The sequence below is a fragment of the Agrobacterium sp. LY4 genome, assembly GCF_001526585.1.
GTDB classification, from domain to species: Bacteria; Pseudomonadota; Alphaproteobacteria; order Rhizobiales; family Rhizobiaceae; genus Agrobacterium; species Agrobacterium leguminum.
This window is the reverse complement of record NZ_ASYA01000013.1, coordinates 57,672-114,170: the sequence shown is the minus strand read 5'-3', so window position 1 is coordinate 114,170 and position 56,499 is coordinate 57,672. Positions and strand designations below refer to the sequence as shown.

Genomic DNA, 56,499 nt, shown 5'->3' with positions numbered 1-56,499 from the left:
TCTATCCGACGATCTTCGTTATATGGTTGAGCTTCCAGAAAACGAAATACTATGAGCTCGTCGGCTTTACCGGTCTCGCAAATTACGTCGAAGTGCTGCGCTCATCCGAGTTCTGGGACACGACGATAATTTCTCTGACCTACGTTGGAGGGTCGCTGGCCGGCGCAATGATTCTTGGCATGGCCTCGGCCCTGGTTTTGAACCGCGCGGGCGTCACCGGCTCTACGCTGCGGGTGTTCATTCTTTTCCCTTGGACGCTGTCCATGTCTGTCGTTGGCAGCATCTGGCTCTGGCTCCTCAACCCCTCGTTTGGGCCGGTTCCCTACGTGATCCAGAAGCTGGGTATCGATCCGGGCCTGATGCTAGGGGATCCAGGCATGGCATTGCCCCTCATAATCATCGTCACGGCTTGGTGGTCATTTCCCTATGTCATGGTGATGGCGACAGCAGCCATGCAGTCCATTCCGAAGGAGCTCTACGAAGCCGTAGAGATTGATGGAGGCGGCGCGTTCGTGAAGTTCCGTTACGTCACGCTCACGGAAATCCTTCCCACCTTGGGAAGCACCGCGCTTACGCTTTCGATCATGTACCTGACCTTGATGACGCTGATCATTGTCATGACTGGCGGTGGACCACTGGGGTCGACTACCACACTCAGTTTCGAAGCTTTCCGTGGAACCGTTCAGGCGGTCAATATTGGGCCAACTGCCGTTGTTTCGATTGTCGTCCTTATCATCAATGTCGCCCTTGGTGCTCTTTACAGCCGGCTCACCGGCCGCGCTACCGGATAGGATCAGATATGAGTAACGCTCTCTCGAACCGATCGAACGGTCAAATACCCGCGATCCTGGGGTCGCTGCTTGTTGCGATTATCGTTCTCGGGCCAGTGCTTTGGGCCTTTGCGACATCGTTCAAGACGGAAGTGGAAGCGGTTGTTATTCCGCCTACTATTTGGCCGACGGCGCCGACGTTGGAAAATTACACAAAGGTCTTCCGAGACCCGTCTTTCCTCAACGACCTTTGGAACTCGGTTGCCTATTCCGTCGGCGCTGTGATCATAGCTCTCCTCGTTGGAATTCCTGGAGGATACGCCGCCGCCCGCTTTTCTTTCAAAGGCAAACGGACGTTGATGCTCGTTATTCTCGGGACCTCTATGGTGCCGGGCGTCGCATTGCTGGTTCCTACCTACTATCTGCTGGAAAAGGTTGGGTTGCTGAACAGCGGAATCGTGGTGACGATCATCCTTTCAGCGCGAATTATTCCGCAAACGGTCTGGTTCATCGCCAACTTTGTTGAAGCCGTTCCAGTTGAGATCGAAGACTCCGCCATGATCGATGGCGCGTCCCGGTTTCAGATCATCTGGAGCCTGATCTTGCCGCTCATCCGCCCCGGCCTGGCGGCCGTCGCGACGATAGGTATCGTGACCACCTGGAACGACTATATCACGGTGGCGGTCTTTGCGCCCGAGGTCGCAAAACGGACCTTGCAGGTCGCCCTCGTCAACCAGGTTTTCGACGCTGTCGGCATTTCCTGGTCATACATGTTGGCCTTCGTGATGGTCGCATCATCACCGGTGATCTTCATGTTTGGCTTCGTCCAAAAGTGGTTCATCTCCGGCCTGACGGCCGGCGCCGTGAAAGGCTAATGACCTACAGAAACATCCACACACACCATGTTCAACCTGGGAGGAAGACGTATGCATACCCTATCAAAACGTAAATTTATCAGATCATCCGCCGCGCTCGCGATTGGTACCGCCATCTTTGCTTTCATTACACCGCAGGCCTTCGCCGAAAGCACGAAGATCGTCTATCAGACGTACCTGGATCCGAACAATACCAAAGACCCACGTTCGGCTGCCCAGACCAAAATGATTGACGCGTTCCAGGCGAAGAACCCTGACATCAAGATCGACGTGCTTGTCGATTCGACGGGGGCCACAGCATCCCGTGCGATCAAGTCGGGTAGTCAAACTCCTGACGTGATCCGCGTAACCGGACAGGGTGTCCCAGAATTTGCCGCCACTGGAAATCTTCTCCAGCTTGATGATTTGGTGAAGAAGGATGGCATTCCGGAGGACGACTTTCTCCTACCCCTTTCGAACGCACGACTTGGCGGAAAGTTGTTCGTAATCCCTCAGGATTTTCGTATTCCGATCCTCTTCTATCGCAAGAGCATGTTTGACAAAGCCGGCGTCAAGCCGCCGACGACGTGGGATGAAGTGTGTGCGATGGGCGCCAAGTTCGGGCAATCGGACGTCATCCCATTTGCCGTTCCACTGGGAGCCACCGGCGGCCTTGGTGGTGCTCAGGCTCTTGGAGAATTCCTCCTGAGTACGATGCTGCCTGAACAGGGTGGTCAATACTTCACCTCTGAAGGGAAGATAGCGTTCTCAAAGGAGTCGTTCATCAAGGCGGCAGAGACGATCAAAGGCTTCTACACGAAGTGCAACGTAACCCCGCTACGCAGCGCACAGATGGGCTTCAATGAATTGCATGACGCGCTGCGGTCCGGTGGTGCAGCGTCAGCCGTGTTCGGACTCTATCGCTACAAGACGGTTCAGAGCCAACTCGGTGGTGATGATCTTGCCTGGGCTCCGGCGCCTGCTTATTCGGCAAACGATAAACAGACGGTCTACAGCTACAATATTGGGATCAACAAGAAATCCGCCAATCAAGAAGCTGCCTGGACCTTCGTAAAATACATGGTGTCCCCGGAGGCGCAGGCTCTGGCAGCCGAGGGTGGGGAAGTCGTATCGCGTAAGTCAGCATATAGCGCGCCATACTTTCAAAGCGACGCTGGTAAAGACCAGAAGAAGTGGTCTGAACTGGTCATCCAGCGGGGTCAGACTATGACCTACACCCCCATCATCACAAACTATCACACCATCCTGGGTGAAGCTTTCCAAAGAATGATCCTGAAAGATGGATCGCCGGCAGATGCTTACGACGAACTGATCAAACGATATGACGCAGCACTCGCAAAGGCGCAGTAGCTAGCCTCCTTGAAACGAGAATGGATGGCGGGTCACCGCCATCCAGCTCCGAACCGACAAGGCCTCCACGGTCGCCGTCGGAACCTCGATGCTAATTTTTTGTGGTTTGGGCGGCCTCAGTCTCGCTCAACGGCGGCTGAAATGCCGATTGGTACTGCTGTGCCATACGCTCATTTGTCGTGCGCACGCCCTGGACCAGTGAACCACGTTCCGACTGATGAAAGGCATCCGCCATGAGATATCGATATCTTGGAAGAACCGGAGTTCAGGTCAGCGAGTACATGCTGGGCACGATGAGCTACGGATCGGATGGGAATACTGACGAGAAAGAGTGCATAGACATCCTGCACAGTGCGCTCGATCGCGGCATCAACTTCATCGACACTGCCGACACTTACTCCCATGGTGAATCCGAGGAGATCGTCGGCAAAGCGATTGCGGGCCGTCGAGACAAAGTGGTGCTTGCGACCAAGTTTCGTTTGACGGCTGGTGAAGGACGCAACGAACAAGGCGCGTCACGCTACTGGATCATGAAACAGGTCGAGAACAGCCTGCGGAGGTTGAACACCGATCACATCGATCTTTACCAGATGCACCGGCCCGACCTTCAGACCGATCTTGAAGAAACAATCGGTGCTCTCAACGATCTCGTGGCCCAGGGCAAGGTTCGCTATATCGGCTGTTCGACGATGCCGAGCTGGTATCTTGCAGAGACGCAGTCCGTAAGTCGTTTGAACAAGACCGCGCGGTTTATCAACGAAAGCTCGCCCTACTCGATATTTCAACGAGCCGTGGAGAGGGAAACCCTCCCCGCCGTTCAACACTACCGCATGGGGTTCACAGCCTGGAGCCCGCTGAACGGCGGCTGGTTGACAGGAAAGTACAAGGCCGATGGTTCGGTGCCAGCGGGATCCAGGGCCGAGCGCGTAAAAGGACAGTGGGGACAACACTACCCAATCCTGCAAACCCGCTTCGATATGCAGCGCGAGGGGAACCGGCGCAAACTAGAATTGCTTCAAGAACTTGAGCGGGTTGCGACAGAGGCAGGTTTGTCCCTTATGCACATGGCTCAGGCGTTCCCGCTGGCGCACGCCGCAGTAACGTCTGTGATCCTTGGTCCGCGAACGCTCGAGCAGTTCAAGAGCATGGAAGCGGGTTTTGAGACCGTCCTCCAGCCCGCGACGCTTGACCGGATTGACGCGCTTGTTCCACCGGGATCGCTCATCGAGGAAGCGGACCGAGGCTATGTTTCTCCGTGGCTTGCGCCAGAGGTTCGTCGTTATTCAGGCAAGGCTGCATGAACGCGAAGCGGGCTGCGACAGGGCCGTTGTCTCAGAACCAGTGATTTTCAAACTTAGAGGGGCCCATGACGAACATTGTCTTCAACCACGCCACGGTGCGCGAGAGAGCAGATATGTTGACCTTTCTTCGGCTCTGCTCGGAGCGGGGGCTTCGGACAGTTTCCATTTGGGGAGACGAGATTGCCAAAGTTGGCGAAAAAGACGCTCTGTCTGTTTTGCAAGATTTTGGAATGACGGTCTCGGGATACAATCGTGTCGGGCCGTTGAATGCTTATACATATGACTCGGTTGAGGCCGAACTCGAGCGGGCGGCGAGATTTAGGGCTGACCATGTCTTCCTGTTTACGGGAGGCTTACGAGACAATGAAAAGGATTTGGCGTCAGCAAGACGAAGGATTGAGGATACAATTGGCAAGGTCCTCGAGAGCGCTCGAAAGATTGGAGTGAAGCTCGCCATTGAGCCACTCCATCCCATGGTCACGGGCGACCGCAGCGTCATCTCAAGTCTCTCCCACGCAAATTCTATCTGCGAGGCGCTGGGGCCAGGCATCGGAGTGGCCGTCGATGTCTATCATTGCTGGTGGGACGAGCGACTGCCAGCCGAACTCGCGCGTGCAGGCGAAGCCGGCCGGCTCTTTGGGTTTCACGTCAACGACTGGCTCATCCCAACCCGCCATGTCCTGACAGATCGAGGCATGATGGGCGACGGGATCATCGACCTGCGTGGCATCCACTCGATGATGAAACGAGCCGGATACGATGGAGCGGTCGAGGTGGAAATATTCTCAACCGACTGGTGGTCTCGCGACCCGGCGGAGGTGATGGATATCGCCATTGATCGCTGTCGTAACCTCTTCAGTGTGGATTAAATCATGCGAGCCAGTATCCCTAACCTCGACGGCAACTCGCGTGTCTACGCTGTCTTTGGCGATCCGATCCATCAGGTCCAAACGCCGCGTCTGATCAACCCGATCTTTGCCGCCGCCGGGGTTAACATTTACGCAGTTCCCTTCCAGATATCCGCTGAGCGTCTCGCGGCAGCCTGGGACGTATTTTCCGCAATTCCCAATCTCTGCGGTATCAGCACCACAATCCCTCACAAAGTCGTGGCGGCGAAGATGTGCTCAACGCTGACGCCAACGGCGAAGGCCGTGGGTGCCGTCAACTGCGTCCAGCGCACAGAGGACGGGCAGATGAACGGTGCGCTGTTCGATGGCATAGGATTTGTTGACGGTCTTGGCGAGGCAAAGTCGCGACTGCGCGGCGCTCGTGTGCTGATTGTCGGAGCGGGTGGAGCTGGCCGCGCGATCGCGTTTGCCCTCGCTGAGGAAGGTGTTGCCAAGATCGATCTTATGGATCTGTCAGCTGAATCCGTGGTCTTCACTGCAGGAATGGTCAACACTTTGCGCGGTGAAGAATGCGCGGTTGCGGTAGATGGGTCGGCAGGGCGGGACTACGATATCGTCGTCAATGCATCGCCGATCGGCGTCAAGGGAGATAGCATCTTCCCGATGCCGGCTTCCGCGATCCGGTCCGACATGCTCATCGCTGATATCGCCAGCTTAAGCGAGGAAACCGCACTATTACGCGCCGCCAAGGCGGCCGGCGCAACGGTGTCTGACGGCAATGACATGCTGCTTGCGCAGATCCGCCTGATGGCAGGGTTTGCCGCAGGTTTGCCGGCAGGAACGGCACTTTGACAACCAGGGAAACAGAGAAAGAGTATATCATGAAAATCCAAGCCCAGGGTATCGTCCCGGTTATGCTTACCCCGTTCACGCCGGATAATCGGATCGATTGGCAGGGTCTGGAGCGACTTGTGGAATGGTATATCGCCAATGGCGCTAACACCCTCTTTGCCGTCTGCCAGTCGAGCGAGATGCAGAAGCTGTCGCTGGAAGAGCGTGTCGAACTTTCGAAAAAAGTGGTCTCTCTGGCTGCCGGACGTGTACCGGTGATCTCATCGGGACACATCAGCGACAGCCGTGATGACCAGCGCGCAGAGCTGGTGGCCATGGCGGGTACAGGGATCGATGCGCTTGTCTTGGTCAGCAACAGGCTCGACACAAAAAATGAAGGAACAGACGCATTTCGCTCAAGCCTCGACGCGATATTGAGCTGGCTCCCGAGCGACCTGGCCCTTGGTCTATACGAATGCCCGGCTCCCTATCGCCGTCTCTTGAGCGATGACGAATTCAAGCTTTGCCGCGACACCGGCCGCTTCGTAACGCTGAAGGATGTCTCCTGCGATCTCGAAACCGTCAAGCGACGCGTCGCGCTCTCCGGCGATTCCGGCTTTGCGATTGTAAACGCCAATGCGGCCATTGCCGCCGCCGCTATTCGCGCGGGCTCGAAGGGGTTCTCTGGTGTTTTCACCAACATCCATCCCGACCTCTACGCCTGGCTTTACAAACACGCGTCGGAAGACAGCGATCTGCGCCGCGAACTCGAAATCTTTCTTGCGCTCGCAGCGATGGCTGAACCGATGGGATATCCGGGTCTTGCAAAAGTCTGGCACAAGCGGCTCGGCACATTTGACAGCATCCATTCTCGCGTCACGGATTATGACATTGCCGAGCGGCACTGGGCAGTCATGGATCTGCTGGATCATATTCAGCAGGGGACGGAAAGGTTTCGCGAGCGGATCAAGCAGGCGTCCTGAGGTAGTCGCCGGCGCATTTTGCTCTGAGCAGCATATGTCGCCAAACACACCTTCGTTCAAGCCGCTGGTCGTCGGACGATAGGATGCCTTCATCGTCCAGGTACGCCGCCGAAATGACTGAGAAACAGACATGACTTCTACGCTAGCTACTCCTAACGAAAATGCATTAGCTCAACAGCTGTACAGCCTCCGTCATGACGGAAGCCAAGTGCCAACCGGCGAGCTCGTATCAGTGCCCTCAACGCTTGAAGATGCGATCAACGTACAGAGCCAGTTGTCGAAGCTCGAGGGAGCAGACCTCCACGCCTGGAAAGTAGCAAAATCGCCTGGCGGTGACCCCGTCGCCGCTCCGCTTTATCCCTATCTGGACAATCCTCCCCGTGCGGTGCTTGCTTGGCGTAAGGGAATGAAAATCGAGGTGGAGATCGCCGTCGAGCTCTGCCAGGATTTGCCTGTTCGCAAGGACACGTCCTATGAACGAGCCGACATCGAGGCCGCGATTTCCAACACTTACCTGGGCGCTGAACTGGTTTGGAGCGGCATCTCGGAAGGCGGAAGTATTTCCTTTCTGGCCTTTCTGGCAGATCGCCTGGGAAACAAGGGGTACGTCCGAGGCCCAGCCCTACCCCTAGCAGTCCTCCAGCCCGGCTCGAGTACCTCTCTGAAGCTTAAGCTCAACGGCCAAGTCGCCTTCGACGCGGCCGGACAACATCCGACCAAAGATCCACTTACCTGGCTCTGGGATTATGCCAACAATCAATCTAGGCCTGCAACAGCGCTGAGAGCAGGCTCGATCATCACGACGGGTAGCCTCTGCGGTGCAATCGAAGTTGCCGGGCCGGGCGATGTATCCATTCAACTAGGCAACAACGACGAGATGCACTTCGCCTTGTCGTAGGCTGACCCAACATGCCCTGAGGAATCCGACATGACGCAGCCGAACGCTCCTTATACGGTCAACACCTATTCCTACACGAGCCGTTACACCGCTCTGGATTGCTTAAATCATCTTTCTGATTTGGGGTTTTCCAGCTTCGAGATGATGCTTATCCCGAGCCATTTCTGGCCCAGCACCTCTACAGCAGGGGAACGCAAGGCGATCGGAAGGCTTCTGGAAGAACGAAAAATTCGCATCGAAACCCTTAACCAGCCAAATCTCGATCTCAATCTTGCAGCCGTTACGCCCGAATGCCGCGACTATTCTTGCGCCGTTGTTGCGTCTGCGCTGGAACTGGCGGCTGACTGGGGCGCATTCGGGGTCGTCGTCAACCCAGGAAAGTCAAATCCGGTTTTCCCGACGAGTATCGAAAAACTTACCGAAGGTTTCAAATACTCTCTCGATACCTTGGTGCCACGCGCAACAGAACTGCAAGTCAAGCTGATCGTTAAGAACCACCCACTGTCATGGCTATACAAGGGAGCCGACCTGTTGGCCTTTTTCGACCGTTATGGATGGGCGAATATCGGGCTGGGTTATGACGTTGCAAACGCGGCCTTTGGACGCGACCCGGCAGTAGAGGCGATTTCTCTCATCAAAGAGCACCTCTTAGCGATCTACCTCGCGGATACGCCGCTGAGCGATTTTCGTCACGATCCAGTCGGAGGCGGTGAAGTGTCGTTCGAGCCCGTCGCCGACGCCTTGAGGCGCATAGGTTATTCCGGACCCTCAATTTTTGAGGTCGTTTCAGCCGAACCTGACAGAGCACTTCTGGAAAGCGCAGACTATCTCAACAAGCTTCGCTGGCCCGGGTGACCGCAACCGTATCTGCCGGAACCCGAATCTTTGACAGTCGTGGTGACCGCGCGAAGAAATTCTACGAATGTTTGTGAAAAATTGGACGTCGCGTTCAACGCGGCCTGGAGGCACCGATGATCATCAATACTTTTTCATATCTTTGGAAGTGCACTGCAATCGAGGCAATATCAGAACTTGCCCCGCATGGCTTCAAGGTCTTCGAAGTTCCCGTGAGCTCCCCGCACTGCTGGCCGGACGAAATGTCGGCAAGTTCGCGCTCGGATGCGAGAAAGCGACTTCAGGATCACGGGGCGAGTGTCCGGTCGCTAAATGCTGGTGGATACGATATCAACCTCGCCAGCCCCGCGGCCAATATGAGGCGCAAAAGCACAGACCATATAAAGGATGTCCTTCAACTTGCAGTCGATTGGGGTGTTGCCGACGTTGTGATCTCTCCAGGGACGCGGCGTCCAATGATCTCCCCAACGATCCCTCAGGCCCTTGGCTGGTTTTCCGAAAGTCTCGACGTGCTTCTGCCGGTCGCAAAGCAAGCGGGCGTGCGGTTGCTCATGGAAAACACCCCATATTGCTTTAGACCGACGATCGGAGAGTTGGTCGATCTCGTAGACGATATCGGCGATAAAAATCTGAGCATTGTCTATGACGTCGCGAACGCCGCTTACATAGGCGAGGATCCAGTCGCCAGTCTTCTGTCGCATCACTCACACATTGGTCTCGTGCATATTTCTGACACGGGTACGGATGTGTGGGGACATGATCCTATAGGCACGGGGATAGTCGATTTCGAAGGTTTAGGGCGCGCCGTGGCCTCTGTGTTCAGTATCGATGATGTTGTTCTCGAGATCATTCGCGAAGAACGACCCCTTCAGGAAGTCAACGATGGAGTTAAGGAACTGAAGAAAAGGGGCTGGAACATCCAGGCATAAACCTTGCGGCCTCATTCGCGGGCCCGGTTATCATCGTCACGGCCGGAGCTAGGCTGCCGCTTGCTCAAATCCTAATGGATAGTATCCATCGAGACCATGAGCCGAGGCGGCGCGGATCTTGGCTACCGTCGAATTCGAACTAGCAGGAGTTACCTATATGAGAGTCTTGGTCAGCGGAGGAAGTCGCGGAATTGGCGCGGCGGTGTGTATCCGGATTGCAGAAGCAGCGGCTTCAAGAGGAGAGCGTGCTCAGCTTGCGATATGCGGTCATGGGTTGTCCCAGCAACAAGAGGATGTTGCTCAAGCCGTGCGCGCCATAGGCGGACAAGCAATCCCTTTGTCGGGAGACCTGGGTGACCCTGAGGTGCCAGCGGCGCTTGTGGCGGCTGCGGTGGCAGAATTCGGCGGTCTCGACGGACTGGTAGCCAATTCTGGAATAGCAAGCCCCGGGGCCCTATCCGAATTGTCGGTTGCTGATTGGGATCATATGCTTGCCGTTAACCTTCGGGGTCCCTGGTTGCTTGCGAGAAGCTGCTATCCTTATCTTAAGCAGAACCGTGGTGCCGTATGTTTCGTCTCCTCGATGTCGGGCCAACTGCCTCACGCTGGATCCGGCGCCTATAGTCCCGCAAAAGCAGGGCTAACCATGTTGGCGCAAACGCTGGCGCTGGAGTGGGCGCCGGACGGCATACGGGTGAATGTTGTATCGCCCGGTATGACGCGCACCCCCATGACTGAAAAAATGTATGCCGATCCGACATTAAAAAAGGCAAGAGAAGACCTCATCCCGCTCTCCAGGATCGGAGAGCCCGAGGATATTGCCAACGCCATCGAATTTTTAATGGGAACGAATGCGGCGTTTGTGACTGGCCAGGATCTCTGTGTGGATGGAGGCTTCTCCAAGTCAATCCTCAGCCATATTCCAGGAAGGCCCAGATCTCAGAGCTAGCTTCACTTTCTGACCTGGCTGTCGGCGAACCTAAGTTTCAAGACGGAGACGTTGCAGAGCCATAATTTCCCAAGAGGACATGCGGGCACACAAGCGGCCACTGCCCGCGCCGGGCAGGAGCACGCCTGCAGTTAGAATGTCTGCTCCTCGGCTGCGGCTGCACCAATGACAGACGGGCTCAGCCGGTTGCGACATTTTCACGATGATTGCCGTTGACGAGATTAACGATCTCCCGCGCCGGCCAAAGGTCGGCAATCTCAAGGGCGATCGCGTCAAGAACGGGGGCGAATTCTGCCATCCGCTCTCGCGTTAGCCGAGCTGCCGGCCCCGCGATGCTTACAACTCCCACGGCGACGCGATCCCGCCCTACGATGATTGCCTGGGCCATCGCACTCGTGCCGAGTTCGCCCTCCTCTATCGACACACCGTAGCCGCGCTTGCGGGTGACCTCGAGCTCGGCTCGAAGGCTAGCCTCGTCGTGTGCTATCGGCCTGCCGCTACCTACCGTGGATTTAAAGCCTCTGGACTTGACGAGCGCTACGGCCACCTCTTCATCCAAAGTGACCAGCCAGGCCTTACCTACCGAAGTCGAGTGAAGATCTACCGGATTTCCAAGGTAGGGGTCATATCGAAGCGGAGACGAAGACCCTTGGGCCTTTGCGATCCACAGCAATCCGTCACCATGCACGACCGCAAGACGGACCAGTTCTCCAGTATGTCGAGCGAGCCGATCAAGGGATGGCTGACAAATGTCTGACGTACCGGACGCACTTAAAAACCGAAGGCCGACTGCGGCGAGTTTGACGGTCATGCAGTATCGCTGGCTCATCTCATCCTGGACAACAAACCCTCGTTGGCTCAAAGTGTTGAGCATCCGATGGGCAGCGCTTTTCGGAATATCGAGTTGCTGGGCGATCTCGCTTACCTTCATCCCTGCAGGCTTGTCAGCGATCAGCTCTATTATTTCCATGACGCGATCGACAAAATCACCAAGTGGCATGAGATCCTCGAGTCGGGGTGAGACATGCTAATCATGTCCCTTGATCTTTAATGTCAACGGTGATCTATGGCTGGCTTCGGCTCCAAGACCACCAAACGGCGTCTATGACCTGACGTTGAAGCAGTCAAGGCAAATGGTGGAATACCCGCATTCTCATAATGTCCTTCGAAGCCCTCGTGAGCACATCCGCCTTTTGTGTAATTACCCTCAGGTCTCGATGACTTTCCTTCCCCGCATGAACGCAGTCCGAAAGGGACATGCCACCAGGACCTATCTGGACTTGACCTTCACGTAGGCACGATGCGCCGCTTTGAGCTAGGTCGTAGGGCTTTGGGAAGCTGGAAGCGCGCTCGCCCAGTTAATCCGACTAGCTGTCTTCGGGTGCCAGCTCAACTTCTGTTTCATCGAGCAGCGACAGGTCGAACACCTGACAGGATAACCGTGATCTATCCGGGTCGAAAGCTTCGCTTCCCTCAAGAAGTTCTCTCTCGTCCTCGCTTTTTTCACCGAGTTTCGCGATGATCTCCGGGTCGAGGTGGACATGACAGGTTGCGCATGCGGCCACGCCTCCGCATGAGGCCAGGACGGGTAGGCCATGATCCCTCAGCGCTTCCATCAAAGACTGGCCCTGTTGCCATTTGACATCGTGGTAGGCACCTTCTCGATCCTTGACCTTGATGTTGCCGGACTGTCTCCCGCTGTGTGTGGCCTGCGATTGATTGGCGTTCAATTGATTGATCTCCTTTAACGAGGTGCGTGGGTTTCATCGAAAGCAGTGACCGTTTCGGTCAGCTTGACGGCGGGCTCTCCAGCCTTTTCGATGTCCAGGATGGCACGAGACGCGATTAGCTTCTTGCCGATCATGAAGTCTTTGAGCGTCCCGACGTTGTCGATCGCAATAAGGCGCTTTTCTTTCAGATAGAGGACAGCGAAGCGGCCGGACTCTATGTTGCCGCGGACGACCGCTTGGTCATGACCGTGCAAGAGCCCCGCGGTTTGCAAGCGCACCCCATACTGGGTTGTCCAGAACCACGGCACCTCGTGCTTGACCGATTGGATCCCCAGAATATCATCGGCGACAGCGAGTGCCTGAGCGCTCGCGTTCTGAACGCTTTCCAGCCTGACGGACCCCCTCCCATCCTCATTTGGCGAACGTGCAACGTCGCCGATCGCGTACACGTCCGGATCTTCAGTCCGAAACTGGGCATCCACCAGAATGCCGTCCTGACATGCCAACCCACTCGCCCTCGCGATTTCATCGTTAGGCTGCACACCTATCCCAACAACCACCATGTCAGCCGGATGTACCGAGTCATCCTGTGCGACCACCCGCTCGACGCGGTCTACGCCCTGCAGCTCACTGACACCTGTCTGCACGAGAATTTTGACGTTATGCATCCGGTGCAGCTGTTCGAAATAGCGGGAAACGTGTTCACCCGTCACACGCTTCATTAGGCGATCCTGCGCTTCAATGATCGTCACGTCCCGCCCGGCCTCAGCTGCAGCCGCCGCGACTTCGAGGCCGATGTAACCTCCCCCGATCACGACGATGCTCCTGGACCGACCGATAGCACGATGTATATCTTGTGCGTCGGCCAGTGTCCGCAGCATGTGAACACCGTTCAGGGATCCGCCAGGCACGGGTATCTTGCGTGCTCGTGCGCCGGTCGCAACAATCACCCGGCTGTATGGTATTTGTGATCCATCTGCGAGTTCAACAGTCCGCAAACCACGATTGATAGTCGTCGCCATGCGTCCAAGCATGAGATCAATTCCGTGCTCGGCGTAAAACTCGTCCTTATAGAGTTTGACAATGGCATCCGGACCGTCTTTGAGCATTTCCTTCGATAGAGGCGGACGCTCGTAGGGAAAGGCGTGATCCTGATCAAGGAGAACAACGCTGGGTGCGGGGGATGCAGATTTCAGAGCTACAGCAAGCCGGACACCTGCATGTCCGGCACCAATGATGACTACTGGTGAAATGGGCATGAGGCAGCTCCATCTAGTGGTTGGATGTCGATGCGGAGCGTCTCCGGCCCGTTGATCATGCTGTTCCCTTTGAGAAACACGAGGTCGCGATGCGGGTCGAAGGTCACTCGCTTGAGCTTCTGTCCAAATAGCTCTGCCAGAATACGCATCTCAAGACGTGCAAGCGGTGCCCCAAGACATCCATGGATACCGTAGCCGAAGCCGAAATGATCCGTCGGATCACGGTCGATGTTGAACTTGTCCCCGTCGGGCCAGACAGCGTAATCGCGATTTGCGGATGCGATCATAAGCCGGACCAAGGTATGGCTGGGGGCAAGATACCCCCCTATTTCGACTTCCGACGCGGTTCGTCTTACGGAGCGATGCGTTGGCCCCCGCATTCGAACGAGTTCTTCCACGAAGCGGCGCGGCGCATCCGGGTCTACTCGAAGCCTCTCAAGGAGAGTGGGGTTATAGTGGAGCTCCAGAAAACTGCCTGCTATCAAGCGCGTGCTTGTCTCAAAGCCGGCGATGAATACGAAGGCGCAGAGTTCTGTCGCCTCCTTTTCCGAAATAACGCCGTCATCTAGCCATGCTCTTGCGAGCGACCCGCCGACCGATTGACTTCCCTCCTTGTGTAAGCGGCGCAAGTGTCCGTTCACATAATGGAAAAGCTCCTGTGCATCTTTTTCGTCGTTCTCGCTGCCGGGCGCGTTTCTGGCCAACCGAGCAAAGTACACGAAGGTTTGCTCACACCAGTGGTTCACCTGATCAGGGTCATAAACTGGCACGCCGACAAGGTTGCTGATTGTGGTCATTGTCAGCGGACGCGCCAGAGAACCTACCACTTCTCCACCGCCAACATCGATCATGTCGTCGAGCAGCTTCGAGGCGGTCTGTCGAACTTGGCTTTCTACGGACGCGACGACTTTGGGCGTAAATGCAGAGGTGATTACTTGTCGCAAGCGCGCATGATCTGGATCATCCATCGCGGTGATGAATGCGAGTTCCCGATTATCCGTGACCTGGGACCGAAATAATTTCGGCCTGCGCAGTGCAGCCCGAACATCATCGTGACGGGTCACGATCCAGACATCCAGGCCTCCGTGCGCAACGCGCATCACAGGCGCATTTTCCCGTAGCCACGCATAATGTGCGTATGGCTCTCCCTGCGCTCCGTCTGCATCGATCAGCCGATAGGGCGTAAGGCCTTTCGGCCAGTTGAGCTCATGAGAATAGGGCGGGACTAGGACGTTTTTGGAATCAAAGGGAATAGACATCGGGTTTCCGACCTTCCTTGTCAGCGACTAATACATCCACAGAGAGACTCGAGAGGGCGTTAAGATGGTCCGGGTGAAAGAGTGCGCTGCTAAGCGTCAGCTCTTTCACCCAATATGCGGGATGACATTTGGAGGATCCGCAACTTCGGGTCGGCAGCCTTGTTTTCGCGCCGACCCGGTTCTTAAGCGGCTGCGCTTTGGCCGAGCGGTGTTATCTTGACGTGCATGGACGATAGCCCGGTGAACTGGAACGTACCGCCGGTGTAGGGCACGATCGGGATCTCCCTCACTATTTCGACCTTGGAAACGAGGTTCGCTACGGAGGTGTACACGATACGCGCCTCAGAACGGGCCAGCCACATTCCCAAGCATGTGTGGACACCATAACCAAAGCCGAGGTGCCCAGTCGGGTCGCGGTCCATGTCGAACGAATCCCCGTTGGGGAATTTTTCGTCATCCCTGTTTGCTGAGCCCGAAAGCAGTTTGACCTGGGAATTTGCTGGTATGCGGAAGCCCGCCACCTCAACGTCCTCTGTTGTGATCCTAGCAAGCATCTGCGGCGCAGACCGGTGCCGGGCTAGCTCTTCCACGAAACGGCCGACATCCTCCGGATTTCCGCGCAACCTCTCGAGAAGGTGCGGTTGCTCCGCCAACGTTAGAAACCCGTTCGAGATCAAGATGGCGGTTGTATCGAACCCAGCGAGAAACATGAAGACAAGGAAGTGTAAGGTATCTTCTTCGCTGATGAGTCCTTGCTCAATTTGATCTGCGAAGGCAGCAACAATCGTTCCGTTCCGGTTCCTTCTTGCTTCTTCCAACTTCCCACGCAAGAACTCGATCAGCTCGAGAAATCCTTCTTCGTCACCGTCGCAGCCGGGAGCGTGTCGCGCCACTCTGCCCTGGAAGAAGACCGACTTCACCGCAAGATCGCGCAACCTTTCGAAGTCTGTGAGAGGAAAACCCAGAAAGGCACAGATGGTCCCCATCGTCATTTGTTCGGAAAACTCGCTGCATATGTCACCTCCCCCCCGAGCCAATATCGGGAGAAAGTATCTGCGAAGGTTGCCTGCAGATTTTCCTGGAACGCCGAGATCGCCTTAGGCGTGAACGCCGAAGCCACCAGCTTGCGCATTCGCGTATGGTCCGGTGCATCCATGATGGTGATGAACCGGAACTTGTCCTGCTTAACAACCGCAGACGAGAAGCGTTTAAAATCACGCAGTCCGTTCTGAACGTCGGCAAAGCGAGCGACAAGATACAGATCACCTTGAGGCACATGCGCCTTCAGGACCGGCGCATGCTCTCGCATGAATTTGAAATACTCAAAAGGGTTCGCCTGGATTTTGACGCTGTGAGGGTCGTATGGGCCAATCTCTTCCGGCCATGAAATGTCGAGGACGTTAGGGACTTCGCGCATGGATGTAACCTTTTTCTGTCGTTAACCCGTAACCGCCGCTACAATCTTGCGTCGGATGGAACACTGTTCTATTTGCTCACGGCGTCAAATTGATGTCAACAGAAATCTTGAATGAATTGGCCGCTGGTTCGAGCCTCTGGCGCGGCATCTCTTGACGTAGGCGTGCAGCTGCTCAGCGAGAAAGCCGATATTTGGTACGGTATTGCGTTTTGGAAATGGATTCCATATTATAGCCCCACTATCGAGACGGAGACACAGATGAGAGTTCTAGTAAGTGGAGGAAGTCGGGGAATCGGAGCGGCAGTTTGCATCCGAATTGCCGAAGCTGCGGCGTCGCGCGGTGAGCGCGCAAAGATCGCCATCTGCGGCCGTGAACCATCAGAAGGACAAGATGATGTCGCCCAATCGGTGCGCGCTTTGGGAGCTGATGCTATCGCACTGTCCGGCGACCTCAGCAACGTCGACGTTGCCGCTAGCTTGGTAACGTCGACAGTATCGAACTTCGGCGGTCTCGACGCTCTCGTTGCCAATGCAGGAGTGGCAAGCCCCGGCAAAATCTGTGATTTAACCGTTGCTGACTGGGACAAGATGTTCGAGGTAAACCTACGCGGAGCATGGCTTTTGGCCAAATACAGCTACCCGCATCTGAAGGAGAGCCGAGGTGCAGCATGCTTCACATCCTCAATGTCGGGACAGGTCCCACATGCCGGATCTGGTGCATATAGCCCAACCAAGGCGGCGCTTGCTATGTTGGCCAAGACCCTTGCCTTGGAGTGGGCTCCAGACGGCATTCGCTCAAATGTTGTCTCGCCCGGGATGACCCATACTCCGATGTCTGCAAAGATGTACGCTGATCCTGAGATCAAGCAGGCAAGGGAGAAACTGATTCCGCTTGGAAGGATCGGAGATCCCGTAGACATCGCCAACGCAATCGAGTTTCTGATAAGCCCGCTTTCGAGCTATATCACCGGTCAAGACCTCTGCGTCGACGGTGGCTTCTCAAAATCAATCCTCAGCCACATCCCAGGCCGTCCAAGTTCGAAGCCGTAGTTTCTGACGCTGCCGCAACCCAAGCGAACCTCGCAGATAGCGGAATCGGGAGCACCGATCGTCAAAGGGACAGAGGTACGACCGTCAATGCTCGGGGGCTATCATGCTGTTTGCACTCGCTGATGTCGGCAGACAAAACCAAGGAGCAAAATTCCGCTAGGCTTAACGCACAGCCCAGAATCTTAGTACAGTTTATAACAGGATCCTTACCGTAGTTCCAGCTAGGTTGCCCCCAGGGGTGGCTCAGCCCGTACTAGGTATCAAAGACACAGAGTTGTTGGTTTCCATGCGGAACTGAGCCGGTGGGGGTGCGGACGAAAACTTGGACCACCAAGGAGGTAGTTCATGTATTCCTACGCAGATAGGCTTCGAGCGGTTGAGCTCTATATCCGGCTTGGGAAGCGGCTTAACGCGACCATTCGCCAGCTGGGATATCCGACCAAGAATGCGTTGAGGGGCTGGTACCGCGAGTACTTGCAGCATCTCGACCTGCGTGCTCAGGCGGTAGCCCGCGCGCCAAAATTTTCAGAGGCTCAGAGACCGGCGGCACTTGAGCACTTTCGCACCCATGATCGTTGCATTTCCGCGACGATGAGAGCGCTCGGCTATCCCGGTCGAGGAACTCTCACCAAATGGGTTCGCGAGGCCTTTCCGGAGACACGGACATGGTTGGCCGGTCGATCGTGGCATCCTGGCTATTGCGAGGATGTCCGGCAAGCAGGCGTCATCGGGCTATGCAGTGGAGATGAAACCGCTCAACAGGTAGCTGACCGACTAGGCGTCTCAAGGCCAACATTGTACAGCTGGACGGACCAGCTTCTCGATCGTGAGGCCCCGTCATCCATGAAACGCCGCAAAGCCCATCCCAAGGTGCCTGAACGTGAAGAGCTCGAGCGACAACTTGAAGCCTTTCAGCGTGATGTCCGCCAGTTACAACTCGAACATAATCTCCTGAAGAAGGCCAATGAACTCATAAAAAAAGACCTGGGCGTCGATCTGCAGATCCTGAGTAATCGGGAGAAGACACAACTGATTGACGCCCTTAAGGAAACCTATTGCTTGCCGGAACTGCTCACCCAGATGCGAATAGCCCGAAGCTCCTACTTCTACCACCGCGCCCGCTTGTGTCTGGCAGACAAGTATGCCGCCGTCCGCCACAGCCTTGCGGAAATCTTTGAGGCGAACCGCCGTTGCTACGGTTATCGCCGACTGCAGGCGTCGTTGGCTAGGCAGAGCGTGACTATCTCGGAAAAGGTTGTCCAGCGATTGATGAAGCAGGAGCGGTTGGTCGTTCCCAGACCACGTCGACGGCGGTTCGGATCCTATCTGGGAGAGATCAGTCCAGCGCCCGAGAACATAATCAATCGCGACTTCCATGCAAAAGCGCCGAACCTGAAGTGGCTCACAGACATCACCGAGTTCCAGATCCCCGCTGGCAAAGTGTACCTTTCGCCTATCATCGACTGCTTCGACGGCATGGTGATCAGCTGGTCCATCGGAACCCAACCAGATGCGGGTCTCGTCAATACCATGCTGGATGCAGCCATCGGGACCGTAACCGACGGAGATGAACGGCCAATCATCCACTCCGATCGCGGAGCCCATTACCGCTGGCCTGGCTGGCTCAACAGGATCAGCAATGCGCAGCTGGTTCGCTCTATGTCCCGAAAGGGATGCTCGCAAGACAACGCCGCGTGCGAAGGCTTCTTCGGCCGCCTGAAAACAGAGCTCTTCTATCCACGAGACTGGAAGGCCATCACGATCGAGCAGTTCGTCGCCGAGGTGGATGCCTACATCCGGTGGTACAATGAGAGGCGCATCAAAATATCGCTGGGATCACTCAGCCCGGTCGAGTATCGTAAAAGTCTCGGCCTGATCTTATGAACAGTCCAACTTTTTATCCGCACCCCCTTATGCGCCTAACCGGCTCAGTTCTGCGTGGAAACCAACATCCGCATGGGGACGGCACTCTTCGCCAAGGTCTTTCGCATTGTTTCGAAATGGTATGGCAATCCCACAGCGAAAGAAGTCCTGCCACAGGTCATGGATGATGCGGTCATCGCCTGGCAGACAGGGTATTTCGAGGGGGTAGCGGTGTTCCGCGCGGAGGATCCAGGACAGGAGAAAATCGCCCGCCCCGCTACGGCCGATCCCGAAGAATCCGAAAATGGCAATGACCCCAACAAAGATAACTCCGCGGCTGCAGCCGCGGCCGACACGGTAGCGTCCGATCCGTACAAGGCAGGCATCAGGATCGATCTTTCGGGGATCGGCACAAGGCCTTAACCAAGCCCTCTCTGCAGGTATGCAAAGCGATTGTTTTTCCAATACCCTAGCGGAAACACTCTGAAGCTTTTATAAGACGGGCAGGGCAGTACGCGCTGCCCGAGGGTGTGGAAACCCTTCCTAGCGGTTGGCGCCGGCCGATACGGCGCCAGAATCCTCTGACCAATTGGCCGGGGGCCTGTGACGTATGTCCAGGCGCCTCGGTGCTAAAGGTCTCAGGACTGTCTAGGACGGTTTCCAACCCCCGGCTTGGGATCAGAGATTAACGTTTGCGGGGGCGTACCGCAGACAATATCTTAGGGTTGGATCACCAATGGATGTGAAAGATTCAGTAGTGCCGGACACATGTGAACTGCGCCCGGTGATCGGGCTCACACGCGGACTTTCAAACGCAGATATCGAGACGTTGACGGTAAATGCCATCCGGCTGCACAGGCAGCTTCTAGAGAAGGCGGATCAACTGTTCCAGGTGTTGCCGGACGACATTAAGATTGGAACGGCTGCGGGAGGCGAGCAGCATCTCGAATATATCGAAGCGATGATCGAGATGCATGCGCAGATGAGCGCGGTGAACACGCTGGTTGGACTTCTGGGTTTCATCCCGAAAGTTTCGGCCAACTGAGCATTTGCGGTTAGATAAGGCCAGCACGGATGGCGAGTGCCACCAGGTGCGGCATGGTATGGATCTGGAAGCGCTTTCTCGCCTCCTCAAGTTTGCTTTTCACGGAATTGTATTTGACGCCTTCGAGATCGGCGGCTTCTTCCATCGTCTTGCCGACCGAGATCCAGTTGAGGTACGCGGCCTCCTTCGGGTCGAGCCAGGCCGGGTATTGTGCAGTCGGCGTGAGGGGAAGCAAGGACATGCGGGTGTGAAGCTGCCCAACAGCCGCGGCGGCCGCGACAGGATCGATACACGTTTGAGGTCAATTGCGGTTTTATCCGAAGCGAGCGTGAACATTGAAGTCGATCCGTTGGCAGCTCTAATGGGGATAGTGATTCCTGAGCGGATCCCGAAATCTGCTGCCTGTTTGAAGAACGCCCGCTCCTCCTTGGAGACATGCCGCCGTTCTTCCTCTCCGCTCCACGTGAACACCCGCTTCATCGACTTTGCGCGGTTTACGATCGGATCGATGGCCTCGAATTTTCGTTTGAAATAGATCGATCGCCATTCGGGAGGGTAATTTGATGAGGCGATCGTGTGACCCGGTCGGATGTATAGATAGGCGTAGCCGGAAAAACCCGCTTGATGGGCAAGATGGGTCAAGGCATCCTTGAGAACGTCTTCGTCCCCTCGAAGCGCAGCAAGGTCGGTTAGTTTGTCCAGCCAATGTTGCATATTTTACTCCCTAGATTGTCAGGTGGGACAGGTCACCAAGGCGCTCCACTTATGAGGCTATTTAAGTTTTAGAACAATCTAAGATGGCGTAGTAAGTTTTATGAGACTCTGCAAGCATGTCGAATTTTATCCATGCGATGGACAGCGAGTAGGATCAGCGTCACGCAGATGGACTTCGCCAGTGCGGAGGACAGGTTGCGTCGTAGCCTGGCATCGCCTCCATGCGCACCATCCATACGCCAAGAGCCGGCAGTTGCACGTCAAGTGTGTTCAGGCCCAACCCCAGTTCGATCGCTTCCGGACGGGCCGCCACACGCCGCAGCAACTGAATGTTCGGCAGAGCGACGAAGTCTGCTGCCGTGATGTCGCCGCCCGCTAGATATGGCGCACAGGACAAAGCGCGATCCATCCAGCCGAGCGTATCCATCACGCGGCGCGCCGACGCGCGCATCGCTTCGGGATCATCGCTGGCATAGCCGCGCAAGAGCGGACGTACGATCTCCGTCTCGATCAAATCGCGCGCGTAACTCTCGAACTCACACACACGCTGCCAGATTCGACCATGCTCTTCCGCCGTTTCGCCGAACAGCGGAACGGCGGGATGCGCGCGGTCCAGAAAGGCCAAGATGGCGACGGATTCGCTGATCACCGTGCCGCCGGTCTTCAACACTGGCACCTTTCCGCGCGGGTTGAGCGCAAGGAACTCGGGCGACCGGTTCTCCTGCCTGCTCGAGTCCAGGCGGTGGGACCGATAGGGCACCCTCTGATATTGAAGCGCGAGTTGCACGCGCCAAGCATAAGGACTGCCGCTGATCCAGTAGAGTTCGTGTTCCACTCTGTTCCCTCATCGGGTTGCTGCCGATACGACCGATTTTCGGAGGACCGCTCGCGGCTATCGGAACCGATAGACATTCTCGCGCAGCCAATCGCCGACGGATCGAGGTGCCCTCCCGGTCAGGTCCGCGACGGTGGCCGTGGTTTCGGCCAGTACTGAATCACGGAACAGGCGATCGATACCGAGCAGCACGTCGGCGACGAGATCGGAGAGACCCGACTGAATCAGAACGGCGCGGTGCTCGTCGGGCGAGCGGTGGCGATAGGTGACGGGCCTGCCCAATATGCGCGACAGTTCGCCTGCCACTTCCGGCATACTGACCGTCGCCGGCCCAGTCAGGTGCCACGCCCGCTGGACATGAAGATGCGCCGTATCCAGCAGCGCGACCCGCGCCACATCGGCAACGTCGCGGCTGTCGATCAGGTTGACGCGCCCCGTGCCTGCCGCGCCGCCCCAGCTGTCACTCGCGACCGGCGCGCCAGCGCGCGCCAATATGTCCATGAACGAGGATGGGCGCAGCAGCGTGTAGCCGATGTCGCACCCGGCAAGATGCGCCTCAATCGCCATGTGCCAGTCGAACGGGTGCAGCGCAGACGCGGGGCCCATGACCGACAGCTTGACGATATGCTGGACACCCGCGCCGCGCGACGCATCGATCAACGCGATTTCGTGCGCAACCTGATCCACCGACGTGCCGTGTGCGAGGAACAGGCGATCGACACCTTGCAGCGCGGCGGTAAGTGAAGGCGCATCCGCGAAATCGACCTTCGCGGTCGCGACGAGGTCGGGCAGATCCGCGGTTTCAGGCACCCGCGACAGCGCGACAAGATCGACCGGATCGTTGATCAGGAGGTTAACAAGAGCCTTCCCCACTCGACCCGTCGCTCCGGCGATGGCAATACGTGGGCGGTGGGCGGCAGTGATGTCGGACATAGCCGATCCTCCTCAATTGGATTTAGTTGTCGTTCACGGCTGGATCACAGGTCATCGGTTCTTGAACTCAAGCGTCGGCCGGGGCACACCCTTCGCCAAGCTATCGACCGCCGAGCGCAGCGCGCGCTGCGTATCTTCGGTGTCGAACAGCGGCACCGAGATATCCATGAGCGCCTCGTCCGCTGCCTGGACGCCGCCCAGCGCCCAGATCCGAAGCAACGCTTTGTGCGCCGCATGCGCCTTTGTCGGGCCGGTTGCCATCCGCGCGGCATAAGCAGCGACCGCATCGCGTAAGCCGCCTTCGTCCACCACTTGATTGACCACACCGCGCCGCTGCATCTCCTCGGCCGGCACCTTGACTGAGGTGAAAGCCATGTCGGCGGCGAACGCACGGCCGGCTCGCTCGGCGACGCGATATACGCCGCCCAAGAGGGTCGTCACGGCGAGTGATTGTTCGGGATGGCCGAATTGTGCCGAGCGTTCAGCGATGATGATGTCGCAGCGCAACGCGATCTCAAACCCGCCGCCGAGGCAGAGGCCCTGCACCGCAGCGATCGTGGGGATCGGAAGACGTTCCAGCCGATTGACCACGGTCAGGAAGCGTTCGAAGAAGGACCGTAGATGGCCGCTTTCGGCGCCGGGCCAGAAGGAGATGTCGCCGCCCCAGGAGAAATCAGGTCCCTCGGCCTCCACCACGAGCACGCGCGCCGCGCTGTCACTGATCGCGGCCACCGCTTCTTCGAGGCTCGCGGTCAGATCGATCGTCAGCCGGTTCTGCGGCGGATTGTTAAGTGTGATCGTCGCGATCGCGCCGTCGATACGATAGGTGAGATGCGGCATGGAAAACTCCTTCTTCAGGCGAGGTGCGCGCGAAACCATTCAAGCGCGGCTGATGACGCGCGCGAAAATTCCGCGACATAGGGGTCGAAATGGCCACCCGGTATCAGCGCAAGTCGCTTGGGCTCGAGCGCGCGCTCGTAGGCGGCAAGGGCCAGATCTGTGACGGTGACACGGTCTTCGGCCGCAACCACCATCAGCATCGGGGTCGGTGATACGCGCGCGATCCACACGCCCGGTTCGTACATGCGCGCGGCGCGCGTCGATCGAACCGTCGTCTCATTCTCCCAGATGCCGTCGGGGATCGGCTGAAGATAGAAATCGATCGCCTCGCGCGAGCGATAGGCGGCGGGCACAGCGGGGTCGTCGCTGACGATGATCTGGCGGCGTGGGGGATCACCCGCGAGTTGCGCGCGCTCGTCTTCGTCGAAGGATCTTTCGAGCGCAGCGACGTTGTCGGGCGCAATCCGCCGCAACCCCTGCTCATAGCCACTGATTGTCGGCACCTGGGTGACGATGCAGCGCAGTCGGCGGTCGGTCGCGCCCAGAACGATGGCATGGCCACCGGCATAGCTTGTACCCCACAGGCCGATCCGCTTGGCATCGACGTCCGGCAGTGTCTCGAGATAGGAGATCGCCCGACGCCAGTCGGCGATCTGCCGCCAGGGATCGATATCGCCTCTCGGCTCTCCCCCGCTCGCTCCGAAATTGCGATGATCATGGACCAAGACCACGAAGCCGGCCTCGGCAAACGCCTTGGCAAACGGCTCGATGCCGTGATCCTTTGTGCCAGCATAGCCGTGCGCCATGGTAATTGCGGGATGCGGCCCTGGCCCATCGGGCCGGAACAGCCATGCGCCGAGCAGGACACCGCCATCGGCCGGAAATGTCACATCGATCTTTGAAACCATATCGCGATCTTCCATTTCAAATAGGGTATTATGCACGTATATAGTCAAGCAGACGCCCTTCGCAAGGTTTGCGTGGGATCGTTTGGAAATTATGATGCCGATATCGACCACTGGCGCAGGCTGCGGAGCACCCTGACGGCGAGCGTACCATACAGGTCGCTGACCATCTGAGCCCATGTCATCGCGTGTCGCCATGACCCACGCCGTCACGGCGGCGAGAAGCGCGTCAGTCCAGCGGCAGCTCTGTCGCCACGATCGCTGCCATCATCTTTCGCATGCGCTGGGCATTCTCCGTGCCGAAACCGGCCTCGAACACCCGTTGCGCCTGTTCCCAGGCTGCGAATCCATCGCGGACGCGCTGCTGCCCGTCATCTGTCACGCTGATTTGCCGCGAACGGCGGTCGTTCGGATCGGGCGCGATGTGGAGCAGGCCGTCACGCTCAAGCGGCTTGACGAGGTGGCCGACGGTCGTGCGATCCATCACCATGGCTTCCGCCAACCGGCCGATCGTCATCGGCCCTTGTCGGGATAGAAAGAGCAGCGTGGTATATTGCGTGCCCCGCAGGCCGGTGCCCGCTAGCGCGGCGTCGTAAAAGCGCGTTATGTGTCGCGCCGCCTGCCGGATCGCAGTGGCATTACAGCGCGTTTCCCCGGTCTGGGGATAGATCACATCGTCGAGTTGCAGCATGGCCATGTCCGATAGGAGATATTACACATATTGTTGCGACGAGGGCATGTGTCAATTCCAGCCGAGCTGCGCCGAAGCGTAAGCCACCCTTGGAGGCCGCCTTTCCAGATCGGGTTGGAGCGTGAAATGGTTTGCTCGTTAATTCGCAAGAATATGAGCAAACGTGACGACGGTTACGATTCTGTGCGGTCCAGAGCGGCAACGGCGGTGGACCAGCGCCGAGAGCCTTCGGATCGTGGCGGAGGGTCTGGCGCCTGGGGCCAGTGTTGTTGAGGTTGCTCGACGACATGATATTCACCGCAATCTGGTCACGGCGCGGCGGCGGTAGGCCCGCAAGGCGTCCTTGCTTTCGAGCCGGGGCCGATCCAACGGCGAGATGACGAGGTCCGTTTTGCGGCAGTCTCCATTGCACCGGACCAGCAAACGTCGACGGCGCCCTCCGGGACCTGCGGCGTGATCGAGATTGAGTTCGCAGCCGTGGCCTAGATGCGGATTACGGGCGCAGTTGATGTAGCGACTCTGACCGCAGTAGTAGCGGCGCTGACTGATGGACGGCCACCCGTTCTGCTTCTGCGGTCGTCGCAGCAATCTATTGGAGGGATGGGGCACGACGGCCAGGGCGCCTGTCTGTTAACGCTTCACCACCCGATATCTCGCCGCGAACTTGCCAATCCGGATAGCCGCTCGCGGACATTAGGTTTCCTCAGCCCTACTAAGGCGATTTGAGGTGCCTGATTGACACTAAGTCTCCTATGTATACCTATGTTCTCGGTGCGTTGAGGCCACCGGCCGAGACATTGATACGCGTTTGTCACTCTCTATCGGCGGCTTGCCCTGCCAGTAGTTCATTCGATTGAAAACAGGTCTTCGGATGAGCCGGTGGCGAGCACGAGTGATCGCACAATACGGTAAACATCTGAGGAAATTATGGAAAGTTTGAAACTTCTAACTCCCCTGAGCAACGAGACGCTCACCTTCAAGAATCGCGTTTTCATGGCGCCGATGACAAGAGGGCGTTCAACGGATCAGGTTGCGAATGAGCTGACCGCAAAATACTACGCGCAGCGTGCATCGGCAGGTCTCATTTTCACCGAAGGCACCCAAATCAGCGCTCAGGCGGTCGGATGGACGAATACTCCAGGCATCTACACGCCCGAGCAGATTGCCGGATGGAAGAAGGTGACAAAGGCCATTCACGAAGCCGGTGGCCTGATCTTCGCGCAGCTCTGGCATACCGGGCGAGCCTCGCACCCTGATTTTCATGGTGGAGAGCTTCCGGTCGCGCCTTCGGCGGTCCCCTTCAACAGCCAGGCGTTCACGCCGGAGGGCATCAAGCCGTCTGTGACACCCCGCGCAATGACGATCGAAGAAATCAAGTCAACGATCGCAGACTATGGAAAAGCAGCCCAGGCTGCGAAGGACGCAGGCTTCGACGGTGTCGAGGTGCACGGCGCCAATGGTTATCTCCCTGCGCAGTTTCTGGAAGACGGTCCAAACAAAAGAACCGATGACTACGGTGGCACTATCGAAAGGCGCGCACGGTTCCTTCTGGAAGCGACCGATGCTGCCATGGAGGTCTTCGGACCGGCGCGTGTTTCTGTGAGGCTATCGCCGCGCATCCCATACAACGATATGGGGGACTCCAATCTCGAGCAGACGTACATGTTCGCCGTCGAAGCGCTGGAGAAGAAAAAGGTCGGTATCCTACATTTCATGGAATCCGCGACTCTGCCCGAAGGCGTCAAGCCATTCGCCCCGGGGGCTCGGGAGCGGTTCTCGGGAATATTCGTGTTGAATGTCGGCTATGATCGAAAGTCAGCAGAACATGCCCTGCAAACCGGTGCGGCCGATGCAATTACATTCGGCACGCTCTTTATCAGCAACCCCGACCTGCCGGAACGCTTCCGCCAGGATGCACCGCTGGCGGCTGCGGACCCAGCGACCTACTATAGTGGATCCGAGGGTGGTTATATTGACTATCCGCCTCTAGCATAGACATCATGGTCGAAGCGCGATCGGGCCAGCTCAGACCGCGCAGGTGATCGGCTTTTCAGGTCAAGCGCCGTGCCCAGCCAGGCACGGCGTCACTGCCGACCGGGCTTCCGGTAGGCTTGAGATCGCCGATGATCCGGGGACTTGAGCGCCTTATCCCGATCGAGGCTCTTCGGAATGCGGCGCAAGGCGAAACCACCGTCTAACTCAGAATGAGCATGCGAACTGAACCGCGTTGCGTTCGATTGCTGCAAGTATATAATGTAGCCTTGGGTCCTTGTGGCGCCTCAAGTCGCCCACGTATAGGTAAGGAAACCAGTATGCTTGAACTGGAACCGCTCTGCTTCTCATCCGAATGCCCCAGCCGGGCTCTGTTCGATCAGATTGCTGATAAATGGTCGATGATGGTTCTGGCTGTGCTCGACGACGGGCCGCAGCGCTTCAACGCGATCCGTCGCCGCCTGCAAGGCGTCACGCAGAAGGCGCTTACCCAATGCCTACGCCGCCTTGAGCGCAACGGTCTGGTAGCGCGAGAGGTGATTTCGCTTTCCCCGGTTGCGGTGCAGTACCAGATCACGCCTTTGGGACGCACCTTGCAGCAGCCGTTCCGAGCGCTGCACGAATGGACGCTTGAGAAATTGCCGGAAGTCGTCGCAGCGCGCGAGACCTTTGACGCCTTGGCCGGAGCCGGCACAGGTGCCGACAGGCCGCTCTTGCAATCAGTCGCGTGATTTCCGCCCTGAGCTGATCGCTACGACAGCGCACACTGCGACCTTCTTTGACGTTCTCACCCTTTCCGTCTAACGGCGGTACGGACGCGGCGACACTGATGTTATTACAGGTGTTCAGTATCGTCGCCCTGATCGCTCCAAAGTTACACGGTGAGCGACCGGCTGAGTTCGACCCAATCACCAAGGTCATGAACCTTAGCCGCCGCCTGCTGGCAAATCGGCGTCAGGGCATATTCCACATAGCAGGATTGAAACATTCAGGTCACCCCCACCCGGACCGCGCTCGCTGTTGCGCTTGCTTGCTATGATACCGGCACTTCGGAAGGCGCGCTGTGGGCGAAGGCATGTAGCTTTCGACCGTGATCGGCCGTCCCACGACGGGCACTTGCCGTTTCGGTCGTAAACGCACTCCAATAGGCGTGCAGCGCTCTTTAGATGGCTACCCGCAGTATCCTTTGACCTACCAGCGCGACTTAAGGTGCCTAATTGACGCTAGGTCTATGATGTATACCTATAGCTCCGTCACCAATGATGGAGCTTTTCTGATGCGTAATAATCTTCAATTTTATATCGACGGGTCTTGGGTACAGCCGTCGAGCGACGCCGTGCTCGACGTCATCAACCCCGCCGACGAATCCGTCGTTGGCCAAGTCGCCCTTGGCAACGCTGACGACGTGGACAATGCCGTCTCTGCGGCGCGCAAGGCGTTCGAGACCTACTCACAGACGTCGGTCGCGGAACGCATCGCGCTTTTTGATCGCATCATCGCCGCGTATGAAAAGCGAATGGGCGACCTTGCTCTCGCGATCACCGAACAAATGGGTGCGCCACAGTGGCTGGCCGAACAGCTGCAGGCAACGGTCGGCATCGCCCACTTCCAAATCGCACGGGCTGCCTTGGCAGACTATCGTTTCGATGAACCGCTGGGTGCTACCGCAATCGTGCGCGAGGCGGTCGGTGTCTGCGCGCTGATCACGCCGTGGAACTGGCCGATGATGCTGATCGCCGCGAAAGTTGCCCCGGCGCTCGCCGCAGGATGCACCATGGTGCTCAAGCCGTCCGAAATCGCGCCTTTCTCCGCCACCATCTTTGCTGAGATCCTGGACGAGGCCGGTGTTCCCAAGGGGGTGTTCAACCTTATCTATGGCAACGGCCCAAGTGTCGGCAATGCGTTGACGAGCCACCCCGAGGTCGACCTCGTGTCGTTTACTGGTTCGACGGCAGCGGGTGTCCAGGTCGCGCGCAGCGCCGCCGGAACTGTCAAGCGGGTGCATCAGGAACTGGGGGGCAAATCGCCAAATATTATCCTGCCCAGCGCTGATCTGGCATCAGCTGTCGAGGGCGGTGTCGCGCAGATCATGCTGAATTGTGGGCAGTCCTGCAACGCGCCATCGCGCATGCTTGTCCATGTCGATCAGGTCGAAGAAGCGATCGGCTACGTCCGGACGGCCGCCGAGACCTGGTCGGTTGGCCATCCTTCATCCAATGCAAAGATGGGACCGGTGGCTTCCGAAGCGCAGTGGAACAAGATTCAGGGTCTGATCCAGACTGGCATCGATGAAGGGGCCAGGCTCGTGACCGGCGGGCTCGGTCGCCCGGACGGACTTGAGACCGGCTTCTACGTCAAGCCGACGGTGTTTGCCGATGTGCACAACGACATGACCATCGCTCGCGAGGAAATTTTCGGCCCGGTTCTGGTCATCATTGCCTATTCCGACGAAGAAGAAGCCGTGCGGATTGCCAATGACACGGTCTATGGGCTTTCGGCCTATGTTCAGGGCGAACGCGGCGCGGCCGAGGCGACGGCACGCCGCCTACGTGCTGGTCAGGTTCTCTTGAATAATGCCAATCTCGATCTTGCCGCGCCCTTCGGGGGATACAAGCAGTCCGGCAACGGCCGCGAATGGGGCCCGATGGCCATCGCTGATTTCCTTGAAATCAAGGCGATTGTCGGTCTCAACGCGGCGGCCTGATATCTTATACCAGCGTAACGTAATTGCCCCTGGGCCGGTCACGCGGGTTCCGCGGGCGATCGGTCCGACGAATGCCGCTCGCTCATGGTGTTCGTCGCTGCATATATGTCGGTTTCAAAACAGAGCAAAGCAAAGGATGTCATTCTCATGTCACTCAGTAAGACCGCCGTCATCTTTGGTGTGGGTCCCGGCATCGGCGTAGCTGCCGCGCGCGAGTTCGCAGCGCTGGGCTACCGGCTGGCCCTCGTCGCCCGCACCAGTTTGAAGCTTGAGCGGCTTGTCGCGCAGCTCGAGGCAGCCGGGGCAACCGCGAAGGGGTTTGTGGCCGATGGTGGAGACGGCGCGTCGATCGACGCCGTCGTACCCGAGATCCGTAAGTGGGCGCAGGGCGACCCGAGTGTCGTGGTGGTCAACGCCTTCACGTCTCAGCCCGCCGGTCCGACCCACAAAGTCTCCCCGGCGGGATTCGCGCGGAGCCTCCTGGTGAATGCCGCTGCAGCGCAGCATCTGGCCTATCACTTCGCACCTGCTCTGGTGGCGGCCGGCGAAGGCTCGTTACTCTTTACCGGGAATTCAATGCCGCTCCATCCGATGGGCAACGGCTTCGGCACGTTAAGCGCCGGCAAGTCTGCGATGCGGTCGTTGGCCTTGACTTTGGCCGAGGACCTTGCCGGGAGCGGCGTGCGGGTCGGCCTCCTCACTGTGGACGGCCCAACGGCCAGGGGCAGCGCCCTTGATCCCGACGTGATCGCGGCCGAGTTCGTGAAGATGCACGAAGGCTCCGTCACCGACACGGAGATCATCTATAGTGGGCCATCTGCCACGGCCTGAAGTTGGCCTCGCTCCACGCGGGAAGTCATCGGACGGGTGCTGATACGATGTCGCGGCGAGCCGCCCCGCAGGTGGTCGGGTGTTACATTTGGCGGATTCTACCGGCTGTCGATTGTCGTTCGGGAACGAACGGCAGTCTCTCTTGGCGTTCAGAGCAAACCCGCCGATATGTAAGCCACAGCCCGAAATTGCCGCACGGCAGTTTGAGGGTACTTCCAGTATTGATGCCTATTGGTCTCAATTGTCTCCGCAATGAAGGAGATTGAGAATGCCAAAGACGGAAACAAACCAAATCAGGCGCCACCAATTGCATGATCTTCATCTTAGGGCGCGATTTAGATCGGGGCTTGCTCCGCCCCCTCATCAGCATTTGCCTTCTCGTGGTCGATCCGGAGCTCGTCAAACGCTGAGTGGGCCGGACGTGGTGCATCGAGATGCAGGTAGCGCAGTTCATCCATCAAGGCACCCCAAAATGACGGTCCGCCTTTTTGCAGCATCTCCGCGCGCATAGAGGCCTCTTTGCTCGGATGCGTGTTTCGAAGACCCCAAGCAGCCAAAGTTGCGATTACAGGTACAAGCTGTATGGCAGATTCAGTGAGGCTGTAGACCCCCTTCTGCTTATGGTGAGGGTCGGAACTTCGTGTCAGCAGGCCTGATGCGGTTAGGTGCTTCAGCCGGCTCGCAAGTATGTTTGAAGCTATGCCTTCCACGTTCTGTTCCAGAAGAGCGCCATAGCTGCGCCTGTTCTCAAATATCATATCGCGGATAACGATCAGACTCCAACGGTCTCCGATTTGCTCAAGCGTCAGATTGATTGGGCAGCCGGATCTATTTTTCTGGGTCAAAAGCTATCTCCTTAAATTTCCACTTGCATAATGCAAGTGCATCGGGTAACCGTCAACCACTTGCATAATGCAAGTGACAATTTTGTAGCGACGGAACGGCAAACGAAACAAAAGCCGGACCGTTTGAAAAAGACCAGCGGCAGAAATTCGGCGGTGAAGGCGGCCAACCAATTGGCGACAGCAAAAGATCAAAATGAGCCGGCGATCTGCCAAAGAAGTTCGAAAACTGCACCCGTATCCCCACGCAATAGCTAGGAAACGCCAATGAAATTCACCACCATCACTTCTCGTACGATGCTCGCAGTATCGCTGGCGTTCGGAACCGCTTCCGTCGCTTTAGGGCCGGTCCAAGCTGCTGCGCCGATGGAGCAAAAGCAGGTTGCGGGATTCTATCGCACGATGATTGGCGACTATGAAGTCACCGCGCTATATGACGGCGGTGGCACCATCGATGCCAACCTTCTCAAGGGTGATCCTGCGCTTATTGAGTCCCTGCTGGCGCGCTCGTTCCAGGACGACCCCAGGAATGTCTCGGCCACCGTCCAAGGCTACCTCGTCAATACAGGCTCCAAACTCGTTCTGATCGATACTGGCGCAGGTGGTCACTGGGGTCCTCCAACGCTGGGTAAACTCGTGCAGAACCTGAAGGCTTCTGGCTACAAGCCTGAGCAGGTGGACCTGGTACTGCTCACCCATCTTCATGGTGACCATGCTGGTGGAATCTATCAAGACGGCAAACGCGTCTTTCCGAATGCAACCGTGATGATGAAGAAGGCTGACGCCGACTTCTGGCTGTCGAAGGAAATTATGGCCAAAGCGCCGGAAGATGCCAAGATATTCTTCCAAATTGCGCAAGATGGCGCCGCACCTTACATGGCTGCAGGCAAATGGAAGCCATTCGAAAGCATGGACGAAATCGTCCCTGGTATCGCACCGTATGCCATTCCTGGCCACACGCCTGGCCACACTGGCTACATGATTTCCTCAAAGGGTCAGTCGTTGCTGGTCTGGGGTGACGTAGCTCATGTGGGGGCCGTCCAGATGCCGCACCCGGAAGTCAGCATCGCCTTTGACTCGGACAGTGAATCGGCTGTCAAAACACGCGAAGCCCTTTTGGTGAAACTCGCTGCGGACAAGACGATGATTGCCGCTGCTCACATGCCGTATCCAGGCCTGGGGCGCATTCGCAAGGCCGACTCTGGCGTCGGCTATGACTGGGTTCCTGCGACCTTCCAAGATCTGAAGTGAGTTAAGCTATGACCTACGATTCATCTGCCGCCCGCAAGCTCCGCGATGAGATGTTCGCCTTCAACGTTGCGCATCCCGTCAACACAATAGAGACGCTCCGCGTCGGCATGGAGGCAATTTCACAACTAAATCCGCCGGCGGTCGACCTGATCGTAGAAACAATCGAACTCGGCGGCGTAGCCGCCGAGGTGATTACGGCTCCCGGTGCGTCCAAAGACCGAGTCATCTACCATTTCCATGGTGGTGGCTGGGTGGCTGGATCACCTTCCTCGCATCTAGGCATGCTCGGAGAGCTGTCTCGAGCCGCAAAGTCCCAGGTCATCGTCCTGGACCACTCCAAGGCGCCTGAGCATCCATTCCCGGCATCATACGACGAATCGATCCGCGGCTACGAAGCACTGAGAGCGCTTGGCAAGCCTTTCGCTATCAGCGGAGACTCCAGCGGTGGTGGCATGGCTCTCAACCTACTTGCCTACGCATCCTCGAAGGGCCACAAAGACGCACGCGCCGCTCTGCTCATTAGCCCATGGGCAGACTTAACGCTAACTCTGCCCTCGTTAACGCAATTGGCCGAACGCGACCCCATGGTCAACGCAAGCGCGATGCGGGAGATGGTCGAGGCTTATGTCGGCAACCACGACTTGAAGGATCCGCGCATCTCGCCCCTGTTCGCCGACATGCATGGTTTTCCGCCATTGCTCATCCATGTCGGTAGCGACGAAATCCTGCTCGACGATGCGATTGAAATTGACCGGAAGGTGCGCGCGGCAGGTGGCGAATCACACCTGGAGGTCTGGCCGGAGATGCTGCACGTCTGGCACATTCAGACAGCCACTTTGCCCCAAGCACATGACGCGCTGCAGAGAGCCGGTGAGTTTCTCAATGGGCACCTGCAAAAATAGAAGTTGCAGACGTTCGATAGAAATAAAGCAACTGCTAATTAACAAGACCTAGGAGATTATTATGAATAATGACCAAATCCAGCTTGGAGCAGCATGGATGCAAATTGTCATGAAGAAAGGAACGAGCGAATTCGCGACTTTCTTTGCGGACGATGCCAAACTGCAGGCCTCATCTCTCAGCGGAACCGTGGTGGGCCCAACGCTGATTGGGGCATTTTTTACCGCGACAAGTACAATGTACGAAGAGTTCGCGTTCACTGCTGAGACGATCGACGGTGCGAAAACCTACCTTGAGTGGGATGCCGTCCATGCCGGCAAGCCGATCGCTGGTACCACCATCATCACCCGCAATGAGTCTGGCCTTATCTACAACATCAAACTCTTCCAAAGCCCATTTGAGGTCGTTCGAGAGTTCTCGACTGGTCTCAAAGAGCGACTTGCCGGAACATTCGGTCAGGACTTCTTTAGCTAAGCCAGGCACCTGCTTAAGCCTGAAAAACACAGCCGAGGTATACCTATGCCAATTTTCCACGCCTACATTCCAGCTCAAAAGTTCTCCAGTGAGGAGAAGCGGGCACTAGCGGATGCTTTGAACCTGGCGCTCCACGAAGCCATGAACACGCCTATGGATGACCGGTTCGTCATCATCAGCGAACACCAAGAGGACGAACTCTTCATTCATCCGACCTTTCCGAACATGAAGAGATCTGACAAGCGCATGATTGTAACCGTAACGGCCAGTTTGAGCCGCACCGTCGAGGAAAAACGGAAGCTTGCGGAGTTGGTTACGCGTTATGCCGTAGAGAAAGTTGGTGTCAATCAGGACGATGTCTCGCTTCTGATCTATACAATACCCTTGGAAAATATGAGCTTTGGCGGTGGGAAGCTGGTCTCTGACATCGATCTCTCTATGCCTTGGGTAAGCAAGTAAGAAGGACGAAGCTGCCCTGCGGTTGGAACCGGGGCAGCGAATTAGGGGGGAAGCGATGTTCGTTACTTTCTCGGCGTGGGGCTATGCTGCTCCGATCCGGCACCATTCTTCGAACGAATATCGGGATGGATACGGCTATCGCCCCGGCCCCTGATGCGACGCTCGCGCACTGAGCCGGAGGCGTTGACGCAGCATTGCGTTCGCGCGTCCCAAAAAAGGTAAAAGCTATGACCGACTGGCACTTCTATGAGCCGGCGCAGGGGCATTCTCTGCGTCACGATCCGCTCAACGCCATCGTTGCTCCGCGACCGATCGGCTGGATCAGCACAGTCTCTAAAGACGGTGTGCGCAACCTTGCGCCTTACAGCTTCTTCAATCTGTTTAGCTATAAACCACCGATTGTGGGCTTTTGTTCGCTTGGTGCGAAGGATTCACTCGCCAATGCGCGTGACACTGGGGAGTTTGTGTGGAACCTGGTGACGCGACCGCTTGCCGAGGAGATGAACGCCTCTGCTGCAATGGTGCCAGCGCAAATCGATGAATTCGAGTTGGCTAAGCTGGAGACGCTCCCATCCGCCAAGGTGCGACCATCGCGCGTTGCTGCAAGCCCGGTGCAGTTCGAGTGCGTGGTCACCCAGATCGTGCAGCTTAAGGCGCAGGGCGGCGAAGCTGTCCCGGCGTGGCTGGTGTTGGGCGAAGCAGTAGCGATTCACATTGACCGGCAGTTGATCAAGGACGGCGTGTACCAGACTGCGCAGGCCCGCCCAATCCTGCGCGGCGGTGGACCGGCCGACTACTTCGAAATCAGCGCGGGGCAGCTCTTCACACTTGAGCGACCGGGTAATTGACTTGGCGTCGGGCAAAGACGTGCACGCGGCAATTCATCATCGTCCGCTCGAAGGCGCTTGGTGAGTTTTCGCGGTTCTCGATCGCTCCCTGTGAGCACAGGGTTGATGCCAGTCACATTTAGGGCGTGGCCGGACGTCTTCCTGCAAGGAGAACTCCCATGTTTCAACGTACCGATATCGCATTCGAAGCCGAGGCAGGCGTCACGCCGCGCGGCCGGCGGCGCGCCATCAGCTTCCTCGAACATCAGGCCGTCCTCGGCGCGAAACGCATAGGCTTCCGGGGTACAAGCTATTCCGGAGGCCACGCACTCGTGCTTGGCGCAACCGAACGCCGCTTGCGCGCGGTCGTCGCGCGGGTGCCGACGATCAGCGGCTTCGAGCAAGGACTACGCCGCATTCCCCACGCATTTCATCGGTCCCTGCTTGATACCGGCGAGCCATGTTCTCTCTTTGAAGTATGCCCGGTTCTTCTACGGGAACCGGTCGATCTGGCTCATTGGAAAGCTTGGCTCCTCGCTCTTTGCAGCAGTCGTGTAATTACTGGGCTCAACTTTTCGCTCGGTTAGCGTTGATAGGGCAAGAACTGCCAGCGGTTCCCCGCTGTCTTTGTCGACAACTGTGAGGCGATGAAGTTGGTTGTTGTCCCGGCTTAGCTAAAGAAGTCCTGACCAACGGCGTGACGGACGCGTATTCGGTGTGCATGCGCACAGAAACTGTGAGCGGATTGACATCCTGCACCGGTCCCTTCAGCGCCCACAGTGCGCCAATCTCCTATGCGGCTCGACCACCCACGCCAGCTACTCGTGCATGTTCCGCTCCTGGACAGGACTTGCGTGCCGGCTCAACCTCCCTTGAATTCGAGCACCGGGCGCGGCTTGCTGATCTTCAGGGCCTTGATGGCCGAAGCAAGCCCGTCCTTAACGTCTTCTGTCTCGAACAAGGGCATGGCAATGCTGAACATCACATCGTCGGCCGTCTGGACACCGCCGTTGGCCCAGGCGCGCAGCAAGGCCATGTCCGGCTCCTGTGCTGTCGCGAGTTGAGGTTACGCCAGGTGTTCCGTGAACCAGTCCAGCGCCGCGGCACTGGATCGATCGAATCTGGTGATGTACGGATCGAAGTGACCGCCAGGAATCGTCACGAGGCGCTTCGGCTCAAGGGCGCGCTCGTAGGCGGCCAGCTCGAGATCGGTCAGCGTGATCGTGTCCTGCAACGCGACGATCATTAGCAGCGGCGTGGGGGACACGCGCGCAATCCACGTGCCCGGTTCGTACATGCGCGCGGCGCGCGTCGAGCGTACCGTGACGCTGTTCTCCCAGGCGCCGTCGGGCAGGGGCTGCAGATAGAACTCGATGGCATCCTTGGCCCGGTACGAAGCAGGGATCGCAGGATCGGCGCTGACGATCGTCTGCCTTCGCGGCGGCGCGCCGCGTGCTTGCGCTCGCTCGTCCGCCGCGAAGGCATCCTCGATGGCGGCGGCGGCGTCGGGCGGAATGCGGCGTAGTCCTTGCTCGAAGCCACTGATCGTCGGCACCTGCGCGACGACCGCGCGCAAGCGGCGTTCGGTTGCTCCAAGCACGATCGCGTGGCCGCCGGAATAGCTCGTGCCCCACAAGCCGATGCGTTCCGCGTCGACGACCTCCTGGTGTTCGAGGAAGCTGATCGCGCGCCGCCAATCGGCGATCTGACGCCATGGGTCAATATCTTGGCGCGGCGTGCCATCGCTGGCGCCGAAGTTGCGGTGATCGTGCAGAAGGACGACAAAGCCGTTAGAGGCGAATTTCTCGGCGAATCGCTCAAGGCCGTGCTCCTTCACACCGGCATAGCCATGCGCCATGGTGATGGCGGGATAGGGGCCGGGGCCGCCGGTGGGCACATAGAGCCAGCCGCGCAGCGTGACGCCTGCGTCGGCTTCGAATGCGATATCGGTGCGTTGAAACATGGAAGTCCTCCTTGTAGGACGATGTCAGGCGACGCCGTAAAAGTGACTGGCATCGACCTTGTATTTCATCCCGATGTCCATGCAGAGAATGGTGTCGGATCGGAGCTACATGAGCCCACGCCTGCGAAACGAACGAGGCGTCCGTTTCAAGTCAATTTCGCTGCCCCGTCTCCAAGAACAGTGCAGCTTCGTCCTTCTTACTTGTTTACCCAAGGCATAGAGAGGTCGATGTCAGAGACCAGATGCCCACCGCCAAAGCTCATATTCTCCAAAGGTATGGTGTAAATCATGAGGGAGATATCGTCTTGATTGACGCCAACCTTTTCTACTGCGTAACGGGTAACCAATTCCGCGAGCTTACGCTTTTCTTCGACAGTACGGCTTGTACCAGCCGTCACAGTTATGATCATACGCTTATCGGATCGCTTCATGCCAGGAAAAGTCGGATGAATGTAAAGTTCGTCCTCCTTGTGTTCACTGATGATCACGAACCGGTCATCCATAGGCGTGTTCATGGCTTCGTGAAGCGCCAGGTTTAACGCATCGGCTAAAGCGCGCTTCTGCTCACTTGAGAACTTTTGAGCCGGAATGTGGGCGTGGAAGGTTGGCATAAATGTCTCCTTGGCTATGTTACTCCGGCCCCACGACAGACATCCAAACGGTTGGTCTGGCAGAAGGTCATCGGAAAAGATGTCCTTGACGTGAAGTGGGTGCGACAATTCGTGTCTCGCAAATTCGGTTACTGATTTTGGTTGATAAAACCGAAGACCAGCACTGTGACTGGCTTCTTCCCCCGCCTGCCGGCACGCCAACGCCTCACCCGCTTATTGATGACAACCGTTATGTTTGGTAAAATCACGATGGCCGCCATTAATTGCGACCATTATTAATAGAGAGATTTTCAGTGTCAAGGTCGCTGAGTGAACTTGATGCCGGCGGAGATGATGTTTGTAGGAGCGGCAATGAAAGTGAGCAAAGAAAAACTTGCGGCAAACCGGTCAGCGATAATCGGCGCCGCAGTTACTCTATTTCAGGAACGTGGAATTGACGGCGTCGGCGTTTCGGAGATTTGTACAGCAGCGGGTCTTACGCATGGGGCTCTTTATGCCCAGTTCGGCTCAAAAAGCGGGCTTGTAGCGGAAGCGCTTGGCGCTACGGTACAAGCTAGTCGTCAACGAATGGCGGATAGGGGTAGAGGGCACGCCGATCCACTGATGGCCTACCTCGATTACTATTTGTCCGAGCGCCACCGCGATGACATTTCTGGAGGATGCTCGTTTCCGGCTCTGGGCGCGGATGTAGCTCGGCAGGATACGCCAGTTGGTGAGCGTTTCGCTAAAGGATTTTCCGCAAGCGTTGAGGCGATCGCCGATCTTCTCCATAACGTCCCGAAAAACGAACGGCTCGGACGTGCCTCGGCGATACTTAGCCTGATCAGCGGCGCTGTCACGGCTTCAAGAGCAACCCGAAAAGCTCAACCGGACGCCTCTAAAGAGATCCTTGTTGCTGCGCGAAATGCTGTGAAAACGTTGACAGGAATTGTTTGAGATTGAACGGCAAATCAATGCTTGTCTGCTGCGGAAACTTAAGGCCTTGACGAGACCGAAATGCGGTCTCGTCAAGATTGCTTGGTTCGTAAAAAAGCCGCTAAAGTGCACTGATCAACTTGAGCTACTCGGATTAAATGCCGTGGCCGGGACCGCTTTTCGAGAAGCCGTTATTCCGATCACTGCCATAGACGCCGCGCAAAGGAGTATGGGGAATGCGAGCGCAATGAAAATCGTGCCAAACTCCCAACCCAAGGAAATAAGGACGCTGCCGAGAACCCCGCTAATAATCGCGCCGAGCCTTCCAACCGCATGCATAGTGCTAACACCAGTTGCACTTACAGCAATCGGAAATGACTGTGGCGCAAGTGCTTGTAGTCCGGCCATTGACCCATGGTGAAAGAAACCAAGCACCAACATCGTTACGCAGACCGTCGCAAATTCCAGAGGGATAATACTGATGCTCGCAAGCAAGAGACCCGCCGTTGTGAAAGTCACGGCTAATACACTTTGAGGATTGAGGCGGTCCATGACTGCACCGAAGGATATTGCCCCAACGGGTCCGGCTAGGTTGAAAAGGGCTATGATCATCGAGCTCTGCGCCACGCTAAAACCGGCGTCTCTGGTTATCGCGGGCAGCCATCCCATAATGACGTAAGTTACAAGCACCCCAAGGAAATAAGCCAAGCTTAGCATTACCGCTGTGACAGCATACTTGGGGGAGAACAGCGTGCGAAGTGATGAGCTTTCTTCCCCGGCAACAACAGGCAACCAAAATTTGGCGCGTTCGGAAAAGGATACCTGTGGGTCGATTTTCAGGAGAATGCCAGGTATCGATCCAACTCTCTGTTTTAGCGCCAAGAACGCCACCGACTCCGGCAAAAGAAACAGTAATGCGACACCTAGAAGCATTGGAAGAATACCCGAAATACCTAGCGTTACCCGCCAGCCGTAACTCGAAATCAACCAGGCAGCCAAAAATCCGCACAATGTTGCGCCGACCGTATAACCGCTAAAACAGATGGTTACGAAGAGTGAGCGTTGGCGCTTTGGCGCGTATTCAGCCACGAGCGCGAGCGCGGCAGGTATTGCCGCCCCCAGACCTAGTCCAGTAAGGGACCGCAGGGCGAGCAAAACTTCGATATTTGGTGAAAAGGCCGACAGAAATGTCAGTGTTCCCAGCCAGAAAATGCTTGCCACAAGTACCAGCTTTCGGCCATACCGATCACTAATCGGACCTGCGATTGCAGCGCCGATCGCCATTCCAACAAAGACAGAACTAAGAACAGTTCCCATCTCCGTTTTGGAGATCCCCCAATCCCGAATAATTTCAGGTGCGAGTAGGCCAATAACTGTAACATCGAGGCCGTCAAACGCGACAACGAGAAACGTTAAGAATAGTATTGCAAATTGGTGCTTACTTACCGGTCGCTCGTCGATAAATTGACGGACATTGACATCATCCATTTTACTCCACCTCCCAGTCGAGCTTTTGAGTTACATAAATTCAATCAGGTAATTGATCGGCCGCCGTCGATAAGTATTACTTGCCCCGAAATATAGGATCCTGCTGGCGAGGCCAGAAGAATGGACGGCCCGACAATATCTTCAGGCTCCGCGAGCCGCTTCAACGGGACTTTGTCGGTCATAATTTTGTTGCGATTTTCGTCGCCCCAAATCTCCTCCGAGAACGGGGTGCGTACGATCGAAGGGGCAATCGCATTCGCTCTAATATTGTATTGTCCGAACTCTGCTGCGATACTGCGGACATAACTGTTGACGGCGGCTTTTGATGCTCCGTAACCCGTAAGGCCGGGGCTGGCCCTCTCAGAGCCGATGCTTGACATCATTATTATAGCGCCGTCCTTCCGCTCAACCATTCCGGGAATAAACTGCTTGACAATTGCGTGGTTGTTCGCCACCGTACTCGTGAAAAGTCGACTTAGCTCCTCGCGAGACTGCTCAAGGATTGGACGAATTTGCGTGGGTTCAGCCGCTAAACAGAAAAGAATATCGACTTTGCCGAAAGCAGCGATCGCCTTTTCACCGAAGGCTTTGATATCATCGCTGTTCGTAATATCGCACTTGATACCTTTCGCAGAATAGCCCTGAGCACGCATGGCTTTTGCAGTCGCTTCCGTCTCGTCCTGGAGGTGACTCGAAACGACCACACTCGCTCCACATTCGGCAAGACCTCGAGCGATGCTCAAGCCCATCCCTGCTGTCGACCCGGTCAAGACCGCGACTTTTCCCGATAAATTAAATCTGCTGTACATTTTCACTGTTCCACATAAGGTTCCCACGCTTCGATTGGAGCGCTCAGACCGTAAAACTGCGCACGAGTTCACGGACGTGTGAATTCACTTGTTGACTTGGTTACTGGGCCAAGGTCCCACCATCGACGGGTAAAATATGACCCGTGACCATTGCAGAAGCGTCACTGGCCAAGAATAGTACTGGACCTACGATATCTTTTGGTTCGGCCAGCTTCTGGAGAGGAGTAATAGCCTCTACTTGCTTGATAAAATCCGGGTTGCTCGTGAGTGCGCTTGTTAGGCTTGTTCGAACCAGACTGGGTGCAACCGCGTTGACCCTGACATTCAAAGGCGCCCATTCAACAGCCCAGGATCTGGTCATGTTGACCACAGCGCCCTTTGTTGCTTGGTAAACAATGTTCGGATAAAATCCGCCGGACATCCCCAGGATTGAGGCAGTGTTGACGATAGTTCCGCCATGTTTCATGTGGCGTGCAGCGGCCCGCGCACAAAAGAACATTCCTGTCATGTTAACTGCTACAACCGCGTCCCAGTCTTGGATACTCAGTTCTAAACTGGGGCCTCGGCGATTGATGCCAGCATTGTTGAAGAGCACATCAATTTGCCCGCGGCTTTTGGCTATCTGAGCAAAAGCGTCTTCGATGGCTTGACCATTTGTTACGTTCGCCTCGACTGCTTCTGCGTTGGAACCAATTTCCTCGACTACCTTATGGGCAGCAGCACCGTCCGAATCTAGTACGACGACGTAGGCACCGGATGCAGCCATCGCTTTGGATACTGCCCGCCCGATATCGCCAGCCCCCCCGGTAATGATCGCGGTCTTTTTATCTAACCGAAAGTTTGGCAAGTGCTCTTCCATGGTTCCTCCTCCAAAGTGCAAGCATCCCACTGCCCGAAGAATATTCGCCGAATGCAGGTTCAGTCTCGCATCTGTGAAAACTCCTCCAAAGCGCCAACTGACACCCTAAACATTGCGATCATAATGTTTAGGGTCGGGGTCTGTCAAGTCTTCGGCGATATGATTGATGAGCGATGGGAGTTCGATCGCGAACTTCTCAGTCCCCGACGCTGCTTCCGAATTGATGTTGCCCCCTACTCCCTAACATTAGCGACGGTGATGTGGGTTTGGCGTGCGTGACTTCGGTCGATGCTGACAGCAAGGAGCGTGATGCCCGGGGGTTGATGGGAGATACCGGCATTTCGGTGAGATTATGTGATATAGATCCCCGCAATGGCTGGCTGACACATCGCTTGCATTGTGGCCGCAGCCAACCGAGCAGAAGCTGACGATCTCGAGGCCCTTACTCGGTTGTTACTCGCCTTCTATTTTGCCTAAGGGATCATTAACCGTCGCCCTTTAGCAAAAACAAATCACTGCTACACAAGGTCAGAAAACTAAGGGCACGACCTTTCGCTAGTCACGAGTTCCCTCGTACCATAAGATGGTCGACATTTTATTTGCGCCTTTCAGCGGTACTGGCCGGGAAACACAATGTCCTGATCTACCAGCACATTGAATTTGTAGCCCGGTCGGATCTGCAACGTCGGCTGTACGTCCATATTCCGCTGGATCGTCCGGTCGGCCACTCGCCCGAAGGTCTCGGCAAAATTGCGCCTTGCGGCATCGGATGCCGTATCCTGGGTGGCAAGCGTCGAGCTTTCGGGTACCGCCATGTCGATGCCGGTCCCGATCAGCGCGATCATGACTGCGGAGCCGAAGGTTTTGAGATAGTGGTTGTTCACCTTTTCATTAAAGCCGCCATACCCTTCCCCATCGGTACCGGCCATTCCGCCGATCTGCAACGTTGAGCCGTCAGGGAAGATAATATCGGACCAGACGACAAGAACCCGGCTCTGCCCGAACGAAACCTTGCTATCGTAACGCCCGAACAGTTTGGTGCCCTGCGGTATCAGCAGCCGATGCCCGGTGGCGCTGTCATAGACATTCTGGCTGACCTGAGCGGTGATACGCCCGGGCAGGTCTGAGTTGATGCCAGTGATCAATGTCGCCGGAATGACCGACCCACGCTTCAACTCGAACGCCGACTGCTGTAGCACGACGCGGTTCGGCAGATATCCGAGATCCTTGAGATCGGCATTGAAGAAGTCCTCCTTGGAGTTCTGACCGTTCGGATCGGCGTTCTGCCCGCCGAGACCGGCGCGCAAGGCTGCGGCGTAAAGATCGGATGCGTTTCCGTTCGCCGCGGCTGTCGTCGTCCGGGCTCCGGCGCTCTCATCTTTTTCCGATCGTGATTCCAGCTTGCCGCGATCGATGGCAAGCGGCGCATCATAGGCGGAGTCTCGTGCCTGCATCCGCGCCATGCGTTGGCGCTGCTGCTCGCGCAGAACCTGTTCCTGTTGCTCACGCGCAAGACGCGCCCGCCACACCTCTTCCGGCTCCAGTTCCTGCCCGCGTTGTAGTTCGTTTTTTTGTCCGGGCTGCTGTGTGAACGGATTGGCCGCCTTCTCTTCGGCCTGTTTCGTGTCGACAGGCGTCGGCTGGAACGTCGTTTTCGGCTGTGGCTCGCCGATGATGCCGTCGGTGACGCCTCGCTTGATCTGGTCGGCATAAGTCGAGGCCGGATTGCCTGAGCTCGTGTCCGGGCCGCTATCGTTGCCGAAGTAGAGCCCGCGCGAGGCGAGCCCAAAGAAGATGATGCCGAGAAACGCGACCAACAGCACAATCACGACGATGATTGGCACGCGGTTCACGCGCTTGATGCCGGACGTGGTCTCACTGTTAGCGGCGCCACCAAGCTTGAGAGACTGCACCATGATGTTTCTCCCTCACCCGCGCCGCATGAGCGAAAGGGCGCTTGCTGGTGTCGCACCTGATGCCGTCACACTATAGGCCCGGCCAAGTTCGACACTGGTCGTCGAGAGCCGCGCCAGTACCTGGCCGTCATAGGGGACGATGACATAGGCGAGCGCAATGACGGTCGAGCCGCTATCCGTCTTCTGGTCGGTGACCACGGCATAACCCCATCCCTTCAGCGCTGCTTCAAGTGCCTGGCCGAAGGGAGAACCGTCCTGTTTGAGCGCAACGGTTGCCTTTCCCTGTCCGATCTGCTCGGCAAGGCGGCTCACCATGTCGCCCGCGATAGCGCCTGCCGCCGGTCCGGAGATATCTGGAGGTGCCGCGCTCGTGGCGAGACCGCCAGTGTCCATTGACTGGCAACCGGAAAGGAGGATGGTGAGGCCACTGGCTATGGCGAGGCAGCGGATGGGGCCGAGGCTGTTCGCGTTGCGGCGAAGGAGGTTCAGCATCACCGCCCTCCCCTGCTGATCGTCACCTTCTGCTGTTTCCAGCCGACGCCCGAGACAAGGACGGCAAGATCGATATTGTAGTCAACCACCATCATGTTGCTCTTCATGCGGTAGTTGACGATCCGGTTCTGGCCGCCCGAGACGACGAAGAGAACCGGTGCATCCTGACCGGAGATCGACCGCGGAAACTGGATGTAGGTCTTTTGTCCATCCGAGTAGACCCGGGTCGGCCGCCACCCGGCACTGCCCGAGACGGAATAGGCGAAACTCAACTGCTCGGCGGGAACGCCGGCGCCGGGATTGGTGCTGGCTTCCAGTCGAGCGTTTATGTCGGCAAGTTTTGCCGAGACGTCCTCGGGGTATTCGAAACCAACGCGCGCCATATACTGCGTGGCATGCGATTTCAGCTGGATGTGATAGGTCCGCCGCGACGTCGTCACGACCATAGAGGTGACAAGGCCCGGCTCCGACGGCTTGACGATCAGATGGATCGCCTGACCACCCGCCGCACCGGAGGTCGCAGGCTCTACTTTCCAGCGCACAGTGTCGCCGACCAACACGTCGCGAACGACCTCGCCCCCCTGGAGCTCGATATCGCAGACCTGCAACGGTGAGCAGACGACAGACGGCTGCACTTCGCCATAGAGGAAAATCACCTTCCCATCGACGCCTTTCGTCACTAGCCCGCGGCTTCCACGCCATTGTGTCGAAATCCCCATGCCTTTCGCCTCGTTGGCGGTGACACCATCGGCGGCGAGAGAAGCAGACGGGAAGGCGGAGGAGGCAGCAACGGCGATAGCAATGATGCCGGCGCTCATCGTAGCCCGCGATAGTTCGTGTGATCTGTTCATGTTCGGGGCCATGCCTTTCAAAGCTGCGCAGTCCAATCAAAGTCTCTGACATAGAGACCGATGGGATTAAGACGGATGACACCCTCGTCCTGGGGCGGCGTCAGCGTCACGGTGGCGATCCCACGGAAGCGGCGGGTGGCGGTCTCCTTGCCGCGGCGGTCGCGTTCGAACTCCGTCCAGTCGATCTGGTAGCTCTGGTTCGACAGGGCGACGATGTTGTTAACCTCGATTGCCACCGTTGCGGTCTTTGCCTTCTCAAAGGGCGAATTCGAGCGGAACCATGCGTTGACCTTTTCCGTCGCGGGATCGGAGGTGCGGAGCAGCCCGTACGTCCGGTCGATATACTGCTTCTGCACGACCGCATCCGGCGTGACGGATCGGAAGTTGGACACGAAACTGCCGAGTGTGGCGCGCACCACGCGTGGATCGGCATATTCGATCTGCTGCGGGAAGCCTGCATTGACGGCCGTACCAAGCTTGTCGACTTCGACGATATAAGGGATCAGCTTCACCTGGGTACTCTGATAGAGTGTGTACCCGAAGCCGATGACGGCCATGGTCATGCCGGCAATGCCAACGATGCGCCATGCGGCAGCCGCTTTCACATAGGAACCGTAGCGCTCGTTCCATTCGTTGCGAGCAGCAAGATAGGGATTATCGGGAGTATTCTGTCCGGCCATTCTGTAGCGTTCCGTCACTTGCTGTCATTGATCGGCGGTGGTGGGGGCGGTGTGCCCGACCGGCCGGATTGTTGATCGAGTTTAGCGTTGGCAAGGCCGAGCATCGATCCGGCATAGGCCCCGGGCGAGCCGATCGCTTTTTCTTTTGCTGCGGAGCCGACCGCACCTGCCGCCCCACCAACCCCCGCCTGCATGCCGCGCAGTGCCGCACTGGCAAGAGACGCGCCCCCTGCCCTTGCGGCACTGGCTGCCCCGAATCCTCTGTTTGCCGCGCCGATCGTTAGAAACCCGGCGCCGAGTGCTGCCGATGCGGCCTGCCCGCCATGACGGATGGCTTCCATGCCGCCGCCGACCGATGCGCCCTGCACCACGCCCTGCAGGATGGGTGGCACATACATGGCGATAACGAAGACAACGACCGAGATGCCGGCGATTGCCAGCGTCGTAATGAACTGTTCCGATGTCGCCTTTGGCGCCTCTGCCAGACCGAGAAGAATGTCGGAGCCGATCTTGGCGATCATGACAAGCGCCATCAGCTTCATGCCGACGGAGAATGCATAGACCAGATATTTGATCGCAAAATCCTTGGTATGGGAGGCACCCCCAAGCCCGAGCATGATCATGCCGGCAAGCAGGCCGACATACATCTCGACCATGACGGCCACGAAGATCGCAGCGACGAGGCTGAAAGACACGACGACAACGACCATGGCGAAGACGGCTGCGATCGCCAGCGCGTTATCCTCCCAGAGGCCGAACTTTGCCTGTTCCGACATCTTCGTCGCGACACGAATGCCGGCGTCGAAGATATTGGCGGGAGAGGCCGATCCGCCGCCGGCGCCGATCTGGTAAAGGCTGTCCACCACGGCCTTGGCGAACTCAGGTCCTCTGTCGAGAATAAAGGCGAAAAGGCCGATGAACATGATGCGCTTCACAAGCTCAGCAAACCAGCTGTCGAGCGAAGCGGCATTGATCGCCAACCATACGGCAGCAATCCCGACTTCGATGCCGGCGAGGATCCAGAACAACGACCGGGCTGCATTCATCACCGTCGTCTCCCAGCCCTTGGCGGCGGTGACGACGGAGTTTTCGAGTGTGGTCAGGACCTGGCCCTGTTGCGCCAAAGCCGGGGTGGTCGCCAGCAGGAAGACCGCTATCGCAAAGAACATCCGTTCGAGTGTACGGGAAGAGGGAGCGGCTACCATCGCGGTTTCATCTCCTGGCCGCTGCGGATGTCGCTCTCGGAATTCCCACCAAAAAATTGCTCGCGATGTCGGCGTTTTTCCTCATCAGAGGACGAATTCATTGCGGCCGCGCCCGACCCTGAGACTGGCTCCGGTCGAACCACGATCCATGTAATGACGCTCGCACTGGCAGCAGAAACGACCGCGACCAAGGCGATAATGACGATCAGACGCGGGCTCACCACCGGGGCTCCATCGTCTGGCCGCCCCTGATGTCACGCTCGGTTCCGCTGAAGAATTGTTCGCGCCGTGCTTGCGCCAGGTCCTTTTGTGCCTGTTCGGCCTGGAACCAAGTGCCCATCATCGTCATCTGCTGGGAGACCAGACCGCGCAGTTTCTGCATCTGCGCGACCTGCTGTGCGGCAATCTCGTGCCCGACCTGCAATGCCTTCATCTGGCCGTCGGCCGATTCCGACATGGACCTGAGCTGCGACATGGTGCTTTCCTCACTGGAGAATTGTTCGGCCGTCAGACTGGCAGCCTTCAGCGTGCCGGCGATCGTATCGCGATTGGTGTCGGACCAGCTCTGGTAGGTCGTGGAGAAGCTCGCTCCATCAGGCAGGTTGCTCTTCATGTCGCCGAAGCTCTGGAAGCGCTGCTTGAGCACATCGTCGACATTGCCCATGGAGAAGGCGACGCCCTGGCCCTGGTTGACGATGTTCTGGAGGTTCTTCAGATCGCTCTCGACCTGACCCCAGACATGGTTCGGAAGCTGCGCCGTGTTCTGCAGCATGTTCTTGTAGATGTTGAGCTGGTTCTGAATCTGCTCGGCCAGCTGCGAAATCTGGGTGATTTGATTGTTCACCTGCTCGGCCGACTTGCCAACGAGGCTGACCAATTCCGCATTATTGGCAAGCTGCGTCCATTCCGTTGCCTGACCGGTCACGCCTCCGGCCAGCGCAGGAAGCGGGAGAGCCAGCGAGAGCGTGAGGGCCGCACCAAGCGCGGTGAAACATAACTTATTGGGTTGGGAAGAGCATATCGGCATGGGCGATTCCCCTTTGCTGGAGCCATTGGCGAGACCAGGCGGCCCCATGTTCAAGATGAAGGGCGCGAATGCGCTTGAGGTCTTCCTTTCCGGACGCACCGACAAAGGAGAGCGCGACCGGACCGAGCGCCATATCAAACAGACGCCGGCCCTCGGGTGACACGACGTAATAGTCGCGCTTCGGGATCGCGGTCGCGACGATCTCGATCTGCCGCTCGTTGAAGCCGATGCGCTCGTAGAACTCGCGCGTGCCCGGCTCCCGCGCAGCACCGTTCGGGAGGCAGATCTTGGTCGGGCAGCTCTCCTTCAGCACATCGATGATGCCCGACCGCTCGGCATCAGAGATTGACTGGGTGGCCAGCACCACTGCGCAATTGGCCTTGCGCAGTACTTTCAGCCATTCCCTGATCTTATCGCGGAACACCGGTGGCCGAGCATCAGCCAGGCCTCGTCAAGAATGATGAGGCTGGGTACACCGGTCAGGCGTTTTTCGATGCGTCGGAAAAGATAGGTCAGAACGGGCACAAGGTTGCGCTCGCCCATGTTCATCAGTTCCTCGATCTCGAAGCATTGGAAGGCGCCGAGCGCCAGCCCGTCTTCTTCGGCGTCGAGCAGCTGCCCCATCGGGCCATCGACGGTGTAGTGATGCAGGGCGTCCTTGATCTCCCGCATCTGGACACCCGAGACGAAGTCCGAGAGTGAGCGGCCGCGGGACTCGGCCATCAGGCCGATCTGTCGGGAAATCGCATTGCGATAATCGGGAGTGATCGTCACACCCTGCAGGGCGACCAGCATCTCGATCCACTCGGAGGCGAAAGCACGATCGCCATCGGTCAAGAGCTCAGCCAGCGGGCAGAAAGAGAGTGCCCTTCCCTCCCCTGCTTCCTGAGCATCGCCACCGATCTGATAATGATCGCCATCGATGCCCAGCGTCAGCGGCAGCATCGAGCCACCCTTGTCGAAGGCGAAGATCTGCGCACCGGCGTAGCGTCGGAACTGGGCCGCGATCAATGACAGCAGCGTTGACTTGCCAGAACCGGTTGGTCCGAAGATCAGCGTGTGGCCGACATCGTCGACATGCAGGTTCAGCCGGAAGGGCGTCGATCCGCTGGCGACCTGCATCAGCGGCGGCGATCCGGCCGGATAGAATGGGCAAGGTGCGACCGGGCTTCCGGACCAGATCGAATTGAGGGGGATAAGGTCGGCGAGATTACGTGTGTTGATCAATGGCTCACGGATGTTGGCATAGGACACGCCCGGCAGGCTGCCGAGAAACGCATCGGTCGCATTGATTGTCTCGATCCGCGCGCCGAAACCTTCGGCCTGGATCAGGCGGCGGACCGCCTCACACTTCTCCTGAAGACGGGTTTGGTCCTCATCAAAGAGAACGACGACCGGCGTATAGTAGCCGTAGGCCACGAGCTGCGACGAGGCTTCGGCGATTGCGTCCTCGGTCTCTGCCACCATCAGCATGGCATCCTGGTCAAGCGACCGCGACTGCGTCTGGAAGAGCTGATCGAAGAATGGCCTGACCTTCTGCTGCCACTTCTTGCGGGTACGCTCGAGCCTTGCGCGTGCCTCCTCGGCGTCGAGGAAGACGAAGCGGGACGACCAGCGATAAGTGAGCGGCATCAGGTCGAGACTGTTGAGTATCCCCGGCCAGCTTTCGGCGGGCAGGCCATCGATCGCCACCACGCCGAGAAATCGGTTTTCGACCAGCGGCGTCAGACCGTGCTGGAGCTCGGCCGTCACGAGCCAGTCGAGGTACATGGGAATATCCGGCAGACGCACCGGATGATTTTCCCCGGTGATGCAGAAGCGGATGAACTGGAAGAGCTCGTCGTAGCGGGCGACACGATGACCGCCGCGTTCCGGTGTTTCGCGTGTCATCATCCGTCGGATCGAAACGACATTGGCAAGATACTGTTCGACCTCGCGGATCGACGTCAGAAAGGTTTCAAGCGCCTTGTCGGCATAGGTGGCGGACCGGCTGCCAACGTCCGAATAGACATAGCGCGTCAATCCGGACCGCCTCGGCTCCGGTGGGCGCCAGGTCAGGACCAGGGCATGACGGCTTTCGTAATGCCCCCTCTCCTTCTCAAAGTGCGCCCGCCGCTCCGCATCGATGGCGCGGGTCACCGGATCGGGGAAATGGCTGGCCTCCTCCGTTGGATAATCTCCCGTCGGCACCCGGACAGCCTCGACCTGGATCATCCAGCCGGAACCAAGGCACGACAGGATTGCATTGATCTGCCGCGACACCTCGTTTCGCTCGGCGTCGGTCGAGCTCTCGCTATCGGGTCCGGCAAAGTACCACCCTGCCATCAGCGAGCCGTCCTTGAGGAGAAGGACGCCGTTATCGACCAACCCGGCATAGGGAACGAGATCGGCAAAGGATGGTCCGGAATGGCGAAAGGATTTGAGGGCAACCATGCCGCGCTTCCTCAATACCGGCGCCACGGCGACGACGTCGCGCGGTAGAAGGTCTTGTAGGAGATATGCCGGATATAGACCCTTCGCATCAGCGGGTCGGCCTTGGCCATCATGCGAAGGGCAGCCAACGCAACCAGCCAGATCGCAACGCCGAACAGGGCCGCATACCAGGTGAGCACAACGAAGATCAGGATGATGGCTGCCAACGCCGTCATCAGGACAAGCTCGCGATCGGCGCCCATCAGAAGGTTCGGCCGCGACAGCGCCCGATGCACCCGGGACCGAATGAGGTTTGAGCCGACTTCAGCCACGAGCCCCCTCCCCTGCCGCGGACAGCATGGCTTCGGGCACAGAGACAATAGGACCGACATCTAGATCGGCGTGGCGCTCGCCGATGGACGCACCGGTTGCGCCGAACAACGCGACGATCTGGGTGGCGCCGAGCAGTACGCCGCCGACCAGGGCGACATAGCAAAGGCGACGAGCAAAATCGTTGAGTTCTCCGCCGAAAATCAGCATGGCGCCGGCGATCGCGACTGCGGCAAGGGCAATGAACCCGGCGACGGGACCGGTGATCGACTGCTGGATCTGCTGCAGTGGCGACTCCCACGGAAGACCACCGCCGCCGGAGCCCGCGAATGCGGGCGCTGAGATAGTGAAGGTGATGGCGGCGACCGTGATTGGTGCGAAAATGGGATAGGTCTTACGCGACATGGCTGTCCTCATCGATCTGGGCGTAGTGTTCGGTCTGGTAGTGGTTGTTGCGGTATCCCTCGATATGGATCACCTCGCGGACCCGCCTCCCCTTCCCCGTGCGCTCGATCGAGACCACGAGATCGACCGCCTCGCCGATCACCTCCTGCATGGGTTGCTGGCTCGCTTCCGCCGTCAGCTGTTCCAGCCGGCGCAGCGCCGACATTGCGGTGTTGGAGTGGATCGTGGTGACGCCGCCGGGATGACCGGTATTCCAGGCTTTCAGGAGGGTGAGTGCTGCGCCGTCGCGGACCTCACCGACGATGATGCGGTCGGGCCGCAGTCGCATCGTGCTCTTCAGCAACCGTGCCATATCGACGGTATCGCTGATATGCAGGCAGACTGCGTTTTCGGCGGCGCACTGGATTTCGGCGGTATCCTCGAGGATTACCATGCGATCGTCAGGTGCGGCTGAAACGATCTCGGCGATGATTGCGTTAGCAAGCGTGGTTTTTCCGGAACCCGTGCCTCCGGAAATGACGATGTTCATGCGGGCGTCAATCGCGCTGCGGATGGCGGATGCCTGGGCCGCTGTCATCACCTTCGACTTCACGTAGTCAGTAAGCGGAATGAGACGCGAGGCGCGCCGACGGATTGTGAAGGCGGGTCCGGATACGACTGGCGGAAGCAGACCCTCGAAACGATGGCCGCCAATCGGCAGTTCGCCGGAGATGATCGGGCGCTCATCGTCTGCCTCCGACTGCAACGCGTGGGCGACGCTGCCGATGACAACTTCGGCTGCTGCTGGTGTCATCACCCCGGCCTCAGTGACACCGTGACCGAGGCGTTCGATGAACAGTCGGCCGTCAGGGTTGAGCATAATCTCGACGACTGTTGCGTCTTCAAGCGCTACGCAGAGCTGGTCGCCGAGCGCATCCTGGAGCTTGCGGACAAGTCTTGGATGGGAGCGAAGCTGGGTCACGCTGCGCTCCTCTCAGTGTGACCACCGACATGAGAGAGTGCAGGCCGGTAGTTCGACGGGCGAACCTGCTCAAAACTCGCCTGGTCTGCCGGAAGTGTGCCGGCGATGGCGACGGTATTGCCGATCGCGACCGGTTCTCCCAAACGCGCCATGGGCCATCCCGCCCGGTTCAGGATACGCTCGAAGCGAAGATCAGTGGCGGTAACGATCTTGTCGTAGCCATGCGCCATCGACCATTCGATGATCCCAGCGAACAGGGTGAGTGTTGCCAGGTGGAGCTGACCCCCTCCTCTACCTGCGGGCAAAGTCGTATCGACGCAGAAGCGGGAACTTTCGATCATCGCGCTGGTCGCATTGAGCGAGCCGTCCGCCAGCAACTGTGGAAATGTCAGCTCCAGCATGGTTGGGCCAATCGCAGGAAGAAGGCGCGCGCATCCGACAACCTTGTTGCCGCCGGAGACGGCGAGGATGTAAGTCGGATTCAGGTCGTCGTACTGATCCCGCTCGTCACCATCTGTGATGGCGACATCCCATTCGAGCCGCCCGCCGAATACCTCAGCGCGCAGCCCGTACATCTGTTTGAGAAGAGTCTGATGCTCGACATATCGGTCGGGCGAGATGGTGAGAACCTGCATCCTTATCTCCGCGTGAACTTCGTCAGCGTGATGAAGATCATCTCAATCCCCGGTTGGCCATCTGCAGATCTGCAGGCGGTCATGTTGGTGAGTCGGGGTAATCGAGTTATGAATCAAGCCAACGCGGGGGCGTGCGAAATGGGTTGGATTTCTGCAGATCTGCAGTTTCCACCGACTATACGGCACCAATGGAATCTGACTAACTAGCGGAAAGATCTCGCAGATTCAGTGAGAAGACTGGATTCCCGCAAAATCCGTTAACTTCTTGTTAACCTTAAATGTCTTGCGGCGCGATGGGAATCGGGAGATAGTTTCGCAAATGATGGCCGCAAAGCCATTTTTTCGAAAGTGAAGACCTCCGGGAAATAGTTCGCAAAATGAACACTGAGCTGCAAAACAGGTTTGATATCGAGATCGCCCAGCAGGGGTCGAAGATCTCAAGCGCACTGCATATGTTACGCAGCCAGCAATACCCGCCCGACGCCCGTAAGGGATTGCGCAAGTTCCAGCTCGCGGAAGTCGCCGACTTCATTGGCGTGACGCAGACGCATCTGAGGCAACTCCATTCTGATGGCAAGGGCCCGGAGATCGAGGCGGTTAGCGGACGCCGGTATTATACGGCGGACCAGATGCTTGAGCTCCGGGATTATCTCGAGGCAAACAAGAAGTCCGACAAGCGCTACTACGTGCCTAGGCGCCGGGAAGGCGAACCGATGCAAGTTGTCTCAGTCGTCAATTTCAAGGGGGGTAGCGGCAAGACCACCACGGCCGCACACCTTGCCCAGTATCTTGCTCTTACCGGCCATCGTGTACTGGCGGTCGATCTCGATCCGCAGGCCTCGCTCACCTCCCTCTTCGGGATCCAGCCGGAGCTTGACGACACTGCTTCTCTCTATGAGGCGCTTCGATTCGATGACGAACGCAAATCGATCGCGGAGGTCATCCAGCCGACCAACATCCCGGGACTGGATGTGGTCCCGGCAAACCTGGTTCTCCAAGAATACGAATATGACGTGCCGCTGGCGATCTCGTCCAGGAAGGGCGAGGACGGTCGACTGTTCTACATGCGGATCGCCAGTGCCTTGAAGCAGGTCGATGACAAGTATGACGTGGTCGTCATCGACTGCCCTCCTCAGCTGGGGTACCTGACGATCACCGCACTGATGGCCTCGACAGGCATCCTCATCACCATCCATCCGCAGATGTTGGACATCATGTCGATGAGCCAGTTTCTGATGATGCTCGGCGGGATCATGGGGCCTGTCGCCGAGGCCGGGGCGGAGATGCGTGTGCAGTGGTTCCGCTATCTGATCACCCGCTTTGAGCCGACGGACATTCCCCAGACGCAGATGGTCGGGTTCATGCAGTCGATGTTCGCACAGCAGATGCTGAGAAACCACGTGGTAAAGTCCACTGCGATCTCAGATGCCTCGATCAAGAAGCAGACCCTGTATGAGGTCGAGCGGGGCGAGTTCGTCCGCGCGACCTACGACCGAGCAATGGAAAGTCTCAATGCCGCCAATGCGGAAATCGTTGAACTCATCCACGGTGTTTGGGGGCGAAAATGAGACACTTGTCAGCCGATTTTTTTGCCATTTTTCGGAGCGCGATTAATGGGTTGTCGCAGTTGAACGCTGATCCGGAGGCCGGCCATGTCGCGTGAAAATCCATTCGCCAAGCTGGATATGGCTGCCATCTCCGCGAGCCAGACGCCAACCAAGCCGGGCTACGGCATGACAGGAGCCGCCAAGACGGTTGTCCGCTCAATCGAGGATATGGCCGAGAACACCAAGAAGCTGATGGAAGGCGAGGTGATCGTCGATCTTGATCCGCGGCTGATCGATGCCTCTTTCGTTGCCGACCGTCTGTCCGACGATGGGGAGGAGTTTCAGGAACTGCTCCAGGCGATCAAGGAGTCGGGTCAAACGACGCCTATTCTAGTTCGCCCAAGCTCGACCGATGCCAAGCGTTACATGGTGGTGTTCGGTCACCGTCGTCTCAGGGTCGCCCGTGAGCTTGGAGTTCCAGTCAAGGCGATTGTCAAGAAACTCGACAATATCACTTCGGCGATCGTGCAGGGTCAGGAAAACGCGGCCCGCTCGAACCTGTCGTTCATTGAACGCGCCTATTTCGCTCAGAACTTGATCACGTCTGGAATGACCAAGGAAACTGTTCGGTCATCGCTCGCCATTGACGAGGCGATGCTGTCGAAGATGCTCGCAGTCGTCGAAGCGGTGCCAGCGTCCGTTATTCAGGCCCTAGGTGCATCGAAGAAAATTGGCCGTGACCGATGGCTCAGCCTCCGGCAGTTGATCCTGGCCCCTGCCCTCTCGAAGGTCGCTGTTGAGCATGCAGCGTCGGCCGACTTTCACGAACTCGCCGAGGCCGAGCGGTTCGATGCGCTCCACGACTATCTGAAGCGATACAAGGCCAAATCGGCTGCAAAAAAGCCCAAAGCCGCTACCGCAGCAAAGGGCTGGGTATCGTCGGATCGCTCTCTGAATCTCGCGATGACCGCCAAAGCAAAGAAGGTTGCCATCGAGCTCACAAATGTCGAAGCCAAGCCCTTCAGCGAATGGCTCTCTTCTCGCATGGACCGCTTGTACGAGGAGTACAAGGGGTTGAAGAACGAAACCAACGGAGACTAAACCGCAAAAGAAAAAGGCCCCCGAACGGCGAACCGTGGAAGCCTCTCTCGTCATCTCTAGCAGGATCGAGAATCGCATTTCCCGGAATCACAGTCAAGAGTCTTGGCGCCAGTTTGGTGAGCGGATTTCTTTTGCCTGAAGAAAGGTGAAAGAAAAATGCAGACGGGACATGTGACGACGCCCTTTGGGCGGCGGTCGATGTCGCTTGCCTTGGTCAAGGGCCAGATGGCGATTGCGGATCCTGATCCGGGCGTGCGGATTGAAAAATGGAAAGTGTTTCGCGATGTCTGCGAGGCGCGCGAACGCCTTGGACTTCAGGACCGGGCTTTGGCTGTTCTCGACGCGCTCCTGACGTTTTACCCGCACGGAGAGCTCGATACGAGCTGCGGGCTTGTCGTTTTCCCATCCAACGCGCAGCTATCCGTTCGAGCGCACGGGATCACCGAGACAACGCTGCGCCGGCAACTCGCCGCACTTGTCGATGCCGGCCTCATCCTGCGGCGCGACAGCCCGAACGGTAAACGCTACGCGCACCGCAACCGGGCTGGCGAGATCGAGCAGGCTTATGGGTTTGACCTGACGCCGCTGCTCGCTCGCGCCACGGAGCTCGCGTTGTTGGCGCAGGACGTCGCCGCCGAGCGCACTCGCTTCCGCCGTGCACGGGAGGCGCTGACGATCTGCCGTCGTGATGTGCGCAAATTGATCTCGGCAGCCGTGGAAGAGGGCGCGACAGGTAATTGGGACCAGGTAGAGTCTGAGTATGTCAGCATCCTCGCCCGCCTCCCGCGCCAGCCGAACCGGTCTCAGGTCGAGACTACGTTAGATGAAATGGAGCTCCTGCGGGGAGAGGTCCTTAACATCCTGGAAATGCAACTTAAAACG

At 57.6% G+C, this 56,499-nt stretch carries 58 protein-coding genes and 3 pseudogenes (2 of these 61 running past the window's edge); 30 read left to right on the top strand and 31 right to left on the bottom strand.

The genetic code is table 11. From position 1 onward, the window contains the following. From L904_RS14225 to L904_RS14175, 11 genes are all read left to right on the top strand, one after another. Positions 1-791, top strand: partial view of a carbohydrate ABC transporter permease gene (locus tag L904_RS14225; protein WP_035264766.1) — the 3' portion only. It extends 151 nt beyond the left edge of the window; the window shows 791 of its 942 coding nt (coding positions 152-942); its start codon lies off the left edge, out of view; its stop codon occupies positions 789-791. 8 nt (positions 792-799) lie between these two features. Beyond that, positions 800-1,645, top strand: coding sequence for a carbohydrate ABC transporter permease (locus tag L904_RS27060; protein ID WP_080707380.1), 846 nt, complete (start codon positions 800-802; stop codon positions 1,643-1,645). A 51-nt stretch (positions 1,646-1,696) separates the two neighbouring features. Beyond that, positions 1,697-2,995, top strand: coding sequence for an ABC transporter substrate-binding protein (locus L904_RS14215; RefSeq protein WP_035264760.1), 1,299 nt, complete (start codon positions 1,697-1,699; stop codon positions 2,993-2,995). Between the two features lie 281 nt (positions 2,996-3,276). Then, positions 3,277-4,296, top strand: coding sequence for an aldo/keto reductase (locus tag L904_RS14210; RefSeq protein WP_197416748.1), 1,020 nt, complete (start codon positions 3,277-3,279; stop codon positions 4,294-4,296). Between the two features lie 65 nt (positions 4,297-4,361). After that, entirely contained in the window at positions 4,362-5,165 is an 804-nt protein-coding gene (locus L904_RS14205) for a sugar phosphate isomerase/epimerase (protein WP_035264755.1), read from the top strand. Between the two features lie 3 nt (positions 5,166-5,168). Beyond that, positions 5,169-5,996, top strand: coding sequence for a shikimate dehydrogenase (locus L904_RS14200; RefSeq protein WP_035264752.1), 828 nt, complete (start codon positions 5,169-5,171; stop codon positions 5,994-5,996). Between the two features lie 29 nt (positions 5,997-6,025). Beyond that, the gene (locus L904_RS14195; RefSeq protein WP_035264747.1) at positions 6,026-6,958 is read left to right on the top strand and encodes a dihydrodipicolinate synthase family protein; all 933 of its coding nucleotides are present in this window, start codon (positions 6,026-6,028) and stop codon (positions 6,956-6,958) included. A gap of 130 nt (positions 6,959-7,088) precedes the next feature. Then, entirely contained in the window at positions 7,089-7,856 is a 768-nt protein-coding gene (locus L904_RS14190) for a hypothetical protein (RefSeq protein ID WP_035264745.1), read from the top strand. 30 nt (positions 7,857-7,886) lie between these two features. Beyond that, positions 7,887-8,711 carry a sugar phosphate isomerase/epimerase gene (locus L904_RS14185; RefSeq protein WP_035264742.1) on the top strand — a complete coding sequence of 275 codons (825 nt, stop codon included), beginning with the start codon at positions 7,887-7,889 and terminating at the stop codon, positions 8,709-8,711. 116 nt (positions 8,712-8,827) lie between these two features. Next, positions 8,828-9,640: a sugar phosphate isomerase/epimerase gene (locus L904_RS14180; protein WP_035264739.1), complete on the top strand. Its 813-nt coding sequence runs from the start codon at positions 8,828-8,830 to the stop codon at positions 9,638-9,640. A gap of 118 nt (positions 9,641-9,758) precedes the next feature. After that, complete coding sequence (locus L904_RS14175) at positions 9,759-10,589, top strand: SDR family NAD(P)-dependent oxidoreductase (RefSeq protein WP_197416749.1); 831 nt, start codon at positions 9,759-9,761, stop codon at positions 10,587-10,589. A gap of 178 nt (positions 10,590-10,767) precedes the next feature. Here the strand turns inward: L904_RS14175 and L904_RS14170 are convergent, their stop codons facing one another. The 6 genes from L904_RS14170 to L904_RS14145 form a co-directional block, all read right to left on the bottom strand. After that, positions 10,768-11,589: an IclR family transcriptional regulator gene (locus tag L904_RS14170; protein ID WP_059762521.1), complete on the bottom strand. Its 822-nt coding sequence runs from the start codon at positions 11,587-11,589 to the stop codon at positions 10,768-10,770. A gap of 367 nt (positions 11,590-11,956) precedes the next feature. Next, a complete protein-coding gene (locus L904_RS14165) occupies positions 11,957-12,319 on the bottom strand; it encodes a 2Fe-2S iron-sulfur cluster-binding protein (protein WP_051671937.1) in 363 nt (120 codons plus the stop codon). Positions 12,320-12,333: 14 nt separating this feature from the next. Then, positions 12,334-13,578 carry an NAD(P)/FAD-dependent oxidoreductase gene (locus tag L904_RS14160; RefSeq protein WP_080707378.1) on the bottom strand — a complete coding sequence of 415 codons (1,245 nt, stop codon included), beginning with the start codon at positions 13,576-13,578 and terminating at the stop codon, positions 12,334-12,336. Continuing rightward, positions 13,560-14,837: a cytochrome P450 gene (locus tag L904_RS14155; protein WP_059778332.1), complete on the bottom strand. Its 1,278-nt coding sequence runs from the start codon at positions 14,835-14,837 to the stop codon at positions 13,560-13,562. The genes L904_RS14160 and L904_RS14155 overlap by 19 nt, the downstream gene beginning before the upstream one ends. Positions 14,838-15,019: 182 nt before the next feature. Then, positions 15,020-15,829, bottom strand: a complete 810-nt coding sequence (locus L904_RS14150; protein WP_035264734.1) for a cytochrome P450 — start codon at positions 15,827-15,829, stop codon at positions 15,020-15,022. Further along, the gene (locus tag L904_RS14145; RefSeq protein WP_059775501.1) at positions 15,826-16,254 is read right to left on the bottom strand and encodes a hypothetical protein; all 429 of its coding nucleotides are present in this window, start codon (positions 16,252-16,254) and stop codon (positions 15,826-15,828) included. The genes L904_RS14150 and L904_RS14145 overlap by 4 nt, the downstream gene beginning before the upstream one ends. A gap of 111 nt (positions 16,255-16,365) precedes the next feature. On the opposite strand from L904_RS14145, the gene L904_RS14140 reads away from it, so the two are divergent. The 4 genes and pseudogenes from L904_RS14140 (at position 16,366) to L904_RS14125 (ending at position 20,212) form a co-directional block, all read left to right on the top strand. Beyond that, a complete protein-coding gene (locus tag L904_RS14140) occupies positions 16,366-17,304 on the top strand; it encodes an SDR family NAD(P)-dependent oxidoreductase (RefSeq protein ID WP_197416750.1) in 939 nt (312 codons plus the stop codon). A 345-nt stretch (positions 17,305-17,649) separates the two neighbouring features. After that, a complete protein-coding gene (locus tag L904_RS14135; RefSeq protein ID WP_035264729.1) occupies positions 17,650-19,188 on the top strand; it encodes an IS3 family transposase in 1,539 nt (512 codons plus the stop codon). 63 nt (positions 19,189-19,251) lie between these two features. Further along, a pseudogene (locus L904_RS14130) lies at positions 19,252-19,590 on the top strand (conjugal transfer protein TraH); the annotation flags it as partial. A gap of 313 nt (positions 19,591-19,903) precedes the next feature. Then, entirely contained in the window at positions 19,904-20,212 is a 309-nt protein-coding gene (locus tag L904_RS14125) for a transcriptional repressor TraM (protein ID WP_035264727.1), read from the top strand. 10 nt (positions 20,213-20,222) lie between these two features. Here the strand turns inward: L904_RS14125 and traR are convergent. The 6 genes and pseudogenes from traR to L904_RS14095 form a co-directional block, all read right to left on the bottom strand. Next, positions 20,223-20,926: pseudogene (traR, locus tag L904_RS14120) on the bottom strand (transcriptional regulator TraR). A 160-nt stretch (positions 20,927-21,086) separates the two neighbouring features. After that, positions 21,087-21,761: a glutathione S-transferase family protein gene (locus tag L904_RS14115; protein ID WP_035264725.1), complete on the bottom strand. Its 675-nt coding sequence runs from the start codon at positions 21,759-21,761 to the stop codon at positions 21,087-21,089. A 57-nt stretch (positions 21,762-21,818) separates the two neighbouring features. Next, complete coding sequence (locus L904_RS14110) at positions 21,819-22,694, bottom strand: NAD(P)H-binding protein (RefSeq protein WP_035264723.1); 876 nt, start codon at positions 22,692-22,694, stop codon at positions 21,819-21,821. Positions 22,695-22,745: 51 nt separating this feature from the next. Continuing rightward, positions 22,746-23,534, bottom strand: a complete 789-nt coding sequence (locus tag L904_RS14105; RefSeq protein WP_035264825.1) for an enoyl-CoA hydratase/isomerase family protein — start codon at positions 23,532-23,534, stop codon at positions 22,746-22,748. A 14-nt stretch (positions 23,535-23,548) separates the two neighbouring features. Beyond that, the gene (locus L904_RS14100; RefSeq protein ID WP_035264721.1) at positions 23,549-24,442 is read right to left on the bottom strand and encodes an alpha/beta hydrolase; all 894 of its coding nucleotides are present in this window, start codon (positions 24,440-24,442) and stop codon (positions 23,549-23,551) included. Positions 24,443-24,668: 226 nt separating this feature from the next. After that, positions 24,669-25,130, bottom strand: coding sequence for a MarR family winged helix-turn-helix transcriptional regulator (locus L904_RS14095; RefSeq protein ID WP_162714784.1), 462 nt, complete (start codon positions 25,128-25,130; stop codon positions 24,669-24,671). A 163-nt stretch (positions 25,131-25,293) separates the two neighbouring features. Here L904_RS14095 and L904_RS28535 point away from each other — a divergent pair, with 163 nt between their 5' ends. The 5 genes from L904_RS28535 (at position 25,294) to L904_RS14075 (ending at position 30,657) form a co-directional block, all read left to right on the top strand. Next, the gene (locus L904_RS28535) at positions 25,294-25,458 is read left to right on the top strand and encodes a transposase (protein WP_080707375.1); all 165 of its coding nucleotides are present in this window, start codon (positions 25,294-25,296) and stop codon (positions 25,456-25,458) included. Between the two features lie 599 nt (positions 25,459-26,057). Beyond that, positions 26,058-27,125 (top strand): alkene reductase, encoded by a 1,068-nt coding sequence (locus tag L904_RS14090; protein WP_035264718.1) that lies wholly within the window; start codon positions 26,058-26,060, stop codon positions 27,123-27,125. A 317-nt stretch (positions 27,126-27,442) separates the two neighbouring features. After that, the gene (locus tag L904_RS14085) at positions 27,443-27,853 is read left to right on the top strand and encodes a helix-turn-helix domain-containing protein (RefSeq protein ID WP_035264716.1); all 411 of its coding nucleotides are present in this window, start codon (positions 27,443-27,445) and stop codon (positions 27,851-27,853) included. A gap of 545 nt (positions 27,854-28,398) precedes the next feature. Next, positions 28,399-29,826 (top strand): aldehyde dehydrogenase family protein, encoded by a 1,428-nt coding sequence (locus tag L904_RS14080; protein WP_035264818.1) that lies wholly within the window; start codon positions 28,399-28,401, stop codon positions 29,824-29,826. A gap of 84 nt (positions 29,827-29,910) precedes the next feature. After that, on the top strand, positions 29,911-30,657 hold the full coding sequence (locus L904_RS14075; RefSeq protein ID WP_035264713.1) for an SDR family oxidoreductase: 747 nt from the start codon (positions 29,911-29,913) through the stop codon (positions 30,655-30,657). Between the two features lie 335 nt (positions 30,658-30,992). Here the strand turns inward: L904_RS14075 and L904_RS14070 are convergent, their stop codons facing one another. Further along, the gene (locus tag L904_RS14070; RefSeq protein ID WP_035264711.1) at positions 30,993-31,502 is read right to left on the bottom strand and encodes a helix-turn-helix domain-containing protein; all 510 of its coding nucleotides are present in this window, start codon (positions 31,500-31,502) and stop codon (positions 30,993-30,995) included. A 264-nt stretch (positions 31,503-31,766) separates the two neighbouring features. Here L904_RS14070 and L904_RS14065 point away from each other — a divergent pair, with 264 nt between their 5' ends. The 6 genes from L904_RS14065 to L904_RS28140 all read left to right on the top strand — a co-directional run bounded on the left by L904_RS14065 (position 31,767) and on the right by L904_RS28140 (position 35,997). After that, positions 31,767-32,750 (top strand): MBL fold metallo-hydrolase, encoded by a 984-nt coding sequence (locus tag L904_RS14065; protein WP_035264708.1) that lies wholly within the window; start codon positions 31,767-31,769, stop codon positions 32,748-32,750. An 8-nt stretch (positions 32,751-32,758) separates the two neighbouring features. Further along, positions 32,759-33,652, top strand: a complete 894-nt coding sequence (locus L904_RS14060) for an alpha/beta hydrolase (protein ID WP_035264707.1) — start codon at positions 32,759-32,761, stop codon at positions 33,650-33,652. Between the two features lie 61 nt (positions 33,653-33,713). Continuing rightward, positions 33,714-34,124: a hypothetical protein gene (locus L904_RS14055; RefSeq protein WP_035264705.1), complete on the top strand. Its 411-nt coding sequence runs from the start codon at positions 33,714-33,716 to the stop codon at positions 34,122-34,124. Between the two features lie 45 nt (positions 34,125-34,169). Continuing rightward, a complete protein-coding gene (locus tag L904_RS14050; RefSeq protein ID WP_035264703.1) occupies positions 34,170-34,583 on the top strand; it encodes a tautomerase family protein in 414 nt (137 codons plus the stop codon). A 227-nt stretch (positions 34,584-34,810) separates the two neighbouring features. Next, entirely contained in the window at positions 34,811-35,431 is a 621-nt protein-coding gene (locus L904_RS14045; RefSeq protein WP_035264701.1) for a flavin reductase family protein, read from the top strand. Positions 35,432-35,589: 158 nt separating this feature from the next. Then, the gene (locus L904_RS28140) at positions 35,590-35,997 is read left to right on the top strand and encodes an acetylxylan esterase (RefSeq protein ID WP_035264698.1); all 408 of its coding nucleotides are present in this window, start codon (positions 35,590-35,592) and stop codon (positions 35,995-35,997) included. 275 nt (positions 35,998-36,272) lie between these two features. Here L904_RS28140 and L904_RS27770 read toward each other — a convergent pair whose 3' ends face one another. The 3 genes from L904_RS27770 to L904_RS14030 all read right to left on the bottom strand — a co-directional run bounded on the left by L904_RS27770 (position 36,273) and on the right by L904_RS14030 (position 37,984). Beyond that, positions 36,273-36,446 carry a hypothetical protein gene (locus tag L904_RS27770; protein WP_197416751.1) on the bottom strand — a complete coding sequence of 58 codons (174 nt, stop codon included), beginning with the start codon at positions 36,444-36,446 and terminating at the stop codon, positions 36,273-36,275. Between the two features lie 30 nt (positions 36,447-36,476). After that, positions 36,477-37,373 carry an alpha/beta hydrolase gene (locus L904_RS14035; RefSeq protein WP_035264696.1) on the bottom strand — a complete coding sequence of 299 codons (897 nt, stop codon included), beginning with the start codon at positions 37,371-37,373 and terminating at the stop codon, positions 36,477-36,479. Positions 37,374-37,570: 197 nt separating this feature from the next. Continuing rightward, positions 37,571-37,984, bottom strand: coding sequence for a tautomerase family protein (locus L904_RS14030; protein WP_035264693.1), 414 nt, complete (start codon positions 37,982-37,984; stop codon positions 37,571-37,573). Between the two features lie 351 nt (positions 37,985-38,335). Between L904_RS14030 and L904_RS14025 the strand changes: the two genes are divergently transcribed. Next, positions 38,336-38,920, top strand: a complete 585-nt coding sequence (locus L904_RS14025; protein ID WP_035264815.1) for a TetR/AcrR family transcriptional regulator — start codon at positions 38,336-38,338, stop codon at positions 38,918-38,920. Between the two features lie 114 nt (positions 38,921-39,034). Here the strand turns inward: L904_RS14025 and L904_RS14020 are convergent, their stop codons facing one another. The 15 genes and pseudogenes from L904_RS14020 to L904_RS13955 form a co-directional block, all read right to left on the bottom strand. Further along, the gene (locus L904_RS14020) at positions 39,035-40,387 is read right to left on the bottom strand and encodes an aromatic acid/H+ symport family MFS transporter (protein ID WP_035264690.1); all 1,353 of its coding nucleotides are present in this window, start codon (positions 40,385-40,387) and stop codon (positions 39,035-39,037) included. Positions 40,388-40,431: 44 nt separating this feature from the next. Beyond that, entirely contained in the window at positions 40,432-41,196 is a 765-nt protein-coding gene (locus tag L904_RS14015) for an SDR family NAD(P)-dependent oxidoreductase (RefSeq protein WP_035264687.1), read from the bottom strand. Between the two features lie 100 nt (positions 41,197-41,296). Further along, the gene (locus L904_RS14010; protein ID WP_035264684.1) at positions 41,297-42,055 is read right to left on the bottom strand and encodes an SDR family NAD(P)-dependent oxidoreductase; all 759 of its coding nucleotides are present in this window, start codon (positions 42,053-42,055) and stop codon (positions 41,297-41,299) included. A 608-nt stretch (positions 42,056-42,663) separates the two neighbouring features. Beyond that, complete coding sequence (gene trbI / locus L904_RS14005; RefSeq protein WP_035264682.1) at positions 42,664-43,971, bottom strand: IncP-type conjugal transfer protein TrbI; 1,308 nt, start codon at positions 43,969-43,971, stop codon at positions 42,664-42,666. Between the two features lie 12 nt (positions 43,972-43,983). Further along, positions 43,984-44,463, bottom strand: a complete 480-nt coding sequence (gene trbH, locus L904_RS14000; RefSeq protein ID WP_051671931.1) for a conjugal transfer protein TrbH — start codon at positions 44,461-44,463, stop codon at positions 43,984-43,986. After that, entirely contained in the window at positions 44,463-45,314 is an 852-nt protein-coding gene (gene trbG / locus L904_RS13995) for a P-type conjugative transfer protein TrbG (RefSeq protein WP_035264808.1), read from the bottom strand. The genes trbH and trbG overlap by 1 nt, the downstream gene beginning before the upstream one ends. A gap of 17 nt (positions 45,315-45,331) precedes the next feature. Beyond that, complete coding sequence (locus L904_RS13990) at positions 45,332-45,994, bottom strand: conjugal transfer protein TrbF (protein ID WP_035264680.1); 663 nt, start codon at positions 45,992-45,994, stop codon at positions 45,332-45,334. A gap of 14 nt (positions 45,995-46,008) precedes the next feature. Then, entirely contained in the window at positions 46,009-47,199 is a 1,191-nt protein-coding gene (trbL, locus tag L904_RS13985) for a P-type conjugative transfer protein TrbL (protein ID WP_035264679.1), read from the bottom strand. Next, entirely contained in the window at positions 47,193-47,420 is a 228-nt protein-coding gene (gene trbK / locus L904_RS27045) for an entry exclusion protein TrbK (RefSeq protein WP_080707374.1), read from the bottom strand. The genes trbL and trbK overlap by 7 nt, the downstream gene beginning before the upstream one ends. After that, positions 47,417-48,226, bottom strand: coding sequence for a P-type conjugative transfer protein TrbJ (trbJ, locus tag L904_RS13980; RefSeq protein WP_035264678.1), 810 nt, complete (start codon positions 48,224-48,226; stop codon positions 47,417-47,419). The genes trbK and trbJ overlap by 4 nt, the downstream gene beginning before the upstream one ends. Continuing rightward, positions 48,198-50,659, bottom strand: a pseudogene (locus L904_RS13975) (conjugal transfer protein TrbE). Before L904_RS13975 ends, trbJ begins: the two are co-directional and overlap by 29 nt. 11 nt (positions 50,660-50,670) lie before the next feature. Beyond that, entirely contained in the window at positions 50,671-50,970 is a 300-nt protein-coding gene (locus tag L904_RS13970) for a conjugal transfer protein TrbD (protein ID WP_035264674.1), read from the bottom strand. Continuing rightward, positions 50,963-51,373, bottom strand: a complete 411-nt coding sequence (trbC, locus tag L904_RS13965; RefSeq protein ID WP_035264671.1) for a conjugal transfer pilin TrbC — start codon at positions 51,371-51,373, stop codon at positions 50,963-50,965. Before trbC ends, L904_RS13970 begins: the two co-directional genes overlap by 8 nt. Next, positions 51,363-52,334, bottom strand: a complete 972-nt coding sequence (gene trbB, locus L904_RS13960; RefSeq protein ID WP_035264668.1) for a P-type conjugative transfer ATPase TrbB — start codon at positions 52,332-52,334, stop codon at positions 51,363-51,365. Before trbB ends, trbC begins: the two co-directional genes overlap by 11 nt. Then, positions 52,331-52,969: an acyl-homoserine-lactone synthase gene (locus L904_RS13955; protein ID WP_035264665.1), complete on the bottom strand. Its 639-nt coding sequence runs from the start codon at positions 52,967-52,969 to the stop codon at positions 52,331-52,333. The genes trbB and L904_RS13955 overlap by 4 nt, the downstream gene beginning before the upstream one ends. A gap of 377 nt (positions 52,970-53,346) precedes the next feature. On the opposite strand from L904_RS13955, the gene repA reads away from it, so the two are divergent. The 3 genes from repA to repC all read left to right on the top strand — a co-directional run. Next, positions 53,347-54,537: a plasmid partitioning protein RepA gene (gene repA, locus L904_RS13950; RefSeq protein ID WP_035264662.1), complete on the top strand. Its 1,191-nt coding sequence runs from the start codon at positions 53,347-53,349 to the stop codon at positions 54,535-54,537. 84 nt (positions 54,538-54,621) lie between these two features. After that, the gene (gene repB, locus L904_RS13945; RefSeq protein ID WP_035264659.1) at positions 54,622-55,617 is read left to right on the top strand and encodes a plasmid partitioning protein RepB; all 996 of its coding nucleotides are present in this window, start codon (positions 54,622-54,624) and stop codon (positions 55,615-55,617) included. 156 nt (positions 55,618-55,773) lie between these two features. Then, positions 55,774-56,499, top strand: the 5' portion of a protein-coding gene (repC, locus tag L904_RS13940) for a plasmid replication protein RepC (RefSeq protein ID WP_035264657.1). The gene runs 516 nt beyond the window's last position; 726 of the gene's 1,242 nt are visible here — the first part of the coding sequence; it begins with the start codon at positions 55,774-55,776; its stop codon lies off the right edge, out of view.

Excerpts from the sequence above, each read along its gene's own strand:
- L904_RS27060 (WP_080707380.1), top strand. The coding sequence starts at position 800 with ATGAGTAACGCTCTCTCGAACCGATCGAACGGTCAAATACCCGCGATC.
- L904_RS14215 (WP_035264760.1), top strand. The coding sequence starts at position 1,697 with ATGCATACCCTATCAAAACGTAAATTTATCAGATCATCCGCCGCGCTC.
- L904_RS14210 (WP_197416748.1), top strand. The coding sequence starts at position 3,277 with ATGCTGGGCACGATGAGCTACGGATCGGATGGGAATACTGACGAGAAA.
- L904_RS14205 (WP_035264755.1), top strand. The coding sequence starts at position 4,362 with ATGACGAACATTGTCTTCAACCACGCCACGGTGCGCGAGAGAGCAGAT.
- L904_RS14200 (WP_035264752.1), top strand. The coding sequence starts at position 5,169 with ATGCGAGCCAGTATCCCTAACCTCGACGGCAACTCGCGTGTCTACGCT.
- L904_RS14195 (WP_035264747.1), top strand. The coding sequence starts at position 6,026 with ATGAAAATCCAAGCCCAGGGTATCGTCCCGGTTATGCTTACCCCGTTC.
- L904_RS14190 (WP_035264745.1), top strand. The coding sequence starts at position 7,089 with ATGACTTCTACGCTAGCTACTCCTAACGAAAATGCATTAGCTCAACAG.
- L904_RS14185 (WP_035264742.1), top strand. The coding sequence starts at position 7,887 with ATGACGCAGCCGAACGCTCCTTATACGGTCAACACCTATTCCTACACG.
- L904_RS14180 (WP_035264739.1), top strand. The coding sequence starts at position 8,828 with ATGATCATCAATACTTTTTCATATCTTTGGAAGTGCACTGCAATCGAG.
- L904_RS14170 (WP_059762521.1), bottom strand. The coding sequence starts at position 11,589 with ATGCCACTTGGTGATTTTGTCGATCGCGTCATGGAAATAATAGAGCTG.
- L904_RS14160 (WP_080707378.1), bottom strand. The coding sequence starts at position 13,578 with ATGCCCATTTCACCAGTAGTCATCATTGGTGCCGGACATGCAGGTGTC.
- L904_RS14155 (WP_059778332.1), bottom strand. The coding sequence starts at position 14,837 with ATGTCTATTCCCTTTGATTCCAAAAACGTCCTAGTCCCGCCCTATTCT.
- L904_RS14150 (WP_035264734.1), bottom strand. The coding sequence starts at position 15,829 with ATGACGATGGGGACCATCTGTGCCTTTCTGGGTTTTCCTCTCACAGAC.
- L904_RS14145 (WP_059775501.1), bottom strand. The coding sequence starts at position 16,254 with ATGCGCGAAGTCCCTAACGTCCTCGACATTTCATGGCCGGAAGAGATT.
- L904_RS14140 (WP_197416750.1), top strand. The coding sequence starts at position 16,366 with ATGAATTGGCCGCTGGTTCGAGCCTCTGGCGCGGCATCTCTTGACGTA.
- L904_RS14135 (WP_035264729.1), top strand. The coding sequence starts at position 17,650 with ATGTATTCCTACGCAGATAGGCTTCGAGCGGTTGAGCTCTATATCCGG.
- L904_RS14125 (WP_035264727.1), top strand. The coding sequence starts at position 19,904 with ATGGATGTGAAAGATTCAGTAGTGCCGGACACATGTGAACTGCGCCCG.
- L904_RS14110 (WP_035264723.1), bottom strand. The coding sequence starts at position 22,694 with ATGTCCGACATCACTGCCGCCCACCGCCCACGTATTGCCATCGCCGGA.
- L904_RS14105 (WP_035264825.1), bottom strand. The coding sequence starts at position 23,534 with ATGCCGCATCTCACCTATCGTATCGACGGCGCGATCGCGACGATCACA.
- L904_RS14100 (WP_035264721.1), bottom strand. The coding sequence starts at position 24,442 with ATGGTTTCAAAGATCGATGTGACATTTCCGGCCGATGGCGGTGTCCTG.
- L904_RS14095 (WP_162714784.1), bottom strand. The coding sequence starts at position 25,130 with ATGCTGCAACTCGACGATGTGATCTATCCCCAGACCGGGGAAACGCGC.
- L904_RS14090 (WP_035264718.1), top strand. The coding sequence starts at position 26,058 with ATGGAAAGTTTGAAACTTCTAACTCCCCTGAGCAACGAGACGCTCACC.
- L904_RS14085 (WP_035264716.1), top strand. The coding sequence starts at position 27,443 with ATGCTTGAACTGGAACCGCTCTGCTTCTCATCCGAATGCCCCAGCCGG.
- L904_RS14080 (WP_035264818.1), top strand. The coding sequence starts at position 28,399 with ATGCGTAATAATCTTCAATTTTATATCGACGGGTCTTGGGTACAGCCG.
- L904_RS14075 (WP_035264713.1), top strand. The coding sequence starts at position 29,911 with ATGGTGTTCGTCGCTGCATATATGTCGGTTTCAAAACAGAGCAAAGCA.
- L904_RS14065 (WP_035264708.1), top strand. The coding sequence starts at position 31,767 with ATGAAATTCACCACCATCACTTCTCGTACGATGCTCGCAGTATCGCTG.
- L904_RS14060 (WP_035264707.1), top strand. The coding sequence starts at position 32,759 with ATGACCTACGATTCATCTGCCGCCCGCAAGCTCCGCGATGAGATGTTC.
- L904_RS14055 (WP_035264705.1), top strand. The coding sequence starts at position 33,714 with ATGAATAATGACCAAATCCAGCTTGGAGCAGCATGGATGCAAATTGTC.
- L904_RS14050 (WP_035264703.1), top strand. The coding sequence starts at position 34,170 with ATGCCAATTTTCCACGCCTACATTCCAGCTCAAAAGTTCTCCAGTGAG.
- L904_RS14045 (WP_035264701.1), top strand. The coding sequence starts at position 34,811 with ATGACCGACTGGCACTTCTATGAGCCGGCGCAGGGGCATTCTCTGCGT.
- L904_RS28140 (WP_035264698.1), top strand. The coding sequence starts at position 35,590 with ATGTTTCAACGTACCGATATCGCATTCGAAGCCGAGGCAGGCGTCACG.
- L904_RS27770 (WP_197416751.1), bottom strand. The coding sequence starts at position 36,446 with ATGGCCTTGCTGCGCGCCTGGGCCAACGGCGGTGTCCAGACGGCCGAC.
- L904_RS14035 (WP_035264696.1), bottom strand. The coding sequence starts at position 37,373 with ATGTTTCAACGCACCGATATCGCATTCGAAGCCGACGCAGGCGTCACG.
- L904_RS14030 (WP_035264693.1), bottom strand. The coding sequence starts at position 37,984 with ATGCCAACCTTCCACGCCCACATTCCGGCTCAAAAGTTCTCAAGTGAG.
- L904_RS14025 (WP_035264815.1), top strand. The coding sequence starts at position 38,336 with ATGAAAGTGAGCAAAGAAAAACTTGCGGCAAACCGGTCAGCGATAATC.
- L904_RS14020 (WP_035264690.1), bottom strand. The coding sequence starts at position 40,387 with ATGGATGATGTCAATGTCCGTCAATTTATCGACGAGCGACCGGTAAGT.
- L904_RS14015 (WP_035264687.1), bottom strand. The coding sequence starts at position 41,196 with ATGTACAGCAGATTTAATTTATCGGGAAAAGTCGCGGTCTTGACCGGG.
- L904_RS14010 (WP_035264684.1), bottom strand. The coding sequence starts at position 42,055 with ATGGAAGAGCACTTGCCAAACTTTCGGTTAGATAAAAAGACCGCGATC.
- trbI (WP_035264682.1), bottom strand. The coding sequence starts at position 43,971 with ATGGTGCAGTCTCTCAAGCTTGGTGGCGCCGCTAACAGTGAGACCACG.
- trbH (WP_051671931.1), bottom strand. The coding sequence starts at position 44,463 with ATGCTGAACCTCCTTCGCCGCAACGCGAACAGCCTCGGCCCCATCCGC.
- trbG (WP_035264808.1), bottom strand. The coding sequence starts at position 45,314 with ATGAACAGATCACACGAACTATCGCGGGCTACGATGAGCGCCGGCATC.
- L904_RS13990 (WP_035264680.1), bottom strand. The coding sequence starts at position 45,994 with ATGGCCGGACAGAATACTCCCGATAATCCCTATCTTGCTGCTCGCAAC.
- trbL (WP_035264679.1), bottom strand. The coding sequence starts at position 47,199 with ATGGTAGCCGCTCCCTCTTCCCGTACACTCGAACGGATGTTCTTTGCG.
- trbJ (WP_035264678.1), bottom strand. The coding sequence starts at position 48,226 with ATGCCGATATGCTCTTCCCAACCCAATAAGTTATGTTTCACCGCGCTT.
- trbC (WP_035264671.1), bottom strand. The coding sequence starts at position 51,373 with ATGTCGCGTAAGACCTATCCCATTTTCGCACCAATCACGGTCGCCGCC.
- L904_RS13955 (WP_035264665.1), bottom strand. The coding sequence starts at position 52,969 with ATGCAGGTTCTCACCATCTCGCCCGACCGATATGTCGAGCATCAGACT.
- repA (WP_035264662.1), top strand. The coding sequence starts at position 53,347 with ATGAACACTGAGCTGCAAAACAGGTTTGATATCGAGATCGCCCAGCAG.
- repB (WP_035264659.1), top strand. The coding sequence starts at position 54,622 with ATGTCGCGTGAAAATCCATTCGCCAAGCTGGATATGGCTGCCATCTCC.